At 69.9% G+C, this 45998-nt stretch carries 52 protein-coding genes; 30 read left to right on the top strand and 22 right to left on the bottom strand.

The annotated features are described in order from the left end of the window. The first annotated feature begins 2 nt into the window (after positions 1-2). The 13 genes from AC07ZS_RS21290 (at position 3) to AC07ZS_RS21230 (ending at position 11594) form a co-directional block, all read left to right on the top strand. Positions 3-1022: an ABC transporter substrate-binding protein gene (locus AC07ZS_RS21290; protein WP_494800526.1), complete on the top strand. Its 1020-nt coding sequence runs from the start codon at positions 3-5 to the stop codon at positions 1020-1022. A gap of 4 nt (positions 1023-1026) precedes the next feature. Continuing rightward, positions 1027-1869 (top strand): ABC transporter permease, encoded by an 843-nt coding sequence (locus AC07ZS_RS21285; RefSeq protein ID WP_494800525.1) that lies wholly within the window; start codon positions 1027-1029, stop codon positions 1867-1869. Continuing rightward, positions 1866-2690, top strand: coding sequence for an ABC transporter ATP-binding protein (locus AC07ZS_RS21280; RefSeq protein WP_494800524.1), 825 nt, complete (start codon positions 1866-1868; stop codon positions 2688-2690). The genes AC07ZS_RS21285 and AC07ZS_RS21280 overlap by 4 nt, the downstream gene beginning before the upstream one ends. Continuing rightward, a complete protein-coding gene (locus tag AC07ZS_RS21275; RefSeq protein ID WP_494800523.1) occupies positions 2687-2893 on the top strand; it encodes a DUF4089 domain-containing protein in 207 nt (68 codons plus the stop codon). The genes AC07ZS_RS21280 and AC07ZS_RS21275 overlap by 4 nt, the downstream gene beginning before the upstream one ends. A gap of 1 nt (position 2894) precedes the next feature. After that, positions 2895-4289, top strand: coding sequence for an AtzE family amidohydrolase (locus AC07ZS_RS21270; RefSeq protein ID WP_494800522.1), 1395 nt, complete (start codon positions 2895-2897; stop codon positions 4287-4289). Then, entirely contained in the window at positions 4289-4663 is a 375-nt protein-coding gene (gene hpxZ, locus AC07ZS_RS21265; protein WP_494800521.1) for an oxalurate catabolism protein HpxZ, read from the top strand. The genes AC07ZS_RS21270 and hpxZ overlap by 1 nt, the downstream gene beginning before the upstream one ends. 42 nt (positions 4664-4705) lie before the next feature. After that, the gene (locus AC07ZS_RS21260; protein WP_494800520.1) at positions 4706-5812 is read left to right on the top strand and encodes a BMP family ABC transporter substrate-binding protein; all 1107 of its coding nucleotides are present in this window, start codon (positions 4706-4708) and stop codon (positions 5810-5812) included. A 13-nt stretch (positions 5813-5825) separates the two neighbouring features. Then, a complete protein-coding gene (locus tag AC07ZS_RS21255) occupies positions 5826-6923 on the top strand; it encodes an ABC transporter permease (RefSeq protein WP_494800519.1) in 1098 nt (365 codons plus the stop codon). 61 nt (positions 6924-6984) lie between these two features. Further along, entirely contained in the window at positions 6985-7905 is a 921-nt protein-coding gene (locus tag AC07ZS_RS21250) for an ABC transporter permease (RefSeq protein ID WP_494800518.1), read from the top strand. Between the two features lie 8 nt (positions 7906-7913). Then, positions 7914-8603, top strand: a complete 690-nt coding sequence (gene biuH / locus AC07ZS_RS21245) for a biuret amidohydrolase (RefSeq protein ID WP_494800517.1) — start codon at positions 7914-7916, stop codon at positions 8601-8603. After that, complete coding sequence (locus tag AC07ZS_RS21240; RefSeq protein ID WP_494800516.1) at positions 8600-10168, top strand: ABC transporter ATP-binding protein; 1569 nt, start codon at positions 8600-8602, stop codon at positions 10166-10168. The genes biuH and AC07ZS_RS21240 overlap by 4 nt, the downstream gene beginning before the upstream one ends. A gap of 2 nt (positions 10169-10170) precedes the next feature. Continuing rightward, positions 10171-10839: a cysteine hydrolase family protein gene (locus AC07ZS_RS21235; protein ID WP_494800515.1), complete on the top strand. Its 669-nt coding sequence runs from the start codon at positions 10171-10173 to the stop codon at positions 10837-10839. A 26-nt stretch (positions 10840-10865) separates the two neighbouring features. Further along, complete coding sequence (locus AC07ZS_RS21230; protein WP_494800514.1) at positions 10866-11594, top strand: GntR family transcriptional regulator; 729 nt, start codon at positions 10866-10868, stop codon at positions 11592-11594. On the opposite strand, the gene AC07ZS_RS21225 is transcribed toward AC07ZS_RS21230, so the two are convergent. Next, entirely contained in the window at positions 11591-12394 is an 804-nt protein-coding gene (locus AC07ZS_RS21225) for a dioxygenase family protein (protein ID WP_494800513.1), read from the bottom strand. The two genes, AC07ZS_RS21230 and AC07ZS_RS21225, sit on opposite strands and share 4 nt — an antisense overlap. A gap of 98 nt (positions 12395-12492) precedes the next feature. On the opposite strand from AC07ZS_RS21225, the gene AC07ZS_RS21220 reads away from it, so the two are divergent. After that, positions 12493-13425 (top strand): LysR family transcriptional regulator, encoded by a 933-nt coding sequence (locus AC07ZS_RS21220; protein ID WP_494800512.1) that lies wholly within the window; start codon positions 12493-12495, stop codon positions 13423-13425. On the opposite strand, the gene AC07ZS_RS21215 is transcribed toward AC07ZS_RS21220, so the two are convergent. Then, the gene (locus tag AC07ZS_RS21215; RefSeq protein ID WP_494800511.1) at positions 13422-13895 is read right to left on the bottom strand and encodes a MarR family winged helix-turn-helix transcriptional regulator; all 474 of its coding nucleotides are present in this window, start codon (positions 13893-13895) and stop codon (positions 13422-13424) included. The two genes, AC07ZS_RS21220 and AC07ZS_RS21215, sit on opposite strands and share 4 nt — an antisense overlap. A gap of 108 nt (positions 13896-14003) precedes the next feature. On the opposite strand from AC07ZS_RS21215, the gene AC07ZS_RS21210 reads away from it, so the two are divergent. Next, entirely contained in the window at positions 14004-14984 is a 981-nt protein-coding gene (locus tag AC07ZS_RS21210) for a Bug family tripartite tricarboxylate transporter substrate binding protein (RefSeq protein WP_494800510.1), read from the top strand. Between the two features lie 7 nt (positions 14985-14991). Here the strand turns inward: AC07ZS_RS21210 and AC07ZS_RS21205 are convergent, their stop codons facing one another. From AC07ZS_RS21205 to AC07ZS_RS21165, 9 genes are all read right to left on the bottom strand, one after another. Next, positions 14992-15381 (bottom strand): YciI family protein, encoded by a 390-nt coding sequence (locus tag AC07ZS_RS21205; RefSeq protein WP_494800509.1) that lies wholly within the window; start codon positions 15379-15381, stop codon positions 14992-14994. Beyond that, a complete protein-coding gene (locus AC07ZS_RS21200; protein ID WP_494800508.1) occupies positions 15378-15767 on the bottom strand; it encodes a nuclear transport factor 2 family protein in 390 nt (129 codons plus the stop codon). The genes AC07ZS_RS21205 and AC07ZS_RS21200 overlap by 4 nt, the downstream gene beginning before the upstream one ends. An 8-nt stretch (positions 15768-15775) precedes the next feature. Beyond that, a complete protein-coding gene (locus AC07ZS_RS21195) occupies positions 15776-16255 on the bottom strand; it encodes a hypothetical protein (protein ID WP_494800507.1) in 480 nt (159 codons plus the stop codon). Then, positions 16248-17474 (bottom strand): flavin-containing monooxygenase, encoded by a 1227-nt coding sequence (locus AC07ZS_RS21190; protein WP_494800506.1) that lies wholly within the window; start codon positions 17472-17474, stop codon positions 16248-16250. Before AC07ZS_RS21190 ends, AC07ZS_RS21195 begins: the two co-directional genes overlap by 8 nt. A 64-nt stretch (positions 17475-17538) precedes the next feature. Continuing rightward, positions 17539-18831 (bottom strand): RNA polymerase sigma factor, encoded by a 1293-nt coding sequence (locus AC07ZS_RS21185; protein ID WP_494800505.1) that lies wholly within the window; start codon positions 18829-18831, stop codon positions 17539-17541. 9 nt (positions 18832-18840) lie between these two features. After that, positions 18841-19251 (bottom strand): VOC family protein, encoded by a 411-nt coding sequence (locus tag AC07ZS_RS21180; protein WP_494800504.1) that lies wholly within the window; start codon positions 19249-19251, stop codon positions 18841-18843. Between the two features lie 34 nt (positions 19252-19285). Then, positions 19286-19828 (bottom strand): SRPBCC family protein, encoded by a 543-nt coding sequence (locus AC07ZS_RS21175; protein ID WP_494800503.1) that lies wholly within the window; start codon positions 19826-19828, stop codon positions 19286-19288. 11 nt (positions 19829-19839) lie between these two features. Further along, on the bottom strand, positions 19840-20271 hold the full coding sequence (locus AC07ZS_RS21170; protein WP_494800502.1) for a YciI family protein: 432 nt from the start codon (positions 20269-20271) through the stop codon (positions 19840-19842). Positions 20272-20371: 100 nt separating this feature from the next. Beyond that, positions 20372-20737 carry a YciI family protein gene (locus tag AC07ZS_RS21165; protein WP_494800501.1) on the bottom strand — a complete coding sequence of 122 codons (366 nt, stop codon included), beginning with the start codon at positions 20735-20737 and terminating at the stop codon, positions 20372-20374. Between the two features lie 76 nt (positions 20738-20813). On the opposite strand from AC07ZS_RS21165, the gene AC07ZS_RS21160 reads away from it, so the two are divergent. Beyond that, positions 20814-21095, top strand: coding sequence for a cupin domain-containing protein (locus AC07ZS_RS21160; RefSeq protein WP_494800500.1), 282 nt, complete (start codon positions 20814-20816; stop codon positions 21093-21095). A 2-nt stretch (positions 21096-21097) separates the two neighbouring features. On the opposite strand, the gene AC07ZS_RS21155 is transcribed toward AC07ZS_RS21160, so the two are convergent. After that, positions 21098-22315 carry a tetratricopeptide repeat protein gene (locus AC07ZS_RS21155; RefSeq protein WP_494800499.1) on the bottom strand — a complete coding sequence of 406 codons (1218 nt, stop codon included), beginning with the start codon at positions 22313-22315 and terminating at the stop codon, positions 21098-21100. Positions 22316-22347: 32 nt separating this feature from the next. Continuing rightward, a complete protein-coding gene (locus AC07ZS_RS21150) occupies positions 22348-23241 on the bottom strand; it encodes an AraC family transcriptional regulator (RefSeq protein WP_494800498.1) in 894 nt (297 codons plus the stop codon). A gap of 94 nt (positions 23242-23335) precedes the next feature. On the opposite strand from AC07ZS_RS21150, the gene AC07ZS_RS21145 reads away from it, so the two are divergent. Genes AC07ZS_RS21145 through AC07ZS_RS21135 form a run of 3 tightly spaced genes read left to right on the top strand, consistent with a single transcriptional unit; the run spans position 23336 to position 26618 of the window. Further along, the gene (locus AC07ZS_RS21145; protein ID WP_494800497.1) at positions 23336-25120 is read left to right on the top strand and encodes a thiamine pyrophosphate-binding protein; all 1785 of its coding nucleotides are present in this window, start codon (positions 23336-23338) and stop codon (positions 25118-25120) included. 39 nt (positions 25121-25159) lie between these two features. Further along, a complete protein-coding gene (locus AC07ZS_RS21140) occupies positions 25160-26146 on the top strand; it encodes a Bug family tripartite tricarboxylate transporter substrate binding protein (protein ID WP_494800496.1) in 987 nt (328 codons plus the stop codon). Between the two features lie 49 nt (positions 26147-26195). After that, positions 26196-26618 (top strand): GlcG/HbpS family heme-binding protein, encoded by a 423-nt coding sequence (locus tag AC07ZS_RS21135; protein ID WP_494800495.1) that lies wholly within the window; start codon positions 26196-26198, stop codon positions 26616-26618. A 1-nt stretch (position 26619) separates the two neighbouring features. On the opposite strand, the gene AC07ZS_RS21130 is transcribed toward AC07ZS_RS21135, so the two are convergent. After that, entirely contained in the window at positions 26620-27513 is an 894-nt protein-coding gene (locus tag AC07ZS_RS21130) for a LysR family transcriptional regulator (RefSeq protein ID WP_494800494.1), read from the bottom strand. A 140-nt stretch (positions 27514-27653) separates the two neighbouring features. On the opposite strand from AC07ZS_RS21130, the gene AC07ZS_RS21125 reads away from it, so the two are divergent. The 7 genes from AC07ZS_RS21125 (at position 27654) to AC07ZS_RS21095 (ending at position 34935) form a co-directional block, all read left to right on the top strand. Beyond that, the gene (locus AC07ZS_RS21125; protein WP_494800493.1) at positions 27654-28628 is read left to right on the top strand and encodes a Bug family tripartite tricarboxylate transporter substrate binding protein; all 975 of its coding nucleotides are present in this window, start codon (positions 27654-27656) and stop codon (positions 28626-28628) included. 82 nt (positions 28629-28710) lie between these two features. Beyond that, on the top strand, positions 28711-29484 hold the full coding sequence (locus AC07ZS_RS21120) for an SDR family NAD(P)-dependent oxidoreductase (RefSeq protein WP_494800492.1): 774 nt from the start codon (positions 28711-28713) through the stop codon (positions 29482-29484). Positions 29485-29609: 125 nt separating this feature from the next. Further along, positions 29610-31274, top strand: coding sequence for a (2,3-dihydroxybenzoyl)adenylate synthase (locus AC07ZS_RS21115; protein ID WP_494800491.1), 1665 nt, complete (start codon positions 29610-29612; stop codon positions 31272-31274). Between the two features lie 22 nt (positions 31275-31296). Further along, positions 31297-32139, top strand: a complete 843-nt coding sequence (locus AC07ZS_RS21110; protein WP_494800490.1) for an amidohydrolase family protein — start codon at positions 31297-31299, stop codon at positions 32137-32139. Beyond that, positions 32136-33350 carry a 3-oxoadipyl-CoA thiolase gene (pcaF, locus tag AC07ZS_RS21105; protein WP_494800489.1) on the top strand — a complete coding sequence of 405 codons (1215 nt, stop codon included), beginning with the start codon at positions 32136-32138 and terminating at the stop codon, positions 33348-33350. The genes AC07ZS_RS21110 and pcaF overlap by 4 nt, the downstream gene beginning before the upstream one ends. Then, positions 33347-34153 carry a crotonase/enoyl-CoA hydratase family protein gene (locus AC07ZS_RS21100; RefSeq protein ID WP_494800488.1) on the top strand — a complete coding sequence of 269 codons (807 nt, stop codon included), beginning with the start codon at positions 33347-33349 and terminating at the stop codon, positions 34151-34153. The genes pcaF and AC07ZS_RS21100 overlap by 4 nt, the downstream gene beginning before the upstream one ends. Further along, positions 34150-34935 (top strand): enoyl-CoA hydratase-related protein, encoded by a 786-nt coding sequence (locus AC07ZS_RS21095; protein ID WP_494800487.1) that lies wholly within the window; start codon positions 34150-34152, stop codon positions 34933-34935. Before AC07ZS_RS21100 ends, AC07ZS_RS21095 begins: the two co-directional genes overlap by 4 nt. Positions 34936-34937: 2 nt before the next feature. Here the strand turns inward: AC07ZS_RS21095 and AC07ZS_RS21090 are convergent, their stop codons facing one another. The 7 genes from AC07ZS_RS21090 to AC07ZS_RS21060 are packed head-to-tail and all read right to left on the bottom strand — an operon-like array spanning position 34938 to position 41279. Further along, a complete protein-coding gene (locus tag AC07ZS_RS21090) occupies positions 34938-35390 on the bottom strand; it encodes a type II 3-dehydroquinate dehydratase (protein WP_494800486.1) in 453 nt (150 codons plus the stop codon). Between the two features lie 4 nt (positions 35391-35394). Beyond that, complete coding sequence (locus AC07ZS_RS21085; protein WP_494800485.1) at positions 35395-36354, bottom strand: Bug family tripartite tricarboxylate transporter substrate binding protein; 960 nt, start codon at positions 36352-36354, stop codon at positions 35395-35397. Between the two features lie 9 nt (positions 36355-36363). Further along, complete coding sequence (locus AC07ZS_RS21080) at positions 36364-37344, bottom strand: Bug family tripartite tricarboxylate transporter substrate binding protein (RefSeq protein ID WP_494800484.1); 981 nt, start codon at positions 37342-37344, stop codon at positions 36364-36366. Positions 37345-37380: 36 nt separating this feature from the next. Continuing rightward, positions 37381-37992: a glutathione S-transferase family protein gene (locus AC07ZS_RS21075; protein WP_494800483.1), complete on the bottom strand. Its 612-nt coding sequence runs from the start codon at positions 37990-37992 to the stop codon at positions 37381-37383. Beyond that, complete coding sequence (locus tag AC07ZS_RS21070; RefSeq protein WP_494800482.1) at positions 37989-38408, bottom strand: Zn-ribbon domain-containing OB-fold protein; 420 nt, start codon at positions 38406-38408, stop codon at positions 37989-37991. The genes AC07ZS_RS21075 and AC07ZS_RS21070 overlap by 4 nt, the downstream gene beginning before the upstream one ends. Then, on the bottom strand, positions 38405-39586 hold the full coding sequence (locus tag AC07ZS_RS21065) for a thiolase family protein (RefSeq protein ID WP_494800481.1): 1182 nt from the start codon (positions 39584-39586) through the stop codon (positions 38405-38407). Before AC07ZS_RS21065 ends, AC07ZS_RS21070 begins: the two co-directional genes overlap by 4 nt. Before the next feature lie 28 nt (positions 39587-39614). After that, positions 39615-41279 carry an AMP-binding protein gene (locus AC07ZS_RS21060; RefSeq protein ID WP_494800480.1) on the bottom strand — a complete coding sequence of 555 codons (1665 nt, stop codon included), beginning with the start codon at positions 41277-41279 and terminating at the stop codon, positions 39615-39617. A 76-nt stretch (positions 41280-41355) separates the two neighbouring features. Here AC07ZS_RS21060 and AC07ZS_RS21055 point away from each other — a divergent pair, with 76 nt between their 5' ends. Then, positions 41356-42105 carry a FadR/GntR family transcriptional regulator gene (locus tag AC07ZS_RS21055; protein ID WP_494800479.1) on the top strand — a complete coding sequence of 250 codons (750 nt, stop codon included), beginning with the start codon at positions 41356-41358 and terminating at the stop codon, positions 42103-42105. 6 nt (positions 42106-42111) lie between these two features. On the opposite strand, the gene AC07ZS_RS21050 is transcribed toward AC07ZS_RS21055, so the two are convergent. Then, complete coding sequence (locus tag AC07ZS_RS21050; RefSeq protein ID WP_494800478.1) at positions 42112-43038, bottom strand: LysR family transcriptional regulator; 927 nt, start codon at positions 43036-43038, stop codon at positions 42112-42114. Positions 43039-43158: 120 nt separating this feature from the next. Between AC07ZS_RS21050 and AC07ZS_RS21045 the strand changes: the two genes are divergently transcribed. Genes AC07ZS_RS21045 through AC07ZS_RS21035 form a run of 3 tightly spaced genes read left to right on the top strand, consistent with a single transcriptional unit; the run spans position 43159 to position 45997 of the window. Beyond that, entirely contained in the window at positions 43159-44130 is a 972-nt protein-coding gene (locus AC07ZS_RS21045; RefSeq protein ID WP_494800477.1) for a Bug family tripartite tricarboxylate transporter substrate binding protein, read from the top strand. A 5-nt stretch (positions 44131-44135) separates the two neighbouring features. After that, positions 44136-45176 (top strand): amidohydrolase family protein, encoded by a 1041-nt coding sequence (locus AC07ZS_RS21040; RefSeq protein WP_494800476.1) that lies wholly within the window; start codon positions 44136-44138, stop codon positions 45174-45176. Next, positions 45173-45997 carry a VOC family protein gene (locus AC07ZS_RS21035; protein WP_494800475.1) on the top strand — a complete coding sequence of 275 codons (825 nt, stop codon included), beginning with the start codon at positions 45173-45175 and terminating at the stop codon, positions 45995-45997. The genes AC07ZS_RS21040 and AC07ZS_RS21035 overlap by 4 nt, the downstream gene beginning before the upstream one ends. The last annotated feature ends 1 nt before the right edge of the window (position 45998 follow it).

Here is a 45998-nt window from a genome sequence, read left to right as displayed (position 1 = left end):
GCATGAAACACGCCCCCGCCGCCCCCACCTCTTCCGCTTCCGCGCGACGCCGCCAGGTCTTGCAGCTCGGCGTGGCCGGCGCGGCCATGGGTTTGCTGGGCGCGCCCGGCGTGCTGCGCGCGCAGACCGGGCCGAAGATTCGCATCGGCTACTGGCCGATCGCCGCCGGCCTGCCGTTCTACTCGGCCATCGAACTGGGCTACTTCAAGGAGGCGGGCCTGGACGTCGAGCCGCTCAAGTTCGCCGGCGCACAGCAGGTGATGGAGGCCGTGCTCTCAGGCCGCGCCGACGGCACCGCCAACGGCACCGGCTCGGCCAACATCGCCATTGGTGAGATCGCCCAGCCCGGCACCTTCAAGATCTTCTGCTCCAACCCGAGCAATGTGAAGCACGTGCTCGACGAAGTCATCGTGCCGGTGGCCAGCCCCGCCAAGGTGATGGCCGACCTCAAGGGCAAGCGCATCGCCTCGGGCCCGGGCATCCAGAACGTGACGCTGGCCAAGACCATCCTCGAGCGCGGCGGAGCCAGCGGGGCGACGGTCGTCGAACTGCCGATCGGCCAGCACGTGGCGGCCCTCGCGGCCGGCCAGGTGGACGGCGCCTACACGCTTGAACCCACGGGCACCATCGGCCGCATGAACGGCACCACCAAGGTGCTCGAAGCCGGCGTGATCGCGAAGTACGTGCTGGGCGACCCGATGGCGCCCTGGTTCGGCGGATCGGCCTCGCTCTCGTCGGACTTCATCAAGAAGAACCCCGACGCGGCGAAGAAATTCGTGGCGGCCTACGGCAAGGGGGTGGCCTACGTGCGCACCAAGGCCGCCGACGCGCGCCAGTACCTCAAGGGCTACACCGCCATCGAAGGTCCGCTCACTGGCGAGGTGCCGCTGGCCGCGTACACCATGTACAACGAGTTCACCCCGGCCGACGTGGCGCACTTCCAGAAGTTCTTCGACCTGTTCAGCGAGAAAGGCATCTTCGCCTCGCGCCTGATGGTCGACTCCATGCTCTACAAGGGCTGAGGCCATGAGCACCACCCCGCCCGTGGTCACCGAAGCGGCCACCCCACCCTGGAACCCGCCGGCGTCGGCCGGCGCACCCACGCCAACGAAGAAGACCGACTGGGGCAAGGCCCTGCCTTTCGTGGGCCCGGTGGTGCTGTTCATCATCTGGGACCTGGCCGTGCGACTGGGCTTCATCAAGCCCATCCTGCTGCCGCCGCCGGTGGACGCCCTGGGCGCGCTGCTGAGCGGCCTGGCCGGCGGTCCGCTCATGACCGACTTCGCCGTCACGGTCTGGCGCACGGTGCAGGCCTTCCTGATCGCGGCGGTGGTCGGCATGCCGCTGGGCGTGCTGCTCGGCAGCAACGAGAAGGCCTACCGCAGCGTGGAATTCCTGATCGATTTCTTCCGCTCCACGCCCTCGTCCGCGCTGATCCCGCTGTTCCTGATGATCTTCGGCGTCTCCGACATCAACAAGGTCGCGATCGCCGCGTTCGGCGCGTTGCTGATCGTGGTCTTCAACAGCGCCTACGGTGTGATCAACGCGCGCAAGCAGCGCGTGATGGCGGCCAAGGTGATGGGCGCGACGCGCTGGCAGGTGTTCAAGGACGTGCTGGTGTGGGAAAGCCTGCAACCCAGCTTCGTGGGCCTTCGCTCGGCGGTCTCGATGGCGCTGGTCATCGTGATCGTGGCCGAGATGTTCATCGGCGCCGACAGCGGCCTGGGCAACCGGATCATCAACTCGCAGCAAGTGATGAACGTGAAGGACATGTACGCGTCCATCCTGGCCGCTGGCGCGCTCGGCTACGCGCTGAACGTGCTGTTCCTTGTCATCGAAAGAAAGATCGTTCACTGGAGTGGAAGATGAACACAGTCGTCAACGCACCGGTGTACGACGCCGACGTGCCCGCCCCTGCCTTCCAGCCGGGGCCGGCCGGCACGCACATCACCATCCGCGGCCTGACCAAGTATTTTGCGGGCTGGCCGCTGTACGAGAACTTCGATCTCGACATCCCCAAGCACAAGATCGTCTCGGTGTTCGGCCCCAACGGCTGCGGCAAGAGCACGCTGATCAACATGATCGCGGGCCTGATCCCGATCGACAGCGGCGAGATCCTGTTCGACGGCAAGAGCCTGAAGGACACCAAGATCGGCTACGTGTTCCAGAACTACCGTGAGGCGATGTTCCCGTGGATGCGCACCATCGACAACATCGCCTACCCGCTCAAGCTGGAAGGCCGATCCAAGGCCGAGGTGGACCGCCGCATGGCCGAGCTGGTGGCCTCGTTCGACGTGAAGTTCGACCTCAACCGCTACCCCTACGAACTCTCGGGTGGCCAGCAGCAGACGGCGTCCATCATGCGGGCCCTGGCGCCCAACCCCGAGGTGCTGTTCCTGGACGAGCCCTTCTCGGCCCTGGACTTCGAGATGACGCTGTTCATCCGCGAAAAGCTGCAGGAGGTCTTCATGCAGACCGGCACCACCATGATGCTGGTTTCACACGACCTCGAGGAAGCGGTGTACCTGGCCGACCAAGTGCTGCTGCTGACCAAGCGGCCGACCAAGGTGGCCGAGATCCTGGCCTACGACGACCCGCGTCCGCGCACCACGGCGACCCTGTCCGAGGCCAGCTTCATTGCGGCCAAGAAGCGCAGCCTGGAGATCTTCCAGCGCGAGGTGCGGCGATGACCGAGGTGCAGACCCTGATCTACGTGCAGGCCGCTGCTGTGGCGCTGGAGCTGCATCTGGACACGGCCCAGGCCGCGCGCGTGGCGTCCCACATGCACCGCACCGCCGCCATGGCCGCATTGCTGGACGCCGTCCCATTGCACGACGAGGACGAGCTGGCCGAGATCTATTGCCCGGCACCGTTCCCCTCGGAGGCGCGCTGACATGGCCTTGCCCCCCACCCTCAGCCAGACCGCGCAGGCGGTGGCCGGCGGCCAGCGCAGCGCGACCGAGGTGCTGGACGCGTGCATCGCGCGCATCGAAGCCACCGAGGCGCGCGTGAACGCCTTCACCAGCACGCGCTTCGAGGACGCGCGCGCCCAGGCCGCGCGCATCGATGCCCGGCGCGCGCGCGGCGAGCCCCTGGGCCCGCTGGCCGGCGTGCCTTTCGCGGTGAAGAACCTGTTCGACATCGCGGGCGAAGTGACACTGGCCGGCTCCAAGGTCAACCGCGGCAACCCACCCGCCACCGCCGACGCGGTGCTCGTGCAGCGCCTGCAGGACAGCGGCGCGGTGCTGGTCGGCTCGCTCAACATGGACGAGTACGCCTACGGCTTCACCACCGAGAACAGCCACTACGGCCCCACGCACAACCCGCACCGGCCCGGCCACGTGGCCGGCGGATCGTCGGGCGGCTCGGGGGCGGCGGTGGCCGCCGGCCAGGTCCCGCTCACCCTGGGCTCGGACACCAACGGCTCGATCCGCGTGCCCTCGTCGTTCTGCGGTGTGTGGGGGTTGAAGCCCACCTTCGGCCGGCTCTCGCGCCGCGGCAGCTACCCCTTCGTCGCCAGCATCGACCACCTCGGCCCCTTCGCCGACGATCTGGACGGCCTGGCCCTGGCCTACGACGCCCTGCAAGGCCCCGACCCGCGGGACCCGGGCTGTTTCGCCACCTCGGTGCAGGCCGCCGCGCCCTCGCTCTCCCAGGGGGTGCAGGGCCTGCGGGTGGGCCTGCTCGGCGGCTACTTCGTGGACCACGCCAGCGCCCCGGCGCGCGAGGTGGTGGCGCGCGCCGCCGCCGCGCTCGGCGCCAGCGCCACGGTGGCCTGGCCCGACGCGGCCCAGGCCCGCGCGGCCGCTTTCATCGTCAGCGCCAGCGAAGGCGGCGCGCTGCACCTGCAGCGCCTGCGCCGCCAGGCGGCCGACTTCGAACCCCTCTCGGTGGACCGTTTCATCTCGGGCGCGCTGCAACCCGCCGCCTGGTACGTGCGCGCGCAGCGCTTTCGCCGGGTCTACCGCGACCGGGTCCATGCCCTGTTCCGCGATTGGGACGTGCTGATCGCGCCTGCCACGCCGGTGCCCGCGCCGGCCATCGGCACCGAGTGGATCGAGATCAACGGCCAGCGCTTTCCCTGCCGGCCTTCCATCGGCCTGCTCACGCAGCCCATCTCGTTCGCCGGCTGCCCGGTGGTGGCCGCGCCGATGTGGCCCGAAGGCACCGACGGCCTGCCGATCGGCGTGCAGCTCATCGCCGCGCCCTGGCGCGAGGACCTCGCGCTGCGCGCGGGCTGGGCGCTGGCGCAGGCCGGCGTGGCGCAACTCAAGGAAACCCGCCTGTGATGGACATCAACCTGCCCGACGTGCTGGCCGAGGTGACGGCCGCGTTCGAACGCTACGAGCTGGCGCTCGTCGGCAACGACGTGGCCGTGCTCGACGAGCTGTTCTGGAACAGCCCGCACACGCTGCGCTACGGCGCCACCGAAAACCTGTACGGCCATGGCGCCATCCGCGAGTTCCGCGCGAGCCGCCCGTCGAGTGGTCTGGCGCGCACGCTGGGCAAGACCGTGATCACCACCTACGGCCGCGACTTCGCGACCGCCAACACCGAGTTCCACCGCGCCGGCAGTGCCAAGGTCGGTCGCCAGAGCCAGACCTGGCTGCGCACACCCGAGGGCTGGCGCGTCGTCTCGGCCCACGTGAGCCTCATGAGCTGAACCCCGTCCCGTCCCCGTCCGTCCCCAACCAGGAGCGATCCCATGAACCACCCTGCCTTCACCCGCCGCGAAACGATCAAGACCCTGGCCGCGCTCGGCGCGGCTGCCGCCAGCCCGTGGGCCCTCGCGCAAAAGCCCATCACCGTGGGCGTGATCTATGTCGGCCCGCGCGACGACTATGGCTACAACCAGGCCCACGCCGAGGCCGCCGCGCAGCTCAAGAAGATGGCCGGCGTGAAGGTGGTGGAAGAAGAGAACGTGCCCGAAACCGCCGCCGTGCAGCGCAGCATGACCGGCATGATCGCGCAGGACGGCGCCTCCCTGGTGTTCCCCACCTCCTTCGGCTACTTCGACCCGCACATGCTCGCCGTGGCCGGCAAATTCCCCGATGCGCGCTTCGCCCATTGCGGCGGCATGTGGACCGAGGGCAAGCACCCGAAGAACACGGCCAGCTTCTTCGGCTACATCGACGAGTGCCAGTACCTCAACGGCGTGATCGCCGGGCACATGACCAAGAGCAACAAGATCGGCTTCATCGCCGCCAAGCCGATCCCGCAGGTGCTGCGCAACATCAACGCCTTCACCATGGGCGCGCGCTCGGTCAAGCCCGGCATCACCACGCAGGTGATCTTCACCGGCGACTGGTCCATGCCCGTGAAGGAGGCCGAGGCCACCAACAGCATGGCCGACCAGGGCGTGGACGTGTTCACCATGCACGTGGACGGCCCCAAAGTGATCGTGGAGACCGCCGCCAAGCGCGGCAAGATGGTCTGCGGCTACCACGCCAGCCAGGCCAAGCTCGCGCCCCAGGCCTACCTGACCGGCGCCGAATGGAACTGGCTCACCGCCTACACCGCCTTCCTGGAAGCGGCCCGCAGCGGCAAGCCGCACCCCAACTTCGTGCGCGGCGGCCTGAAGGAGGGCTTCGTCAAGCCCTCGGCCTACGGCCCGGCGGTGACCGATGCCGCGAAGAAACAGGCCGACGGCATCAAGGCGCAGATGATGGCCGGCAGCTTCGACATCTTCAAGGGACCGCTCAAGGACAACAAGGGCGCGACCGTGATCCCCGCCGGCAAGGTGTTCAAGCAGATCGACCTGGAGCTCGAGAAGATGAACTACCTGGTCGAAGGCGTCAACGGCAGCGTCTGACGCCTTCACGGCCATGCGCAACATCCTGCTGCCCGTCGGCGCCATCCTCGCCGCCCTGCTGCTGTTCGGGCTCTTCGTCTCGTTCGCGGGCGTGGACCCGGTGGAGGTGTGGGTGCTGCTGTTCAAGGGCGCGTTCGGCGACTGGTACTCGTGGCAGAACACGCTGCAGCGCGCCGCGCCGCTGATGCTCACCGCGCTGTGCGTGGCGATCCCCGCGCGCGCCGGCCTGGTGGTGATCGGCGGCGAGGGCGCGCTGGTCCTGGGCGGCCTGGCCAGCGCGGCGCTGGCCCACGCGGTGCCGCTGCCGGCCCACCTGGCCGGCACGGTGGCGGTGTGCCTCGCGGGCGCGCTGGCGGGGGCGCTGTGGATCGCACTGGCCGGCTGGCTGCGCCAGTTTCGCGGCATCAACGAAACCATCAGCAGCCTGCTGCTGGCCTATGTCGCCATCGGCCTGTTCAAGCACCTCGTGGAGGGACCGCTGCGCGACCCGGCCAGCCTGAACAAGCCCTCTACCCCCGCGCTGGACGAGGGCCTGTTGATCGGCGGCATCGCCGGCTCGGACGTGCACTGGGGCCTGGTGATCGGCATCGCGGTCGGCCTGCTGGCCGGCCTGTGGCTGCGCCTCACGCCCTCGGGCTTCTCGGTCCAGGTGGTGGGGGGCAACCCCCGCGCGGCGCAGTTGGTGGGCCTGCCCGCGACGCGCCTGATCATCGTGGCCTGTGCGCTCGGCGGCGCGGCCGCCGGCCTGGCCGGCGCGATCGAGGTGGCGGCCGTGCACACCAGCGCCAACGCCGCGTTGATCGCCGGCTACGGCTACGCGGGCATCCTGGTGTCGTTCATCGCGCGCCACCACCCGTTCGCGGTGGTGCCGGTGGCCATCGTGTTCGGGGGGTTCGGCGCGGCCGGCAGCCTGCTGCAACGCCGCCTGGGCCTGCCCGATGCCTCGGTGCTGCTGCTGCAGGGCATCGCCTTCGTGCTCATCCTGGCCAGCGAGGCCCTGCGCGACCTGGACTGGAAACGCGTCTTCGATCGCCTGGGCCAGTTCGGGCCGTCCGAGCCGGTGCCCATCGTGATGCCCTCGCCCGACACGGCCAAAGGAGAGCCGAGATGACCGCAGCGCCGGGCCGCCCCAAGCCAGGTCGCACCGCAGTGCGAAGCACGGAGGATTTCGAATGAGCGCCGACCAGTTCCTGATCTTCCTTGCCGGCATCGTCGGTGGTGCGCTGCGCGTGGGCGTGCCTTTCCTCTTCGTGAGCCTGGGCGAGTGCCTCACCGAAAAATCCGGCCGCATCAACCTCGGTCTCGAAGGCGTGCTGGTGCTCTCGGCCATGGTCGCCTTCGGCGCCTCCTACCTGAGCGGTTCGCCCTGGGTGGGCGTGCTCGCCGCCGCCGTGGCGGGCGCCTTGCTGGCCACGCTGCACGGCCTGTTGTGCTCGCTGCCGCGCGTGAACGACATCGCCACCGGCATCGCGCTCATGCTGCTGGGCATGGGCCTGGCGTTCTACCTCGGCAAGCCGCTGATCCAGCCGCAGGCCGCGCAGTTGCCCGCGATCCCGCTGGGCTTCTGGAGCGAGTCGCCGGCCGTGCGCTCGGCCTTGCAGATCAATGCCCTGCTGCCCATCGGCCTGGTGCTGGCGCTGGCCATGGGGTGGGCGTTCGCGCGCACCCGCGCCGGCCTGCTGGTGCGCATGGCGGGCGACTCGGCCAACGCCACGCGCGCGCTGGGGTACTCGGTCTCGGGCATCCGCATCGCCGCCACCGCGGCGGGCGGCCTGATCGCCGGCCTGGGTGGCGCCTCGCTCACGCTGTTCTACCCGGGCAGCTGGAACGAGGGCATCTCCAGCGGCCAGGGCCTGATCGCCGTGGCGCTGGTGATCTTCGCGCGCTGGAGCCCGCTGCGCTGCGTGGGTGCCGCGCTGCTGTTCGGCGGTGCGGGCGCCATCGGACCGGCGCTGCAGTCGATCGGCATCGGCTGGGGCTACCACCTCTTCAACATCGTGCCCTATGTGCTCACGCTGCTGATCCTCGTGCTCACCTGCCGGCCCGGCGTGATCGTGCCGGGCAGCCCGACCGAACTTTCGTCCAACAAGTGAGACCCGCCATGGAACGCTTCGTCGACGCCCACCCCTATGCCTGGCCGTACAACGGCGACCTGCGGCCGCAGAACACCGCGCTGATCGTGATCGACATGCAGATCGACTTCTGTGGCACCGGTGGCTACGTGGACAAGATGGGCTACGACATCTCGCTCACGCGCGCGCCCATCGAGCCGCTGAAAACGCTGATGGCCGGGATGCGGCAGGCGGGTTACCACCTGATCCACACCCGTGAGGGCCATCGGCCCGACCTGTCGGACCTGCCGGCCAACAAGCGCTGGCGCTCGCGCCAGATCGGCACCGACGGCGTGGGCATCGGCGACGACGGTCCGTGCGGCCGCGTCCTGGTGCGCGGCGAGCCGGGCTGGGAAATCATTCCCGAGCTCGCCCCGCTGCCGGGCGAGGCGGTGATCGACAAGCCCGGCAAGGGCTCGTTCTACGCCACCGACCTGGAGCTGCTGCTGCACACGCGCGGCATCCGGAACCTCATCCTCACCGGCATCACCACCGACGTGTGCGTGCACACCACCCTGCGCGACGCGAACGACCGCGGCTTCGAATGCCTGCTGCTGTCGGACTGCACCGCCGCCACCGACCGGGGCAACCACGAGGCTGCGCTGAAGATGATCACCATGCAGGGCGGCGTGTTCGGCGCGCACGCCACCTCCACGTCCCTCCTGGAGGCCATCGCATGACCGACACCACAGCCCCCATCGGCGGCCTGCCCCTGCCCACCGGCGCGCTCGCGCTGGACACCTACGAGATGGGCATGCAGTTCGGCGGCTTCAAGGCGCTGGACGGCGTGAGCATGAAGGTGGCGCCCGGCACGGTGCATGCCCTGCTCGGCGAGAACGGCGCGGGCAAGAGCACGCTGGTGAAATGCGTGGCGGGCTTCCAGCGGCCCACCGCCGGCAGCATCCTGATCGACGGGCGCGAGCAGGCCATTCCCAACCCGGTGGTGGCGCGCACCCTGGGCATCGGCATGGTCTACCAGCACTTCACCCTGGCGCCGGGCATGACGGTGGCCGAGAACCTGCTGCTCGCCGGCGGCAAGACACCGGCGTTCATCGACTGGAAGCGCCAGCGCGCCGAACTGGAGGCATTTCTGTCCTCCACCCCGTTCCAGCTCGACCTGGACGCGCGCCCGCAATCGCTGGCCGCCGGCGAGAAGCAGAAGCTGGAGCTGCTCAAGCAGCTCTACCTGAAGCCGCGCCTGCTGATCCTGGACGAACCGACCTCGGTGCTCACGCCGCAGGAGGCCGACGAGGTGCTGGGCCATGTGCGCCAGTTTGCGCGCAGCGGCCTGTGCACCGTGCTCATCATCACGCACAAGTTCCGCGAGGTGATGGCCTATGCCGACGACGTGACCGTGTTGCGCCGTGGCAAGGCGGTGCACCACTGCGCCGTCATGGACACCAGCCCGGCCCTGCTCGCCCAGGCCATGGTGGGCGAGTCCGGCGCCGCAGCCGAACGCCAGGCCACGCGCGCGGCCCTGCCCTCGGCCGTGCCGAACGCGCGCGCTTCGCTGGAAGTCCAGGGTTTGAAGGTAATGGGCGACCGGGGCACCCTGGCGGTGCAAGACCTGAGCCTGGCGGTGGCACCCGGCGAAATCCTCGGCATCGCGGGCGTCTCGGGCAACGGTCAGCGCGAGCTGGTGGAGGCGCTGGTGGGCCAGCGCCCGCGCGCGGCCGGCGCGGTGAGCGTGCAGGGCCAGGCCTACGCCGCACGGCGCGAGGAGAACCACCGGCTGAAGGTGCGAAGCCTGCCGGAAGAACCGTTGCGCAACGCCTGCGTGGGCGAGCTGTCGGTGGCCGAGAACATGGCGCTGCGCGACTTCGACCGTCCCCCCCTGTGCAGCGGCGGGCGCCTGCGCTTCGGCCATTGGCGCAGCCGCGCGCGCGAGTGGATCGCCGGCTACGGCATCAAGACGCAGGGTGAAGGCGCGCCGATCCGCAGCCTCTCGGGCGGCAATGTGCAACGCGCCGTGCTGGCGCGCGAACTCCACGGCGACATCCACGTGCTGATCGCGGCCAACCCGGTGTTCGGCCTGGACTTCGCGGCGGTGAAGGAAATCCACGGCCGCCTGCGCGGTGTGCGCGACCACGGCGGCGCGGTGCTGCTGATCAGCGAAGACCTGGACGAACTGCTGGAGCTGGCTGACCGCATCGTGGTCATGAGCGAAGGCCGCATCGTGTTCGAGACGCCCGCCGCCTCGGCCAACCGGCAGACCCTGGGTGCCCACATGGGCGGAGGACATTGACCATGCGGCAGATCGACGCCCAACCGTTCACCTACGAGTTCGATGTGGCGCGCACCGCCCTGGTCATCATCGACATGCAGCGCGACTTCATCGAGCCCGGCGGCTTCGGGGAAACGCTGGGCAACGACGTGGCGCTGCTCGCCGCCATCGTGCCGGCCTGCCAGGCGGTGCTGGGCGCCTGGCGCCGCGCGGGCGGCACGGTGGTGCACACCCGCGAGGCGCACGCGCCCGATCTGTCGGACTGCCCGCCCGCCAAGCGCCTGCGCGGCAACCCCAGCCTGCGCATCGGCGACGTGGGCCCCATGGGCCGCATCCTAGTGGCCGGCCAGCCCGGCAACCAGATCATTCCCGCGCTTTCGCCGGTGGCCGGCGAGAGCGTGATCGACAAACCGGGCAAGGGCGCGTTCTACGCCACGCCATTGCATGCGCAGCTGCGCCAGGCCGGCATCACGCACCTGATCTTCATGGGCGTGACCACCGAGGTCTGCGTGCAGACCAGCATGCGCGAGGCCAACGACCGCGGCTACGACTGCCTGCTGCTGGAAGATTGCACCGAGAGCTACTTCCCGCATTTCAAGGCCGCCGCCGTGGCGATGTTGCGCGCCCAGGGTGCCATCGTGGGCTGGACCGCCACCAGCCCGCAACTGATCGCGGCCTTGACAACCCCATGAGCCGGCAAGACTGCTAGAGTTTCCCCGTGCCTAACCCGTCCCACCGCAGATCCACCGCCGCGCCACTGGCGTCCGCCCACCGCTCGCGCGCCAGCGAGGTGTACGAACAACTCAAACGCGACATCGCCGACTTCCGCATGGTGCCTGGCGACCGCTTCAGCGAGCACGAACTGTGCAGCCGGCTGGAGGTCTCGCGCACGCCGGTGCGCCAGGCGCTGACCCGGCTGCAGCAGGAAGGCCTGGTGGAGGTGATGTTCCGCAGCGGCTGGCGCGTGTTGCCGTTCGACTTCGACAAGTTCGACCAGCTCTACGACCTGCGCATGGTGCTGGAAACCACGGCCGTGCAGCGCCTGTGCCTGCAGGAGGTGGAGACCTCCGGCCCCGCCCTGCAGGCGCTCAAGGACCGCTGGCTGGCGCCGGTGGCCGAGCGCAGCAGCGATCCGGTGCAGGTCGCCGAATGGGACGAGGATTTCCACGAGGCGCTGGTGCGCGCGGCGGGCAACCCCGAGATGGCGCGTGTGCACCACGACGTGACCGAGCGCATCCGCATCATCCGCCGGCTCGATTTCCTCAAGCAGGTGCGCATCGACGCCACCTACGACGAACACGCCAAGATCCTGCGCGCCATCCTGGCCCGCAAGGCCGACCGGGCCGACCTGCTCATGCGCTCGCACATCGAGACCAGCCGGGTCGAGGTGCGCAAGATCACGCTGCACCAGGTGTTCATGGCGCAGCAGGTGGCACCGCCGGGCTAGTTGCCCTGGGAGGGAGCGGCCACCGCGCCAAAGAGGAAGCTGTCCATGGACAGCACACCGTGAGTGATGCCGCCGTCGATCACCTCGGCGGCCACACCCTCGCCCGCCGCGCCCGCCGCCACCAGCAGGGGCTGGAAGTGCTCGGTGGTCGGGTGGGCGCGCTGCGCGTGCGGGGCGTCGTCCAGCGTGCGCCGCACGCGCTCGCTGTCGCCCTGGCGCACCGCCTCGCGCACCCAGGCCACGAACTCGGTGGCGTAGGCCGCCTCGTCGCCGTGCCCGCTGCGGAACTCGTAGAGGTTGTGGGTGAGGCTGCCCGAGCCGATCACCAGCACGCCCTCGTCGCGCAGCGGCGCGAGCGCCTGCCCGAAGGCCCAGGCACCGGCCGCGTCCAGCCCGTGCGGCAGCGACACCTGGAACACGGGCACGTCGGCGTGCGGGTAGAGGTAGAGCAGCGGCACCCAGGCACCGTGGTCCAGGCCGCGGTGCTCTTCACCCTGGGCGGTCCAGCCTGCGCGCTTCAACGCGTCCAGCGTGCGGCGGGCCAGCTCGGCGTGTCCGGTGGCCGGGTAGGTGATTTCGTAGAGCGGCTGCGGAAAACCGCCGAAGTCGTGGATGGTGGCCGGCTGCTCGCTCAGGCCCACGCGCGCGCCGCGCGTCATCCAGTGCGGCGAGACGATCAGCACCGCCTTGGGCGTGGGCAGCGCAGCGCCCAGCGCGTTCAGTTTCGGGCCGGCCAGGCCGGGCTCCAGCGCGAACGTGGGGGCGCCGTGAGAGACGAACAGGGTGGGCAGGCGGTTCATGGTGGCTCCTTCAAGACATCGATGGAAGGACTTTAAAAGTTCCACATCAAGAGATAAACATGCTTCAATGAGACAGACTGTTCCTATTTGAGAGACAAATGGACCGATTTGAAGCGATGAGGGTGTTTGCCGCGGTGGTCGATGCCGGCAGTTTTGTCGCGGCCTCGGACGCCCTGCCGATGTCCAAGGCGGCGGTGTCGCGGCACGTGGCGGAGCTGGAGTCGCACCTGGGTGTGCGCCTGCTCAACCGCACGACGCGGCGGCTCTCGCTCACGCCCGAGGGCGAGGTGTTCCATGCGCGCTGCAAGGAGGTGCTGGCCTCGGTGGACGAGGCCGAGGCCGAGATCACCTCGCGCAGCGGCGAGGCCACCGGGCTGCTGCGCATCAACGCGCCCTTCACCTTCGGCCTGCTGCACCTGGCACCGCTGTGGGTGGCGTTCATGGCCAGCCACCCCAAGCTCACGCTGGACGTGACCCTGTCGGACCGCGTGGTCGATCTGGTCGAGGAAGGCTTCGACATGGCGGTGCGCATCGCGCGCCTGCCCGACTCCAGCCTGGTGAGCCGCCAGATCGCGAGCACGCGCCTGGTGCTGTGCGCCTCACCCGGCTACCTGCGCCAGCACGGCACGCCCCGGCACCCGGCCGAACTCGCGCACCACCAGGTCGCCGCCTACAGCCTGTTCTCCCAGGGCGACCACTGGAGTTTCACCGGGCCGCAGGGGCCGGTCACGGTGAAGGTCTCGCCCCGGCTGCGGTGCAACAACGGCGACACCTGCCGCCTCGCGGCCTTGCGCCATCAGGGCATCGTGCTGCAACCCTCGTTCCTCGTGGGCCCGGACCTGCAGGCCGGCACCCTGGTGGAGCTGATGCCCGAGTTCCGCTCCATCGAGCTGGGTGTCTACGTGGTCTACCCCTCGCGCAAATTCGTCTCGCCCAAGGTGCGCCTGCTGATCGACTTTCTGGTCGATGCCTTCCGCATGCAGGCCTGGCCGACGCACAAGCCGACCAGAAAACGCCACAACGACCGTTAACGCCGCACCGCGCGCGAGCGCCGCTGCTTGGGCAGGTCCAGCGCCGCGAGGTTGGCCTTGGCACGCTCGGCCAGGCGGTCCATCAGCCCGTCGAGCTGCGCGACCTCCTCGGGCGCGAGCGCCAGCAGCAACTGGCGGTTGAGCTCCTCCACCACCGGCAGGAACTCCTCGTACAGCGCGCGCCCCTTCTCCGTCAACGACACCCTCGCCTGCCGGCGGTCGCTGGGGATCACCTCGCGCGCGATGAGTTTCAGATCGACCAGGGTGGTGACGATGCGCGAGGTGCGCGCGCGGTCCAGCTGCGCGAAGTCGGCGAGCTCCGACGACAGCACCGGGCCGTGCCGCGCCAGCACCACGATCAGGCGCCACTCGCGGCGCGAGACGCCGTAGCGCGCCTGGCACAGCCGCCCCACGGGCGCCACCGCGACCGCCTGCAGGCGGCTCAGGCGGTAGAGGAAAAGCTCACTCATCACACATCGACTCCACCAGTGAATACCCTGAGCATAGTTGTATTGGTCAACCAATCCGGGAGCGCATAGATTCGCGAAAAGCCCCCGAACACCTTCCAGGAGACACCCATGCCATCCCCCTTTTCCCCTGTGCGCGCCACGCTGTTCGCCCTCATGGCCGGCCTGGCCACGTCCCACGCCCTCGCCCAGGCCTGGCCGAACAAGCCGGTGACCCTGGTGGTGGGCACACCGGCCGGCGGCGCGGTGGACGTGTATGGCCGGGCGCTGGCCGACCAGCTGGCGAAACAGACCGGCGGCACCTTCGTGGTGGAGAACAAGGGCGGCGCCAACGGCAACCTCAGCGCCGAACAGGTGCGCAACGCCGCCGCCGATGGCCACACGCTGTGGATCAGCACCCAGGCCATGTTCACCATCAACCCCTCGGTGTACCCGGCGCTGCGCTGGAAGCAGGCGGACTTCAAGCCCATCGCCAAAGGCGTCGAGAACCCGCTGGTGCTGGTGACCCACCCCTCCGTGCCGGCGAAGACCCTGCCCGAGCTGGTGAAGTGGGTCGCGGCCAACCCGGGCAAGGTCACCTACGCCTCGTTCAGTCCCGGCACGCCGTCGCACTTCCTGGGTTTCCAGCTCAACGAACGCTTCAAGCTGGACATGGTGCACGTGCCCTACAAGGGCAGCGCACCGCAGATCACCGACCTGCTCGGCGGCCAGGTGCGGCTGGGTTTCGCGCAGCTGCAGGCCGCGCTGCCGCACGTGCAGAGCGGCAAGCTCCACGCCATCGCCGTCACCTCGCGCGAGCGCACCAAGTTCCTGCCCCAGGTGCCCAGCCTGGCCGAGCTGGGTTACCCGGACCTGGGTGCCACGGTGTGGTTCGGGCTCATGGCGCCTTCGGCCACGCCCAAGGCGGTGGTGGACCAGATCCAGGCCGCCACGGTGAAGGCCCAGGCCGACGCGGACTACAAGGCCAAGCTCGAAGCGCAAGGTTTTGACGTGCCGCAGGAAAACGGCGAGGCCTTCGCGGCCACCATCGCGAGCGAAACGGCGCGCTGGGCGCAGGTGGTCAAGGCCACCGGCTTCAAGGCCAACGACTAGGGGCGGTTCACCCTGACGGTGTCTCGCTCGTCAGCGCGAACGCACTGGCGCGCACCGGCTCGAACGGCCGGACCTCGTACTGCAGACCGCAGGCCAGGCAGGGGTTGTCGGCCGAGATGCGCGCGGCTTCTTGCAGACTGTTCGCGCGCACGAACCAGAAACCGCCCACAACTTCCTTGGCCTCGGCGAACGGCCCGTCGATGATGCGGTCGCGCGTGACCAGCCGGCCCTCGCGCGCCAGCCGCTGGCCCGCGCGCATCACGCCCTGGGCGACCATCTCGCCGTGCCACGCATAGAAACGGTCGATCGCCGTCTGGATCTCCTCGGGCGACTTGTCGGCGTCCCACTGGCCGCGCGAGATCACCAGGAACTCCCGGGGCTCCAGGTCCGAACTCATATCGCCACCCCGGCCGGCGGCTGCGGTGTGCGTTGCGCGGGGTCGTAGAAGAACTGTTCGGACGCGATGCGCTCGCCCTCCCAGCGCTGCCAGGCCAGCTCTTCCATCTCGGTGACCGACTCGTCCCGCCAGACGAAGCGGAACTGCCAGCGGATCACCACGTGGTCGCCGTTGACGAGCACCGGGCGCACACAGCGCGACTTCATGGACCGTGCGCGCGCCATCACCTGGCGCTCGCCGACCACCAGCTGGTCGCGGCCCATGCGCGGTGCCGACTGGTTCTCCTGCATCGTGGCGTTGGGCGTGTAGAAGTCTTCGATGGCCTGATCGTGGGCGTTCTGCTCCACCAGGGCGATGAAACGTTCGAGGGTCTCTGGGCTGGGCATGGGGGCTTTCAGGGGTGGGGGGCCTGCAGCATCAGCGAAGCAAAGCCCAGGTGGTGCATGGTCTCGCGCAGGATGAGCACGTAGGCCGCGAATTCGGCCCGCTGCGGCAGGCCCGAGGACGCCGCAGGGCGACCGAGCGAGACCGCCGCGAGCTGGTTGAACACATGCTCGACGTCGTCGATCAGCAGCAGCGCGCTGCCGGCCTCGCGCTCGTGCACCAGGCGGTGCAGCTCGCGCGCGGGGGCATCGGTCGTCACCAGCTGGGAGCCGCGCGGCAGCTGCCGCTGCAAGGGCATGACGGCGTTCTCCACGTGTTCGATCGCGGTCTCGATCTCCAGCGCCGTGGGTGGCGTGTGGCGGAACGGGCCGTTGCCCAGCGCGCTGGTGCCGATGTCCAGCATCCACTCGCGGGCACCGCCTTCGATGGGCTCGGTCTCGATCAGGGTCTCCTGCGCGCCGATCGTGATGCGGGTGCGCGCCTCAAGCATGCCGGCCTCCCGTCGCCTGCTGCTCGGAGATGCGCTCGGCCACCCGGGGTGCCTGCTGGGCGATGGTGCGCAGCAGGCCACCGGGCTGGCGCACGTCAAAGCCCACGAAGTGCAGGCCCTCGAGCGCGCCCTGCCCGCTCACCTGCGCCGGCATGCCGCAGGCATCGAGCGACAGGTCGGTGTAGGGAAAGAGCTCGGCCAGCGCGGCGCCGTAGCCGGTGGCGAGCAGCACGGTGTCGAACGGGTGCTCGTGCCCGTCGGTGAAGCGCACCCCGCCGGCCGTGAGGCGCTGGATGCCGGGGTAGACCTGAATGTCGCCGGTCTTGATGCGCCGCACGGTGCCGATGTCGATCATCGGCGTCTTGCCCTCTTCGCGCAGCTGGCGCAGGGGCGAGACGCTGGCGCTGGGCACGCCGTGGCGGCGCAGGTCGCCCACCGTGAGGTTGCGCAGCAGCGAGGCCAGCGCATCGCCCAGCACCGGGGGCAGCTTGGCGAGCGCGATGCTGGAGAGCTGCGTGGGCCGGCCCCACACGTCGCGCCGCACGATGTTGACCGGGGAGCGCACCGAGATCGCGGCGCGCACACCGTGCTCCACCAGGTCCAGCGCGATCTCGGCGCCGGTGTTGCCCATGCCGACCACCAGCACGCGCTGGCCCGCGAAGGGCGCGGCGTTGCGGTAGCTGCGGCTGTGCAGCAGGCGGCCCTGGAACACGTCCTCACCGGGCAGCTTCGGCGCGCGCGGCTGGCGGTTGGCGCCGGTGGCCACCACCACGTGGTTGGCCGAGATCCGGCGCCCGCCGGCCAGCACCACCTGCCAGGGCGCGCCCGGGTCCTGCCGGGGTTCGATGGCCGTCACGTTCTGCCCCAGCTCGGGTTCGATGCCGTGCTGCCGCGCGTAGGCCACCAGGTAGTCCACCACACCCTGGCGCGGCACGTAGCGCGGTGCATCGTCGGGGAAGGGCCTGCCGGGCAGCGCCGAATGGGTCTTGACGGTGTGCAGGTGCAGGCGCTCGTAGTGGTGGCGCCAGGACGAGGCAATGTCCCGTGCCCGGTCGAGCACCAGCGGGCTGTGGCCGCGCTGCACCAGGCAGGCGGCCGCCGCCAGGCCGGCCGGGCCGGCACCGATGACGACGATGTCGGCCTCCGACCCGGGGTCGAGGGGCGCATGGTTGGAACCGCGAAATGGCTCGGTGAAAAAATCGGGCGGGTCGTGGTCCATGGCGGCAGTGTGCGGCGTTGTGACCCAGTGTCAACCCCGGCCGGCCGCCGGCCTATGCGGACTTTCACTCGGCAGCGCCTTCGCCGTTTCGGGTAAGGCGCTGCGCGCGCTCCCTCAGGAAGTGTTTCTCGCGCTCGTTGCCCGCGAGATCGGCCGCGCGCTCGAACTCGGCACGCGCCTCGCCGTCGCGCCCCAGCTTGGCCAGCAGGTCGCCGCGCACACTGGGCAGCCAGTGGTACTGGCGCAGCGCCTTGTTCTTCAGCAGCGCATCCACCAGCACCAGGCCGGCGGCCGGGCCGGCGTGCATGGAGATGGCCACCGCGCGGTTGAGCTCGACCACCGGCGAAGGCGCCACGCGCGCGAGTTCGCCGTACAGGGCGGCGATGCGGGACCAGTCGGTGTCGGCCGCGCGCACCGCGCGCGCGTGGCAGGCCGCGATGGCGGCCTGCAGGTGGTACGGGCCGGCGTCGGTGGCAAGCAGGTCGGCGCGGTCGAGTGCGGCCAGCCCGCGGCGGATCAGCAGGTGGTCCCAGCGGCTGCGGTCCTGGTCGGCCAGCAGCACGGGGCGGCCTTGGGCATCGGTGCGCGCGGCGGTGCGCGAGGCCTGGATCTCCATCAGCGCGAGCAGGCCGTGCACCTCGGGCTGCTGGGGCGCGATACCGGCGAGCATGCGGCCCAGGCGCAGGGCCTCGTCGCACAGCAACGGGCGCATCCAGTCGCCGCCGCTGGTGGCGGTGTAGCCTTCGTTGAACACCAGGTACACCACCTCGAGCACCGAGGCCAGGCGCTCGCCCAGCGCCTCGCCGCGCGGCACCTCGAAGGGCACGCCGTTGTCGCTGATCGTTCGTTTGGCCCGCACGATGCGCTGCGCGATGGTGGCCTCGGGCACCAGGAAGGCGCGCGCGATCTCGTGGGTGGTGAGCCCACCCAGCAGCTTGAGCGTGAGGGCCACGCGCGCATCGGTCGAGAGCACCGGGTGGCAGGCGGTGAAGACCAGGCGCAGCAGGTCGTCGCCGATGTCGTCCTGCCGGGCCTCGTCGAGCGCGTCCACGAAATCGGGCACGTGCGTGGCGCCCAGCGCCTCCAGGTCGGCCGCGATGCCGTCGTGCTTCTCCTCGGCCATCTGCCGGTGCCGCAGGTGGTCGAGCGCACGGCGCTTGGCGGTGGTCATGAGCCAGGCGGCGGGGTTGTCTGGCACGCCGCCCCTGGGCCAGTGTTCCAGCGCGGCCACCAGCGCGTCCTGCGCGAGCTCTTCGGCCACGCCGATGTCGCGCACCACCCGCGCCACGCTGGCCGTGATGCGCGCGGACTCGAGGCGCCAGACGGTGGCGATGGCCTGGTGGACACTGGAATGCATGAGCCGAATTTACATCTGCGCGGGCGCGGCGCTCATGTCCATCCAGAACACCTCCCATTGGTGGCCGTCCAGGTCGGCAAAGCCGTGCTGGTACATGAAACCGTGGTCCATGGGGGCGTTCGGTGTGGTGGCACCGGCGGCGACCGCCTTGGCCACCACCTCGTCCACCTGGGCGCGCTGGTCGACCGAGAGTGCGATCAGCACCTCGGTGGCCTTCTTCGCGTCCGAGATCGGCAGCTTGGTGAAGCCCTGGAAGAAGGGCTCGACCAGCAGCATCGCGAAGATGTTCTCACCCACCTCCAGGCAGGCGCCCTGCTCGTTGGTGAACTGCGGGTTGAATTTCAGGCCTAGCGACTTGAAGAAGGCCTGCGAGCGGGCCATGTCCTTGACGGGCAGGTTGACGAAGATCTGGCGAAACATGGTGGCTCCTGGTTGAACGGGAAGAAACGGGCGCTCAGGACGCCGCCGCCGCGCGCTCGGCCTGCGACTTGAGCAGCGACAGGCCGGTCTCGAAGTCGTGGCCGATCATCTGGTCCATGTTCATGAAGACGCCGATGAGCCGCGCCACGAAGGGGCTGGGGCCGTCCATGGCCCAGGTCACGCGGGTGGCCTCGCCTTCGGGCACCAGACTGAAAGTGACGACATTGTGCCCCTCGAAGGGCTCGAACATGTCGAGCTGCATGGTCACGCTGGAGGGCGCGCTGGAGGCGGTGATGCCGATGCGGCCCTTGCCGACCTCCTTGTTGCCCTGGAACGCGTACACCGCGCCGGGGCCCGCGCTGGGCCCGCTGTATTGGCCCTGCATGCCCGGGTCCTTGCGGGCGTAAGGGTTCCAGGTGTTGAAGCGGTGCAGGTCGTTGATGAGCGGGTGCAGGCGCTCGGCCGGCGCCTGGATGGTGATCGAACGTTCGACGTGAAACCGGTCGGGCCGGCTCGCGGCGTACAGCAGCAGGGCGGCGATGGCCACGCCGATCAGCAGGGCAAGGATCTTGAGCATGGGGTGTCTCCTCAGCGCTTGGGGTTGTGCATGGCGTCGAGCTTCTTGAAGTCTTCCAGCGGCTCGCTGGGCGGGAAGTCTTCCATCTCGTAGAGCTGGCGCAGCTCGATCACGGCGTCCTTGCCGGCGCCCGCCGGGTTGGGAAAGCGGCGGCTCCACTCCATCGCCTCCTCGCGCGAACGCACCTGGATCAGGGTGTAGCCGGCGATGAGTTCCTTGGACTCGGCGAACGGGCCGTCGATGATGCGCTTGCCGCCGTCAGCGCTGTAGTGCACGCGCCAGCCCTTGCGGCTGGGTTGCAGGCCCGAGCCGTCGAGCAGCACGCCGGCCTGGGCCAGTTCCTCGTGGTAACGGACCATCTCCGCCATCAAGGCCTCATCGGGCGCGGGCGAGGTCTCGGCTTCAAATTCGTCGCAGGACTTGACGATGATCATGAATCGCATGGTGGTCTCCGGTTGAAGGTTGGGTGGTTTCAACAGGCACGACGAACCAGGCGCGCGGTTTTCGACAAGGCACCCCCAGGAAAAACCCTGAGGACGGGTTTCAGCCCCGGCTGTCGTCGTAACAGGGCCCCAGGGCGCGCACCTCGACGGTGGCCCACTCGGCGGCCGGGCATTCGTGGGCGATGGCCACGGCCTCGGCCATGCTGGCGCAGTTCAGCAGGAAAAAGCCACCCACCATTTCCTTGGCTTCGGCGAACGGGCCGTCCACCACCTGGGCCTTGCCGCCGCCGGTGTGCACCCGCACCCCCGTGGCCTGGGAGGCCAGCGATTCCGCCGCCAGCAGCTTGCCGCGCGAGCGCAGCGACTCGCCGAACTTCTGCATGCGGGCATACACCTCGCGGCCCTGGGCCTCGGTGCGGGTGCCGCGCTGGCCGGCCGGTTCAACGATCAAGAGCATGTGGGACATGGGGCGCCTTTCGCGGTGCGACAGCCCTCCATGCTAACGCTTGACCGCGCCCCCCGAGGGCCCACAATCCCATGCCATGAGCCCCGCCAAATTCGAGGCCTTTCGCCTTCAGGCTCTCATCGAAGGCTACGACGAAGTGATCGAGCGCGAATGGGCGCCCTTCACAGTGCTAGACATGCACACCCACCCCTTTGCCGCCCGGGCGGTGGTCACGCGCGGCGAGATGTGGTTGACGGTGGGCGACCTCACACGCCAGCTGCGCGCAGGCGACACCTTCCAGATCGAGCGCGAGGTGCCGCACGCCGAGCGCTACGGCGCCGAGGGCGCCACTTACTGGGTCGCGCGGCGCAAGGACTGAGCTCAGGCCTGCGTCGCGGGTTCCAGCAGGGCGTACAGACCCATCACGGGTTTCTGCTGGTCTTCGCGCAGCGGCGCCTGCCAGGTCTGGCGCACGCGAAAACCGTGGGCCCGGGCGAGCCGGTCGATGTAGGCCGGCGAATGGGCATAGCGCAGGCTGGGCCGCAACTGCAGGTCCTGGCCGTCGCCGGCGAGTTCGACCGAGAAGGCGAAGCAACCGGCCGGGGTCAGCCGCCGGCGCACGGCGGCAAAGACCTCGTCGAGCGCGCCCACATAGATGAACACGTCGGCCGCGATCACGAGGTCGGCCGCTGCGTCCTGCGAGCGCAGGAAGGCCAGCAGCTCGCCCTGCTCCACGCGGCGGTAGGCACCCCCAGCGCGCGCCTGATCGACCATGGCCTTGGCCAGGTCCACGCCGTCCACCGCGTCGGCGTGCGGGCGGATGAGCTGGCCGCACAGGCCGGTACCGCAGCCCAGGTCCAGCACCAGCGGGTAGCGCCGGCCGCCCACGCGCAGCGGGGCCAGCAAGGTCTCGTGCGCCTGGTACTTCAGCTGGTGGACCAGGTGGTGCTGGAAGTCGTCGGCATAGTCGTCGAACAGCGCCTCCACGTAGTCGCTGGGCGGTTGCGCGGGCGCGGCCTCACCGGCCCGCACCGACGCGAGGTAGAAGCGGTGCAGGGTTTCGTCGCCGCCGTGGGCCAGGGCCTGCTCGAAGCAGCGCGCGGCCTCGGCCAGCTGGCCGGCCTCGCGCATCAGGCTGCCGCGCTGGCTCCAGGCCTCGGCCAGCGTGGGATCGAGCGCGAGCGCCTGGTCCAGCGACCGGAGCGCTTCGCCCGGCCGCTCCAGCCGCAGCAGGCACATGGCCAGCGAGAGGTGGAGCTGCGGCGTGGAAGCCCCCAGCCGCACTCCCTGCTGCAGCGCGTCGGCGGCAGCGGCCCAGTTCGACAGCGCCTCGTGCGAGAGGCCGAGCGCGATCCAGGCGTCGCGGTGGGTGGGGTCGGCCTTCGTGGCTTGCGCGAGCGTGGCCACGGCCTCGGGCCAGCGACCCAGGCGGCACTGGGTCACCCCCAGGTTGGCCAGGATGGACGGCCGGCCCGGCACCAGGGCCAGCGCGGCCTGGTAGCGGCCCAGCGCCTCGTCCAGCCGGTCCGCCTCGAAGAGGGTGTTGCCCTCGAAGAAAAAGGCCTTGGCCTGTTCGGTGGGGTCGGTTGCGTTGCTCATGCGGCAACCTTACACCAGCGCACCGGCGCCGCTCAGCTCGCGCCGCGCACCCCGCTGGCCACCAGCGCCCGGTAGTCCGACGGCGTGTTGCCCACCGTGCGGCTGAAGAACTTGCTGAAGTAGGCCGCGTCGTCGTAGCCCAGCGACTCCGCCACCTGCGCCACCGGCAGCGACGAATACGCCAGCAGGCGGCGCGCCTCCAGCATCAGCCGCTCGTGCAGGATCTGCAGCGCCGACTGCCGCGCCACGTGGCGGCAGGTGCGGCTGAGGTGGTCGGGCGTCACGCCCAGGGCCTGCGCGTAGAAGCTCAGCGGCTCGTGCTCGCGGTAGTGCTGCTCCACCAGCGCGAGGTAGCGCTTGACCAGTGCATCGCGTTCGCCCTGGCCGCGTTCGCGCTTGAAGTGCTCGCCCCGGCGGCGCAAGGTCTGCACCGCCAGCAGCGTGGCGCTGGCCAGCAGCGCGTGCACACGGCCCGGGTGCTGGGCCCGGAACTCGCGCGCGATCTGCGCAAAGAGGTTCGCGCACTCGGTTTCGTCCTCCCCTTGCGAGCGGGGGAGCACGCACGAGGTGCCGAGTTCGTCGTCCACCAACGTCGAGCCCCCCAGCAACTGGCGCAGCGTGGTGGTGGGCAGCGTGACCTGGTGGCCCACCGCGTCGGGGGTGTAGGTGAAGCCATGCACCGAGCCCGGCGCCAGCAGCAGCATCACCGGCGCCTGGGCCTCGAAGTCCTGCCCGTCGATGGTGCCGCGCACGCTGCCGTGTGCGAGGAACTGGAACTGGTGCAAACCCTCATGCCGGTGCGCCGGAATCGTCCAGTCCATTTCAGCGCCGCGCACCGCCACCGATTCGTAGTGCAGGCAATCGTCGGGCTGGTCGTGGCGGACTTCCCTGAAGGGAACGAGAAGCAGAGGCGAAGACGTGCTCATGGGCGGGCAAAGTGAAGGCGATGCCGGAAAAGTACAGGAATCGGGCCGAAACGTCCATCGCTTCGGCCACGCCGCTCGCGCATCATCCGCCTCCATGACGCGCAACCCCCACCCCGATGCCCCGCTGCCCGTGGCACCCACGAGCACCGCCCCGCCCCTTCGCCTGACCGGTGCACAGGCGCTGGTGAACGTGCTGCTGGCCGAGGGCGTGGACACGGTGTTCGGCATCGTGGGCGGCAAGCTCTCGCCGCTGTTCCATGCGCTCAGCCGCGAGCCGCGCATCCGCTTCATCGGCGTGCGCCACGAAGCCGCCGGGCCGATGATGGCCGCCGCCGTGCACGCCGGCACCGGCAAGCTCGCGGTGGCCGTGGGCGAGCTGGGCCCGGGCGGCCTCAACCTCGCCGCCGGCCTGGGCGTGGCCTTCAACAACAACCTGCCGCTGCTGGCCATCACCAGCAACCAGCACCGCGCCTCGTCGTACCCGCACACCGGCGTCTTCATGGACCTGGACACGGTCGCCGTGACCCGCCCCCTGACCAAATGGAACGCGGTCGTGAACGACGCGCGCCGCATGCCCGAGCTCGCGCGGCGCGCCTTCCGCGAAGCCCTGGGCGGGCGGCCCGGACCGGTGCACCTGGACATTCCGCAGGACGTGCTGGGCGAGGTGCAGGCCTTCGCGGCCGACGAGTTCGACGTGGCCCCGCAGCGCTACCGCGCCACGCTCGGGCCGCGCCCGGCGCAGGCGGCGGTGGAGGCGGCGGTGCAGCTGCTGCGCGGCGCGCGGCGCCCGCTCATCGTGGGCGGCGGCGGCGTGGTGGCCGCCGGTGCCGCCACCGCCCTGCGCGCGCTGGCCCAGCGCCTGAACGCGCCGGTGGTGCCCACGCAGATGGCGCTGGGCGTGGTGCCTTCGGACAGCCCGCACTTCATCGGCCATGGCGGCATCATCGCGGGCGAGTCCGTGAAGCACGCCTTCGAGCACGCGGACGTGATCCTCAGCGTGGGCTGCCGCTGGTCGTCGTGGATGTGGGACGCGCGCGGCGCGCTTGCCCGCCGCCACCACCGCCTCATCAACATCAACATCGACCCGTCCTCGCTCGGCCAGGCCGCGATGCACGAGGTGGCCATGCAGGCCGACGCGGGCGAGGCCCTGCGCGACCTGCTCGCGGCCCTGGGCGACCCCGCCGCGCCGGCCGACGGCGCCTGGCTCGCCGAACTGCGCGCGGTGCGCGCGGGGCACGAAGGCAAGCTCGCGCAGATGGTCGCCGACCCCGACCCCGTGATGCACCCCGCCGCCCTGGCCAAGGCCCTGGGCGATGCCCTGCCGGCCGACGCGCTCGCGGTCTACGACGGCGGCCACACCACCTTCTGGAGCAACGACCTCACGCCGGTGCACGAGGTGCGCACGCGCTTTCACGAGCCCGGCATGTCCCACCTGGGCTACGGGCTGCCTGCCGCCATCGCGCTGCAGACGCAGTTCCCCGGGCGAGCGGTGCTCAACATCACCGGCGACGGCGCCTTCGGCTTCACGCTCAACGAACTCGACACCGCGCGCCGCTACCGCCTGCCGGTGATCACCGTGGTGCACAACAACGCCGCGTGGGGCGTGATCCGCATGGGCCAGAAAGCCGGGCTCGATTTCGAGATGGCCACCGAGCTGGAAGACACCGACTACGCCGCCATCGCGCGCGGCTTCGGCTGCCACGGCGAGGTGGTCACGTGCGCGGCCGACGTGGCCCCCGCCCTGCAACGCGCGATCGCCTCCGGCCTGCCCGCCGTGCTCGACTGCCGCACCCGCTTCGTGCCGCACCCGGCGGTGAGCCAGTTCGTGAGCATGAACAAGTACGGCTTCGCCTCGCTCACCCGCCTCGATCCGACCTGACACCGCCCGTTTTCTTTGACAACAACCAGGAGACAAGACATGCAACGCAGAACCCTGCTGCGCGCCGGCGCCGCCTTCGGCGGCCTGGCCACCACCGGCCTGCCCCTCTTCGCGCAAGGCCCGGCCGCCAACGCCACGCTCTGGTCCGGCTTCCCGGTCGGCGGCGGCCTGGGCGACCAGGTCGCGCGCCCGCTGATCGACCAGTTGCGCGGCAAGTACCCGCAGCCCATCATCTACGACAGCAAGCCCGGCGCGGGCGGCCGCATCGCGGCCGAGTTCGTCAAGCGATCGGCCCCCGACGGCAACACACTGTTCGGCTGCCCGAGCTCGCTGATGACGCTGCACCCGCACGTGTTCAAGAAGCTGCCCTACGACACGCTGACCGACTTCACCCCCATCGCCGGGCTGTGCACCTACACCGCCGTGTTCACCGCCGGCCCGGGCCTGCCGGCCGAGATCCGCACCGTGGCCGACTACCTGAAATGGGCCAAGGCCAACCCCAGCCAGGCCAACTACGGCGTGCCGGCCACCGGCTCTTCGCTGCACCTGGCCGGCGCGATGCTGGGCAAGCAGTCCGGCGTGGACATGCAGGCCGTGCCCTACAAGGGCGGCGCGCCGCTGCTCACCGACCTGCGCGGCGGCCAGATCCCGGTCAGCTTCAACGTGGTCAGCGAGGTGCTGCCGCACATCCGAGCGGGCAGCCTGCGCGCGCTCGCGGTCTCGGCGCCCACACGCTGGAAGGCCCTGCCCGACACGCCCACACTGACCGAGCTTGGCTACAAGGACGTGGCCTTCGTCGACTGGCTCGGCTGGTACGGCCCGGCCGGCATGGACAAGGCCAAGGTGGCCGCGCTCAACACCGCCGTGAACGACGCGCTGGCCTCGGCCGCGATGAAGGACGTGATCGACAAGAACGGCCTGGAGGTCATGCGGGTGTCGCCCGAAGGCCTGGCCAAGGCCATCCGCGAGAACCACGCCTTCTGGGCCAACGTGGTCAAGGTCACCGGCTTCAAGCCCGAAGACTGAGCATGGCAAGATCGCCCGCCCCTTTCCTTTTCCGAACTTCCACCCGACCATGAGCCTCACCCTCGTTCAAGCCCGGCAGATCCTCGACGCCGCCCTCGCCACCTCCAGGGAGAAGGGCTACCAGCCCATGGGCATTGCCGTGCTCGACGCCTCGGGCAACCTCAAGGCCTTCGTCAGCGAAGACGGTGCCAGCATGTTCCGCTTCGACATCGCCCGGGCCAAGGCCTGGGGCGCCGTGGGCATGGGCGTGTCCAGCCGCACGCTGAGCGAGCGCGCCAAGGGCAACCCGAACTTCTTCGTCTCGCTCGCGGCCACGGCCGAAGGCAAGTTCCTGCCGCAGACCGGCGCGGTGGTGATCAAGGACGCACAGGGCCATCTGCTCGGCGCGGTGGGCGCCAGCGGCGGCACCGGCGATGAAGACGAGCTGATCTGCCTGGCCGGCGTGGCCGCCGCCGGGCTGCAAGCCGGCTGATTCAGGTTCTCGGCAGACCCCGCAGCAGCACATCGCAGAAGAACTCGGCCGGCGGCGACAGCGGAAGGTCGGGCCTTCGCACCAGCACGATCGCGGGTGCCGGCAGCCGCTCGCGCACCGGGATGACATCGAGCAGGTCGCGCGTCATCGCGAAGTCCATCCACTGCCGGGGCAGCATGGCGAGCAGGTCGGTCTGCACCAGCGCCACCTGCACCGACAGCGCCGAATGCGCGCTCAGCATCACGCGGGGCGCAGGCTGGCCGTGGGTGGCGAACAGCCGCGCCAAGTCTTCCTCGGCGTTGTAGTCGATGGTCGTGCTGGCCCAGTCGGCGCCGGCCAGAGATTTCAGACTGCGCACGCGCGCCAGCGGATGGCCTTTGCGGCAGACCACCACGCGCGTGTTGTCGCACAGGTGCTGCACGGCCAGGCCCGGCGCGGTTTTCTGTGAAGGCGCCGCGCCCAGATAGAAGTCCAGGCTGCCGTCGCGCAGCGCCCCTTCCACGCCCGGCATCAGGCTTTCGGTGAGGTTGAGCTTGACCTTCGGGTAGGTCTTTCGGAACACCGACAGGGCGTCGGGCAGCATGCCCAGGTGCGGCATGATGGACAGCGCCACCGACACCGTGCCTTCGTAGCCAGGGCCGGGGTGCTGCACCTCCTCGCGCGCTCGGCGCGCCTCGCTGGAGATCACGCAGGCCCTTCGGTGGAAGCGCACGCCTTCGGCGGTCAGCACCATGCCCGTGGTCTGCCGCGCGAACAGGCTCACCCCCAGCTCCCTCTCCAGCGCCCGCACGCTGCGCGTCAGCGCGGGCTGCGGCATGTCCAGCCGCCGCGCGGCCGAACGCAGGCTGCCGTGTTCGACGATGGCCATCAGGTGCTGCAGCTGTTCGAGTTTCATGCGTCGACGTGTCTCCGGGGGGATGCGAATTCTGAATCGCTTTTTCGATCACGCCATCTTATTGGAATCCTCATGTTTGCCTAGAGTGCGCCTCACCCCCATTGCACGGGGCGACCAGACCAACAACTCGGAGACAAGACATGACCCTCATTCCGAAACGCCATCTCCTTCCGGCGGCCTGCCTGCTGCTGGCGCTGTGCGGCAGCTCGGCCATGGCCCAGACCTGGCCCAGCAAACCGGTGCGCATGATCGTGCCCGTGGGCGCCGGCTCCGCGCCCGATGTGATCGCCCGCATCGTGGGCGAAAAACTCGCCGCCGTCTGGGGCCAGGGTGTGGTGGTGGACAACCGGCCCGGCGCGGGCGGCATTCCCGGCATGTCGGCGCTGGCCCGCTCGGCACCCGACGGTTACGCCATCGGCTTCGTGCCGGCGGCCATGGGCACCATCACGCCACTGGTGTTCAAGAACCCGCAGTTCAACCCCGACACCGACCTCACCCCCGCCGCCACCGTGGGCATCAGCCCGCTGATGCTGGTGGTGCCAGCCGCCAGCGGCGTGCAGTCGATGGCCGATCTGGCGAAGCAGGCCAAGGCCCAGCCCGGCAAGGTGAACTTCGCCGCGCCGCAGCTCAACTCGCTGCCGCACCTGGCGGGCGAGATGGTCAGCAAGGCCGGCGGCATGGGCACCTTCACCGTGCCCTACCGCACGCCACCGGAGGCCGTGGCCGCCGTGCTCGCGGGCGATGCCAGTTTCACGGTGGACGGCGTGCCGAGCCTGTTGCCGCATGTGAAGTCGGGCCGTCTGCGCGCCATCGGGGTGACCTCCGCCAAGCGCCTGCCCGGCATCGACGTGCCCGCCGTGGCGGAAACCTATGCCGGCTACGAAGCCATCGGCTGGTTCCAGGTCATCGTGCCCGCCGGCACGCCGGCCGCGATCGTCGAGCGCATCAACGCCGACGTGAACCGCATCACCGCCTCGCCCGAGATCGTCGCCCGCCTGGGCGAGCTGGGCGTGTACCCGCGCCAGGACAGCGTGGCCGGCGCGCGCGAGTTCTTCGTGCAGCAGCAGGGCGCGATGAAGCACCTGGTGAACGAACTCGGCGTGCAGCCGCAGTAAGCCGCCCCAACCCCACCGCCCGAGGGCACCGGTCGCGCCGGTGCCCAGGACGAATTCACCCATTCCACAGGAGAACATCACCATGACCCAACGCAAGAAAGCCCTCGTGACCGGCGGCGGCACCGGCATCGGCCGCAGCGCCGTGCTGGCCCTGGCCAAGGCCGGCTACGACGTGGCCATCAACTACGCCTCCAGCGCCCAGGCCGCCCAGGCCGTGGCCGCCGAAGCCCAGGCCCTGGGCGCGAAGACCCTGCTGCTGCAGTGCGACGTGAGCGACGACACCGCCGTGCGCCAGATGCTGGCCCAGGTGGGCGAGGCTTTCGGCCACCTGGACACGCTGGTCAACAACGCCGGCACCACCGCGACCTGGAAGGTGAAAGACCTGGAAAGCCTGGACATGGACGCATGGGACCGCACCTTCGCGGTCAATGTGCGCGGCAACTTCCAGGTGAGCCGAGCGGCCGTGCCCCTGCTTCGCAAGAGCAAGGAACAGGGCGGTGAACCCTGCATCGTCAACACCGCGAGCATCGTGGGCCTGCGCCCGGGCCCGCAACCGCCCCCGTACGCCGCCAGCAAGGCCGCCGTGGTGAGCCTGACCAAGATGCTGGCCTGGAACCTGGGCCCGGACATCCGCGTGAACGCGGTGGCGCCGGGCTGGATGGAAGGCGACTGGATGGAGCGCATGCTGGGCGACAAGTACGACGCGCTCATGGGCGCGCGCGCCAAGGCCACGCCGCTCAAGCGCTGCGTGACCGCCGACGACGTGGCCGAGGTGATGCTCAACCTGATCCAGGGCATGCGCTTCGTCACCGGCGAGGTCGTCGTCATCGACGGCGGCTTCACGAGCTCGACATGACCCACCCCTGCCGCGCTGCGCGCGACCCCCTCAAGGGGGCGGCACTGGCGGCCCGGCAAAGCCGGTTCCGCGGTGCCCTTGGACCCGTCGCCGGCATTGCTTCCTCGTATTTTTAGGAGACTTCCATGCTTGAAGGATTCGTTCCCTTCCCTGCCGAGTACGCCGCGCGCTACCGCGCCAAGGGCTACTGGCGCGACCAGTCGCTGGCGCAGGAGTTCGACGCCGTTTTCCGCCGCTACGCGGACCGCGTGGCGCTGATCGATGGCGATGTGACGTTCACCTACGCCGAACTCGACCGCGTCACCACCAACCTGGCGCTGAACCTGCTCGAACTCGGTCTGAAACCGCTGGACCGCGTGGTGCCCACGCTGCCCAACGTGCACGAGTTCGTGCTGCTGTACTTCGCGCTGCAGAAGATCGGCTGCATCCCGATCGCAGCGCTGGTCACGCACCGCTACGCCGAGATCAGCCAGTTCGTGCAGCTCTCGGGCGCGACCACCTGCGTCTACCCCGACACGTCGGGCGATTTCGCCTTCGCACCGGTGATCACCCGGGTGCAGGCCGAGAACCCGTCGCTGAAGTTCCGCCTGGTGCTCGGCGAGGCCGGCCCGGGTGAGGTCTCGCTGCGCGAACTGATCCACAAGCCCGCCACGCTGCCGGCCTCGCGCCTGGCCGAGATCCGAATCGACCCGACCGACCCCTGCATCTTCCAGCTCTCGGGCGGCACCACCGGCATCCCCAAACTGATCCCGCGCACCAACAACGACTACGCCTACAACTCCAAGGTGGCCGCCGACGTGACCGAGATCAGCGAGGACTCGGTGCTGCTGCTGGTGCTGCCCATCGCGCACAACCTGCCGCTGGCTTGCCCGGGCATCCAGGGTTTCATGTTCAAGGGCGCCAAGGTGGTGCTGCACGCCAACACCCGGCCCGGCGAGATGTTCGCGCTGATCCAGAAGCACCGGGTGACGCACCTGAAGGTGGTGCCCGCGCTGCTGATCCGCCTGATCAACGACGACGCGGCCGAGGCCTTCGACCTCTCCAGCCTGAAACTGATCCAGAGCGGCGGGCAGCGCATGCAGCCCGAGGTGCGCGCGAAGACGCGCGCGCTGATCCCGGGCGTGTTCGTGCAGGAGAACTTCGGCATGTCCGAAGGCACACTGATGTTCGTGCGCGCCGGCGACCCGGAAGAGGTCAAGCTCGAGACCTGCGGCCGCCCGGTGTGCGACGACGACGAGGTGCTGCTGCTCGACGAAGAAGGCCGTGTGGTGCCCGATGGCGAGGTGGGCGAATTCACCGTGCGCGGCCCGTACACGCTGCGCGGTTACTTCGGCGTGCCCGAGTACAACGCGCGCCAGTTCACGCCCGACGGCTTCTACCGCTCCGGCGACCTGATGCGCAAGCACCCCTCGGGCAACTACATCGTCGAAGGGCGCAAGAAGGACCTCATCAACCGGGGCGGCGAAAAAATCAGCGCCGAGGAGGTGGAGAACCTGATCCTGATGCACCCCGCGGTGCAGAACGTGGCCTGCGTGCCCATGCCCGACGCGGCCCTGGGCGAAAAGATGTGCGCCTTCGTGATCCTCAAACAGGGTCAGTCGCTGCACCTGAAGGAGCTCGTCGGTTTCCTGCTCACCAAGGAAATCGCCAAGTTCAAGCTGCCCGAGCGCCTGGAGGTGCTGCCGGACTTCCCGGTCTCCACCTTCGGCAAGGTGTCCAAGAAGGCCCTTGGCGAACAGATCGCCCGCAAGCACGCGGAAGAAGAGGCGGCCCGCCGCATCCCCCACTGAACAACGAAAGAAGAGAACCGACATGCGCATCATCGACCTGCACTGCTACCCCGGCACGCCGACCTGGATCGAGTCCCAGGGGCCCTACCCGGCCGAGCTGGCCCGCTACTGGAAACGGGACTGGGTGGGCAAGACCGAAGACGACGTGATCGCCGAGTTCACCGGCGCCGGCGTCGAGGCCTGCCTGGTCGCCCTGGACCTGGAGACCACCGTCGCCGCCCCGCCCTGCACCAACGAGTACGTGCACGGCATGTGGAAGCGCCACCCGAAGCGGGTCATCCAGTGCTGGGGCGCGGTGGAACCCGCCAAGGGCGAGATCGCGATGATCCAGGCCCGCAAGGCGATCCGCGAGCTGGGCTTCATCGGCTTTCACTTCCATCCCATCATGCAGCACTTCGCCGTGAGCGACCGGCGCTACTACCCGCTGTTCGAGGAGATCAACGCCATGGGCGCGGCGGTGATGATCGATGTGGGCACCACCGGCATGGGCGCCGGCATGCCGGGCGGCAACGGCGCGCTGGTGCGCCACGCCCACCCCAAGCACATCGACCAGCTGGCGGCCGACTTCCCGAACCTGAAGATCATCATGGCCCACCCCGGCTGGCCCTGGGTCGACGAGACCACCGCCGTGGCGCTGCACAAGGGCAACGTGTACTGGGAGATGTCGGGCTGGGCGCCCAAGCACTTCCCGGGCAACCTGAAGGTGGACATCCGTGGCCGGCTGCAGGACAAGATCATGTTCGGCAGCGACTACCCCAGCCTGCCCTACGAGCGCATCCTGCGCGAGTGGGACGAGCTGGGCTACAAGCCCGAGGTGATGGAAAAGATCATGCACGGCAATGCCGAAAGGGTGCTGGGCCTGTGAACGCATATCTCTGTGACGGCGTGCGAACGCCGATCGGCCGCTACGGCGGCGCGCTCTCGGCCATCCGCACCGACGACCTCGGCGCCCTGCCCCTGCAGGCCCTGATGGCGCGCCACCCGGGCCTGGACTGGGACCAGCTCGACGAGGTGGTCTATGGCTGCGTCAACCAGGCCGGCGAGGACAACCGCAACGTGGCGCGCATGAGCGCGCTGCTCGCGGGCTTGCCGCTCACCGCGGCGGCGGTCACGGTCAACCGCCTGTGCGGATCGGGCCTGGAGGCCGTGGCGGGTGCCGCGCGCGGCCTCGCCTCGGGCCAGATGCAGCTGGCCATCGCCGGCGGCGTGGAAAGCATGAGCCGCGCGCCGCTGGTGATGCCCAAGCCCACGGCCGCGTTCTCGCGCCATGCCGAGGTGCACGACTCCACCATCGGCTGGCGCTTCGTGAACCCGCGCATGGAAACGCTGTACGGCGTGGACAGCATGGGCGACACGGCCGAAAACGTGGCCGAGGAGCACGGCATCTCGCGCGCCGACCAGGACGCCTTCGCGCTGCGCAGCCAGCAGCGCGCGGCGGCGGCCCAGCAATCGGGTGTGCTCACGCAGGAAATCGTGCCGGTGTCGGTGCCCGGCCGAAAGGGCGCGGCCACGGTGGTGAGCGTGGACGAGCACCCGCGCGCCGACACCACGGCCGAGAGCCTGGCCGCGCTCAAGCCCGCCTTCCGCAAGGGCGGCACCGTCACCGCCGGCAATGCGTCGGGTGTGAACGACGGCGCGGCCGCGCTGCTGATGGCCAGCGAAGCGGCGGCGCAGCGCCACGGCCTGCGGCCCATCGCACGCATCGTGGGTGCGGCGAGCGCCGGCATCGCGCCGCGCGTGATGGGCTTCGGCCCAGTGCCCGCGGTGCACAAACTGCTGGCGCAGACCGGCCTGCGCATGCGCGACTTCGACGTGATCGAACTCAACGAGGCCTTCGCGGCCCAGGGCCTGGCGGTCACGCGAGCGCTCGGCCTGCCCGACGACGCCCCGCACGTGAACCCGAACGGCGGCGCCATCGCCTTCGGCCACCCGCTGGGCATGAGCGGCGCGCGCCTGGTGCTCACGGCCGCGCGGCAGCTGCAGCGCACCGGCGGGCGCTACGGCCTGGTCACGATGTGCGTGGGCGTGGGCCAGGGCGTGGCCCTGGCGATCGAACGCGGGGGAGACACCGCATGAACGAGCCCATCCTCATCGAGCGGCGCGGCCCCATCGCCCTGCTCACCCTCAACCGGCCAGACACCCGCAACGCGCTGAGCGGCGAAGCCATGTTCGCGGCGTTCGAGCAGGCGTTTGCGGCACTGAACGCCGACCTGACGGTGCGCGTGGCCATCCTCACCGGCGCGGGCAGCGCCTTCTGCTCGGGCGGCAACGTGGCCGAGATGCGCGACCGCACCGGCATGTTCGCCGGCTCACCCGAGCAGATCGCCCAGGGCTACCGCGACGGCATCCAGCGCATCCCGCGCGCCTTCGAGGCGCTGCAGGTGCCCATCATCGCGGCGGTCAACGGCCCGGCCATCGGCGCCGGCAACGACCTGGCCTGCATGTGCGACCTGCGCATCGCGTCCAGCGCCGCGCGCTTCGCCGAGAGCTTCGTGAAGGTGGGCATCGTGCCCGGCGACGGCGGCTGCTGGCTGCTGCCGCGCGTGATCGGCCACGCGCGCGCGGCCGAGATGGCGCTCACGGGCGACGCCATCGAAGCCGAAGAGGCCTTGCGCTTCGGCCTGGTCTCGCGCGTGGTCGCGCCCGAGGCCCTGCTCGACGAGGCGATGCGCCTGGCCGGGCGCATCGCGACCAACCCGCCGCAGGTGCTGCGCTGGACGCGCCAGCTGCTGCAGCAGGCGCGCACCGGCACGCTGGACGAAGCGCTCGTGGCCGCCGGCCGCCTGCAAGGCCTGGCCCACCACACCGCCGACCACGCCGAAGCCGTGGCCGCCTTCTTCGAGAAGCGGGCGCCGAGGTTCACGGGGGACGCGGCATGAGCGATCCCATCCTGCTCGAAGAGCGGCCGTTCGAGGGCGTGGCCCTGCTGCGCCTGAACCGGCCCGAGGTGTTCAACGCGCTGAACCTGGCCCTGCGCCGCGCGCTGGCCGAGGCCTTTCGCCGGCTGGACGCCGACCCGTCGGCGCGCGTGCTGGTGCTGGCCGGCGGCCCGCGCGCCTTCTGCGCGGGGGCCGACCTGAACGAGTACGTGGACGCCACGCCCATGGACCTGCTGGCGCGCCGGCACGACCTGCTCTGGGGCCCCATCGCCGCCTGCCGAAAACCGGTGATCGCGGCGGTGCGCGGCCACGCCCTGGGCGGCGGTTGCGAGCTGGCCCTGCACGCCGATCTGATCCTGGCCGGGCGCAGCGCGCGCTTCGGTCAGCCCGAGGTGAAGGTGGGCATCATGCCCGGCGGCGGCGCCACGCAGCGCCTGACGCGGGCGCTGGGCAAGTTCGGTGCGATGAAGCTGCTGCTGCTCGGCGAACCGATCGACGCGGAGACCGCCTCGCGGTGCGGCCTGGTGGCCGAGGTGCTGGACGACGATGCGGTGGAGACCACCGCCCTGGCGCTGGCGCAGAAGCTGGGCGAGCTGCCCGCCGTGGCGCTGCGCCTGATCAAGGAGTCGGTGCTGATGGCGATGGAGACGCCGCTGTCGGCCGGGCTGGAGTACGAACGCAACGCCTTCCAGACCGCTTTCGCCAGCCCCGACAAGCACGAGGGCATGCGCGCCCGGCTGGACAAGCGGCCCGCGCAGTTTTCGCGGGCCGGGCCGGCGTGACATCAGGCCGGCGCCCAGTCCCGCTGGCCTGTGAGCAGCCGGTGCATCTGTTCCAGCGCCATGCGGTACGAATCGAGCCCGAAGCCGGCGACGCTGCCCAACGCCGTCGGCGCCAGGATGGACTCGAACCCGCGGGCGTGCAGGTTGGTCATGTGGACCTCGATGTAGGGAATGGGGATCGCCCGCATGCAGCCATTGAGGCCGTGGCCACTGCGGACAAACGACGCAGGGTTCATCACCAGCCCGTCAAGCCCCTCGTCCAGGGCCGCGTAGATCCTGTCGATGGCCACACCCTCGTGGTTGGTGTAGAGGATCTCCAGGCGGTAGCCGTGCCGCCTGGCATGGTCCATGCACATCGCGTCGAGCTCCCGCGCCGTGGTGGTCCCGTACAGCTCAGGCTGGCGCTGGCCCAGGTACTGCATGTTGGGCCCCTGAATGAGCAGGATGCTTTTCATCGGCTCAGTTCTCCTGGATGTTGGCGCGCTGGACGATGGGCTTCCACCGGCGGATCTCTTCCACCACGATGGCGCTCATCTCCTGCGGCGAGCTGGGTGCGGGCGTGGTGAGAAAGCCCGCGAAGCGCTGCTTCACATCCGGCAGTTCCAGCGCCTTGCGGACCTCGGCGTTCAGGCGCTGCACGACGGCGTCGGGGGTTTTTGCCGGAGCGAAGAGGCCGTACCAGAGCTCGGCCGCATAGCCCGGCACATGGCGCGCGATCGGCGCAACGCCGGGCACCAGAGGCGAAGGTTCTGCGGTGGTCACGCCGAGCATCACCGCGCGCCCCTCCCTGACCAGCGCGTCCAGCGCCCCCGAAGTGCCACCGAAGGCCAGATCGACTTCACCCGAGAGCACCGCCGCAACGGCTGGGGCCTGGCCCTTGTAGGCCACCCCCGTCATCGACACGCCCGCCGCCTGCGAGAGCAGTTCGGCCGACAGGTGCCCCAGGGTGCCGTTGCCGGCGTGGCCGTAGTTGAGCCCTTTCGGGTTCTTGCGCGCCTCGGCCAGCGCGCCGGCAAGGTCGGTGGCCAGCCCCTTGCGGCCGACCACGACGATGGGCGATGTGCCCAGCCGCGCGATGGCCGAGAAGTCGCGCACCGGGTCGTAGCGCGCGCTCTTCTGCAGCAACGGCAGCACGGCGTTGGTGCCCGTCTGGCCGACCAGCAGGGTGTAGCCGTCGGGCGCCGCGGCCGCGACCTCGGCCGTGCCGATCGCACCGCCCGAGCCCGCGCGGTTGTCGACGATGACCGGCACACCAAGCGCCCTGGACAGGGGTTCCTGGATCGCGCGGGCGATCAGGTCGGATCCGCCACCAGCGGCATTGGGGACGACGATGCGGATGGTGCGCGAGGGCCAGGTCTGTGCGCTCGCGCCCAGGGCCAGCAGCCCGGCGACGAACACGGCGATGCGGGAGAGTTTCATGGTGCTTCCTTATTCAGGCAACACGCCCATGCGCTTGATCAGCGCCTGCCACCGAGCGCCGTCGCGCGCGATCAGCTCGCGGAACGCTTGGGGCGTGCTGTCGGCGGGCTCGGCACCGGCCTTTTGCAAGCGCTCCCGCACACCGGGGTCCTTCATGGTGGTGTGTACGGCGCTCGCCAGGCGGGCGATCACCGGTGCCGGCGTTCCGGCCGGGGCCAGCAGGCCCGAGAAGAACTCCAGCTTCATGCTCGGCACGCCGGCCTCCGCCAGTGTCGGCACCTCCGGCAACTGCCGGTCGCGCTTGGGCCCTGTGACGGCCAGTGCCTTGAGGCGACCGGCCTGGATGAAAGGCAGGCTGGTCGAAAGGGCGGCAAAGGCAAAGTCGACCTGTCCGCTGACCACCGCCTGCGCCACGTCGCTGTCCCCCTTGTAGGGCACGTGCAAGGCGTCGATACCCTGCGCGCCTTTGAACTCTTCCATCAGCAGGTGCAACGCGCTGTGGATGCCCGACGAGCCGAAGTTCAACTGGCCGGGCTGTGCCTTGGCCAGCGCCGTGAGCTCGGCCACCGAGTTCGCCGGCAGCGCGCTCTTGGCCAGCAGCACCCACGGCGACACGGCGAGCACGCCGATCGGCTCGAACGAGGTGATGGGGTCGTAGCCCGGCTTCTTGTAGAGGTGGGGGGAGGTGGTGAGCGGGCTGTTGCCGCCCCAGAGCAGCGTGTAGCCGTCGGCGGCAGCCCGTGCCACGAAGGCCGCACCCAGGGTGGCGCCGGCACCGGGCTTGTTGTCCACGATGACCGGCTGGCCGAGCACGCGCGACAGTTGTTGGCCGACGATGCGCGCCGCGATGTCGGTGGAGCCGCCCGCGGTGAACGGCACGACGATGGTGACCGGTCGGCTGGGATAGGTGTCCTGGGCAAGCACCGGGGTGCCGAGGGTCGCGCAGAGCGCGGTGGCCATGGCGCTGAGGATGAGGGGTCGTCTTTGCATGTCTGTCTCCTTGTATTGATGGGAAATGCCTGCGTTTCAGGCGGTGCTCTTCAAGGCCATTCCCTGCGCCACGGCCGCACGCGCGGCCATCCGGTCGGCCCAGGCCGCCAACTGCGTAAAGCCGGCGGCGTCGAGCGCCGCGCGCCGCGGTGCGACCACGGGGTACAGCGCGATGTCGGCGATGGAGAACTCGCCGGCCAGCCAGTCGCCTTCTTTCAGCTCGGCATCCGGGTGGCTCAGGAAGTTGCTCATGCGCTCATCGAACAGGGCGACCGTCTCGGGGTGCGGCGCGGCGACTTTCAGGCGCGAGAAGAACAGCGCGCTGCCAGTGGCCTGCACATCGGCCAGCGTGTGCATCAGCGACTCGAAGACACGCAGCCGGGCACGGCCCGACGCGGGCAGCAGGCGGCCGGTTTTCTCGGCCAGGTACAGCAGGATGGCACCGGATTGCGCGACACGCACCTCGCCGTCCACCAGAGCGGGGGCCATGGCGTGGGGATTGACGGCGAGGAACTCGGGCTGCTTCTGCTCGCCCAGCGCGCGGTCCAGCAGGCGCAGGTCGAAAGACAGCCCCAGCTCGTTCAATGCGATCGCGACGCGCTGGGAATTGGACGTGGGCACGGCGTAGAGCGTGGTGGTGTGGGTCATGCGGCCTCCGGCACGAAGTGGTAGATGGCAAAGTCGTCGCTGCGGCGCTCCCAGGCCATGCGCACGCGCAGGCCCTCCCTGGCTTGAGGGTCGCTCGCGTCTTTCAGCGGTGCCAGCACGCGCGGACCTTCGTCCAGCTCGACCAGCACCATGGTGTAGGGCACGTCGTGCTCGAAGCCAGGTCCGTGCGCGAAGTGCCTGGAGACCGCCGTGACGCGGCCCAGCCCGCTCGCTCGGCGCCATTCGACCGACGCCTTGGAGAACAGGCTCACCGGGCGGGGATAGAACTGGTAGCGCTTCGCCTCGGGGTCGTACTGCAGCACCAGTTCGCCGCGCAGGCCGGCGTCCCAGAAAGGCGCGGTCAGGGGCGTGCGATGGGGGAGGCTTTTGGGCGATGGGGGGGACGTTGCGGTCATTGCGCGCGCTCCATGATCATGACGTTGCTGGCGGCCCAGGTGCGTGCGTAGGGAATGATGCCGATGCCGGTGACCATCGCGTTGTGCGCATCGGCCACCTGGCGCTCGCCGCCACGCCCCAGCAACTGGGTCAGGGTTTCGAAGAGATTCACACTGCCGCCGGCCAGGCCCGGCTGCCCGCACGAAATCTGGCCGCCACCGGTGTTGATGGGCAGCGTTCCGGCGCGGCTGATGTCGGTGTCGAGCACGAAGTCACCGCCCTGGCCCGTGGCGCAGAAGCCGATCTGTTCCAGCTGCAGCAGGATGGCGATCAGGAAGTCGTCGTAGGGCTGGAACAGGCGGACCTGCGCCGGCGCCATGCCGGCGTCGCGCAGCGCCTGCGGACCGGCCAGGGAAAAGCCGGACAACAGCATGTCGCCGCTTTTTTCCGTGGGATCGAAGTTGTTGCTCTCGCGGTAGGCGATCGGATGCACCACGTTGTCAATGCCGAGCTCGCGGGCGATCGAGGTCTTGGTGACCAGCACGGCGGTGGCGCCGTCGACGCGCATCACGCAGTCGAGCAGGCGCAGCGGGTCGGCCACCACGCGCGAGTCCAGGTAGTCGCGCTCGGTCAGCGGCTGGCTGAACACGCTGCTGGCGTTGGGGTTGAGCAAGGCATTGTCGCGCTGCGTCACGGCCAGGCGCGCGAGGGCATGGTCGGGGTAGCCGTGGCGCTGGCGGTACAGGTCGCTGAGCAGGCCGAAGCCCGTCAGCGGACCGGCCCAACCCACCGGGTCGCAGAACTCGGTGCGGTGCCCCACCTGGTGGGAGCGGTCGTTGCTGGACACGCCGTCGGCGCTGATGCACAGCACCATCTCGCACACGCCGGCCTGGATGGCCATGGCGGCGCGTGCGATGTTGCCGATGTTGGACGCGCCGCCGATGTCGGTCGCCTGACACCACTTGACATCCAGCCCCAGCCCTTCGATCAGCAGGTGAGACCACAGCGGGTTGCCCGCTTCCGACATGGCCAGCGTGCAGGCGAAGCCGTCGATGCGTTCGCGGTCCACCGGCACCTCGCGCATCAGCTGCTCGAAGGCCTGGCCGGCCAGCTCCTGGGCGCTGAAGCCGCTGCGGCGCACCAGCTTCGTCTGCGCACAGCCGATGACGGCGATGCCCCGTTCCTTGAGAAATTCCATCTTGCTTTGTCTTTCCTGGTTGCGGTTGTCAGCGGGTCACGACCACGCCGGCCTTCTCGCGGTCCCAGACCGCGGGCAGGTTCTTTTCCATGTCGGCCCGCAGCAGGTGCTTCTGCACCTTCTCGCCCACCGAGCGCGGCAGCGTGTCGCGGAACTCGACGAAGCGCGGCACCATGTAATAGGCCATGTTGCTGCGGCAGAACTCCACCAGCTCGCGCGCGCCGAGCGCTTCGCCGTCGCGCACGATCACCGACACGGCGATCTCGTCCTCGCTGGTGTCGGCGCGCACCGGAAACACGGCGGCGTCGGCCACCTTCGGGTGCGTGCAGATGATTTGCTGGACCTCGAACGCCGAGACGTTCTCGCCGCGTCGGCGGATGGCGTCCTTCTTGCGATCGACGAAGAACAGGTAGCCGTCCTCGTCCATGTAGGCCAGGTCGCCGGTGTGGAACCAGCCGTTGCGCCAGGCGCCGAGCGTGGCCTCGGGCATGTTGTAGTAACCGGTGGACGCGAGCCAGGGCACCTCCACGCGCAACAGGATCTCGCCGGGCACGCCGCGCGGCACTTCGACGTCGTGGTCGTCGGCGATGCGGATCGTGTAGTGGCGCCGGGCGCGGCCGGCCGAACCCAGTTTGTCGGCCCGGTCGGCCACCGTGTAGGCAGCCACCATGCCGTGGTCCGACAGGCCATACGCGCTGGTGATGCGAAGACCGAAGCGCTCTTCAAAGGCGCGGGCGAACCGGGGCACCGGCACGGCGCTCACGATGCGCAGCGACGAGGTGTCGTCGGCCGTCGCCGGCTGGCTCCACAGGAAGTTGCACAGCGCTCCCAGGAGGTTGGTCACCGTGGCGCCGCACTTTCGCACGTCGTCCAGGAAGCGCGAGGCCGAGAAGCGGGTGGTCATGGCCAGCGACGCACCGGTCAGCAGCACCGCGTGCGTGGCGGTCTGCAGCGCATTGACGTGAAACAGCGGCAGACAGACGTACATCACATCGTCGGGCCGGTAGCCGTGGTGCTCGGCGTTGCTGAGGCCGAACGCCAGGTTGGCGGCCTGCGAGAGCATGTTGCCCTTGGAGGGACCGGTCGTGCCGGAGGTGTAGGCCAGGCAGGCCAGATCCCAGGGGGCGACATCGGCCTCGAACGGCGTGTCGGCCGGCGCCGCGTTGTAGAGGGTGCTGTACGACAGCTCGCCCGGCACCTCATCCACCGCGGCGGTGCCGGGCACCGGCGCGGCGTCCAGCACGACGACCTGCGCCAGCCGCCCGGCCGACGGCAGGGGCGCGATGCGTTCACGCAGCGCGGCGTCGACGATGACGGCCGTGCTGTCCGACTGCGCCAGGTAGTACTCGAGCAACTGGCCCTTGCTCGCGGTGTTGATCGGCACCGACACCGCCCCCATGCGGCCCAACGCGAAGGCGCAAAACAGGTGCTCGGGGCTGTTGTCCAGCATCAGCGCGACGTGCGTGCCCTTCTTCCACCCCAGCGCCGTGAAGGCGTGCGCCAGCCGGCGCGTGACGCGCTCCAGCTCGGCGAAGGTCCAGGTGCGGCCGTCGGGCAGCCAGGTGAGAAACACCTTGTCGGGCTGCGCGCGCGCCTGGCGCCGCAGCACGGCATCGATGGTCAGGTCGTCCAGGCAATAGCCCAGCTCGGTCAGCAAGCGCTGGTTGGAGGGTGGCGTCGAAATAGGGTTCATTGGGTGATTATATGCATTGGTGGGACCAATGATTTATTTCATTCTAGTCCCTGTCTGCCTGGCCTAAACTCAGGGAATGCCCGAATTCCGATCCGTCAAAACCCGCCGCGTCAGTGATGAAGTCGGCGAGGAAATCCGCCGCCTGCTGTCCAGCGGCCAGCTCAAGACCGGCGACAAGCTGCCGCCCGAGCGCGAGCTGGCCCTGCAACTCGGCGTGGGCCGCAACGCCCTGCGCGAGGCCTTGCGCAGCCTGGAGAAGAGCGGTGTCATCACGCTGCAGCGCGGCGCCAAGGGCGGCGCCTTCATCAGCCAGGGCGACACGGCCGCGCTCAGCCGCGGGCTGTCGGACCTGCTGCAGCTGCGCGCCATCTCCATGGAGCACCTCACGCAAGCGCGCGTGGCCATCGCCGACGGGGTGACACGCGCGGCGGCCGTGGCGGCCACCGACGAGGACTTCGCGCGGCTGGACGCCCGGCTGGATTCAGCCCAGGCGGCGCTGGACGCGGGCGATATGGACCAGAAGCTGTTCCACATCATCGAGTTCCACAACGACCTCGCGCAGGCCACGCAGAACCCGGTGCTGGTGCTGGTGATGCGGTCCATCATGGACCTGATGTACGGCTACTCGAAGGAGGTCGGCGGCGAGCCGAACGACGCCTCCATCGCGGGCCTGCGGCGCTTCATGGGGCACTTGAAGAAGCGGCACCCGAAGGCGGCCAGCATCGAGATGACCGATCACCTGGACCGCGCTCAGGCGCGCTACATGCGCACGCTGCGGACCCATCCGCCGATCGTGCCGACGGCACAGGACCGACCGTCGGCCTGAGCCGGCCTACAGCGGCATGCCGGCGTTCGCCTCACGCCGGTTCACCTCGTAGAACACACCACGCAGCCAGCGGTTGGCCGGGTCGTGCTGCATGCGGCGGTGCCAGAACTGCTGCACGTCGATCACCGGCACCGCGAAGGGCAAGGCGATGCGGCGGATCGCGATGTGGCGCTCCATCACGGTCGCGATGTCTTCCGGCACCGTGGCCACGAGGTCGGTGCCCGGCAGCAGCGAGAGCAGGCTCATGAAGTGCGAGAGCTCCAGCGTCACGTGGCGCTGCCAGCCTTTCTCGTCGAGGTAGCGGTCCAGCAGGTGCTCGCGCCCGTCGGGCCGCACCACCACGTGCCGCGCCGCCAGGTACTGGCGCTGCGTCATGCGCTCCACCGCCGGCCCGGCGTGCGCGCAGGTCACGCAGGCGTAGGAGGTCTTGAACAGCGCCTGCTGGAAGAAACCGGCCTTGTGCAGGTCGGGGAAAAAACCCACGGCCAGATCGCCCTCGCCCGATTCCAGCGCCTCGGCGGCGGCGAAGCGCGTGCGCGCCGTGGCCCGCAGGCGCACCTGCGGCGCCTCCTGCCGCAGCCGCCGCAGCACGCCGGGCAGGAAGGCCACCTCGCCGATGTCGGGCGTGAGGATGGTGAAGGTGCGCTCGGCCCGCGCGGGGTCGAAGCTGGCCTTCTGCAGGATCTCGGCGTTGATCGCCTCCACCACCCGGTGCACCGCCGGCGCCAGCTCCATCGCGCGCGGCGTGGGCTTCATCTGCGCGCCGGCGCGCACGAACAGCGCGTCGTCGAACACGGTGCGCAGCCGCGCCAGCGCCGCGCTGGTGGCCGGCTGGCTCAGGCCCAAGGCCTCGCCCGCGCGGCCCACGCTGCAGTGGCGGGCCATGGCGTCGAACACCACGAGCAGGTTCAGGTCCACGTTTCGAATATCCATGGCATGGATTCTATGAATCCACGGAGGCGTCTGGTCATCCATGGCGTTGATCCCTAGCATGCGCAGCGGACTCTTCCTACAACCACCGGCGCCGCCCGCACGGCGCCCAGGAGACAAGACATGAAACGCAGAGACTTCGCGGGAGCCGCGCTCCTCCTGCCGCTGGCCGGCGCCTTGCACGCGCAGACCCCGGCCTGGCCGCAGCGCCCGGTGAGATTCATCCTGTCGCAGCCGGCCGGCGCCGGCCCCGACATCCTGGCGCGCTACGTCGGCGAGCAGCTCGCCCGCCTGTGGAGCCAGGGCGTGGTGGTGGAGAACCGCCCGGGCGGCCAGAACGTGATCGGTGCGCAGGCCGCCGCGCGCTCGGCCGCCGACGGCTACACCTTCTACTACGCCACCACCGCCGCGATGGTGACCAACGCCTTCACCTTCAAGGCCCTGCCCTACGACCCGGTGAAGGATTTCGCGCCGGTGCGCCTGGTGGGCCGCAGCCCCTTCGTGATCGCCACCAGCAGCGCCGCACCCTTCAAGGACCTGGCCCAGGCCCTGGCCGCGGCCAAGGCGCAGCCGGGCGCCGTCACCATCGGCACCGAAGGGCCCAAGACCTTCTCGGGCATGCTGGCCGACAGCGTGGCCGTCAAGGGCGGTGTGAAGCTCAACCACGTGTCGTACACCAAGGGCCCGGAAGCGATCCAGGACCTGATCGGCGGCCGCATCCAGCTGGTGTGCCTGCCCGACGCCGCGCTCACCGCCTTCATCAAGAGCGGCCAGCTGCGCGCGCTCGCCATCAGCACGGCGCAGCGCCAGCCCGACATGCCCAACGTGCCGGCCCTGGCAGAGACCTTCCCCGGCTTCGAGTACACCGGTTGGAACGGCCTCTTCGCGCCCGCCGGCACGCCGGCCGACGTGGTGGCCCGCGTGAACCGCGACCTGGAGACCGTGCTGCGCCAGCCCGAGGTGGCGCAGCGCCTGCAGGCCCTGGGCTCGCTGGCCGAGCCGAAGATGTCGGTGCCCGAGTTCGAGGCCTTCATGCGCGGCGAGCACGAGCGCTGGCGCGAGGTCATCAAGTCCCTCGGCATCACCGCGGAGTGAACGGCGTGGCGGCACTGGCTCCCTGCACCTGCGGCGGCATCGACGTGCATGCGCACGTCGTGCCCGAGAACTTCCCGGCCTACATCGGCCGCAGCATGCCGGCCGACTGGCCGTCGATGGCGCCGGCGCAGCCCTGCCACCGCCACGTGATGATCGCGGGCAAGAACTACCGCACCGTCTCCGACAAGTGCTGGGACGTGCCCAAGCGCCTGCAGGACCTGCCCGGGATGGGCCTGGCGCTGCAGGTGATGTCGCCCATGCCCGAGCTGCTGTCGTACTGGATGCCCGCGGCCGATGCGCAGCAGTTGCTGCGCTTCCTCAACGACCAGATCGCCGCCATGGTGGACGCCGGCGAAGGGCAGCTGGCGGGTCTGGGCGCCGTGCCGCTGCAGGACGTGGACCTCGCCATCCGCGAGCTGGAGTACGCGGTGAAGACGCTGGGTTTCGCGGGCGTGGAGGTGGGCAGCAACATCAACGGCGTGCCGATCGGTGCGCCGGTGTTCGACCCCTTCTTCGAGGCCTGCGAGGCGCTGGGCGCGGCGGTGTTCGTGCACGCCATCCGGCCCGCCGGCATGGAGCGGCTGGTGGGCCCTGCGCCCCTGCAGCAGGTGATCGCCTACCCCGGCGACGTGGGCCTGGCCGCCGCCTCGGTGATCACCGGCAACCTGCTGGTGCGCCGGCCGAAGCTGCGCATCGCCTTCAGCCACGGCGGCGGCACGCTGGCCTCGCTGCTGCCGCGCCTGCAGCAGGGCTGGGGCGTGTTCCCGGCGCTGCGCGACAGCGTGCTCGAAGCCCCGGCCGAGCAGGCGCGCCGCCTGTTCTACGACACCCTGGTGTTCGACACGCCCACCCTGCGCCACCTGGTGGCCAGCTTCGGCGACACGCAGCTGATGGTGGGCACCGACTACCCCTTCAACTTCCACGACCACACACCGGTGCAGCGCATCGAGGCCGCCGGCTTCGACGCCGACGCCACCGCGCGCCTGGTGCACCAGAACGCCGAGCGTTTCCTCGGCCTGCAGAACAAGAAAGTGACCGCCCCATGAGTTCCCCCTGGATCGAGGCCGTGCGCAGCGTGGCCCTGAACGTGCCCGACCTCGAAAAGGCCGAGGCTTTCTACACCGAGGTCTGGCGCCTGAGCGTGGCGCACCGCAGCGAGCAGGCCATCTACCTGCGCGGCACCGGCAGCGACCACCACCTGCTGGCGCTGCACGCGGGCGGCCCGGTGCCGCAGATCCGCCAGGTCACGCTGCGCGCGCGCAGCCTCGACGCGCTGCGCGCGGTGGCCGAGGCCGTGCCGCGCGCGGGCGGCACCCTGCTCTCCCCCGTCGGCCCTCTCACAAACGACCCGGCCGGCGGCACCGGCCTCACGCTGCGCGACCCGCACGGCCGCGTGCTCCAGGTGGTGCACGGCGATGCGCGCGGCGAAGACATTGGCCCGCAGCGCGACCAGCCCGCGCGGCTCACGCACGTGGTGCTCAACAGCCACGCGGTGGACGAGACGCAGCGCTTCTTCACCGACGCGCTGGGCTTCACGCTGGCCGACCGCACCGTCGCCATCGCCTTCATGAACTGCAACAGCGACCACCACACGCTCGCGGTGGGCGTGGCCGACAACGACGCGCTCAACCACATCGCCTTCCTGATGCCCGACGCCGATTCGGTGATGCGCGGGGGCGGCCGCATGAAGGACGCCGGCCACCCCATCGAGTGGGGACCCGGCCGCCACGGCCCGGGCAACAACCTCTTCAACTACTTCATCGACCCCTTCGGCATCGTCATCGAGTACACGGCCGAGGTCGAGCAGGTGGACGAAAGCTACGTGCCGCGCGGCCCGGCGGACTGGAAGTGGCCGCCCGGCACGTAGC

It is taken from the genome of Hydrogenophaga sp. GW456-12-10-14-TSB4 (genome assembly GCF_059424305.1).
Note: the sequence above shows the minus strand (reverse complement) of the source record. Positions and strands in the feature narration are given on the sequence as shown.

What these genes read in the sequence shown, in the direction of transcription:
- AC07ZS_RS21290 (WP_494800526.1), top strand. Translation starts at nt 3, where the DNA reads ATGAAACACGCCCCCGCCGCCCCCACCTCTTCCGCTTCCGCGCGACGC.
- AC07ZS_RS21285 (WP_494800525.1), top strand. Translation starts at nt 1,027, where the DNA reads ATGAGCACCACCCCGCCCGTGGTCACCGAAGCGGCCACCCCACCCTGG.
- AC07ZS_RS21280 (WP_494800524.1), top strand. Translation starts at nt 1,866, where the DNA reads ATGAACACAGTCGTCAACGCACCGGTGTACGACGCCGACGTGCCCGCC.
- AC07ZS_RS21275 (WP_494800523.1), top strand. Translation starts at nt 2,687, where the DNA reads ATGACCGAGGTGCAGACCCTGATCTACGTGCAGGCCGCTGCTGTGGCG.
- AC07ZS_RS21270 (WP_494800522.1), top strand. Translation starts at nt 2,895, where the DNA reads ATGGCCTTGCCCCCCACCCTCAGCCAGACCGCGCAGGCGGTGGCCGGC.
- hpxZ (WP_494800521.1), top strand. Translation starts at nt 4,289, where the DNA reads ATGGACATCAACCTGCCCGACGTGCTGGCCGAGGTGACGGCCGCGTTC.
- AC07ZS_RS21260 (WP_494800520.1), top strand. Translation starts at nt 4,706, where the DNA reads ATGAACCACCCTGCCTTCACCCGCCGCGAAACGATCAAGACCCTGGCC.
- AC07ZS_RS21255 (WP_494800519.1), top strand. Translation starts at nt 5,826, where the DNA reads ATGCGCAACATCCTGCTGCCCGTCGGCGCCATCCTCGCCGCCCTGCTG.
- AC07ZS_RS21250 (WP_494800518.1), top strand. Translation starts at nt 6,985, where the DNA reads ATGAGCGCCGACCAGTTCCTGATCTTCCTTGCCGGCATCGTCGGTGGT.
- biuH (WP_494800517.1), top strand. Translation starts at nt 7,914, where the DNA reads ATGGAACGCTTCGTCGACGCCCACCCCTATGCCTGGCCGTACAACGGC.
- AC07ZS_RS21240 (WP_494800516.1), top strand. Translation starts at nt 8,600, where the DNA reads ATGACCGACACCACAGCCCCCATCGGCGGCCTGCCCCTGCCCACCGGC.
- AC07ZS_RS21235 (WP_494800515.1), top strand. Translation starts at nt 10,171, where the DNA reads ATGCGGCAGATCGACGCCCAACCGTTCACCTACGAGTTCGATGTGGCG.
- AC07ZS_RS21225 (WP_494800513.1), bottom strand. Translation starts at nt 12,394, where the DNA reads ATGAACCGCCTGCCCACCCTGTTCGTCTCTCACGGCGCCCCCACGTTC.
- AC07ZS_RS21220 (WP_494800512.1), top strand. Translation starts at nt 12,493, where the DNA reads ATGGACCGATTTGAAGCGATGAGGGTGTTTGCCGCGGTGGTCGATGCC.
- AC07ZS_RS21215 (WP_494800511.1), bottom strand. Translation starts at nt 13,895, where the DNA reads ATGAGTGAGCTTTTCCTCTACCGCCTGAGCCGCCTGCAGGCGGTCGCG.
- AC07ZS_RS21210 (WP_494800510.1), top strand. Translation starts at nt 14,004, where the DNA reads ATGCCATCCCCCTTTTCCCCTGTGCGCGCCACGCTGTTCGCCCTCATG.
- AC07ZS_RS21205 (WP_494800509.1), bottom strand. Translation starts at nt 15,381, where the DNA reads ATGAGTTCGGACCTGGAGCCCCGGGAGTTCCTGGTGATCTCGCGCGGC.
- AC07ZS_RS21200 (WP_494800508.1), bottom strand. Translation starts at nt 15,767, where the DNA reads ATGCCCAGCCCAGAGACCCTCGAACGTTTCATCGCCCTGGTGGAGCAG.
- AC07ZS_RS21195 (WP_494800507.1), bottom strand. Translation starts at nt 16,255, where the DNA reads ATGCTTGAGGCGCGCACCCGCATCACGATCGGCGCGCAGGAGACCCTG.
- AC07ZS_RS21190 (WP_494800506.1), bottom strand. Translation starts at nt 17,474, where the DNA reads ATGGACCACGACCCGCCCGATTTTTTCACCGAGCCATTTCGCGGTTCC.
- AC07ZS_RS21185 (WP_494800505.1), bottom strand. Translation starts at nt 18,831, where the DNA reads ATGCATTCCAGTGTCCACCAGGCCATCGCCACCGTCTGGCGCCTCGAG.
- AC07ZS_RS21180 (WP_494800504.1), bottom strand. Translation starts at nt 19,251, where the DNA reads ATGTTTCGCCAGATCTTCGTCAACCTGCCCGTCAAGGACATGGCCCGC.
- AC07ZS_RS21175 (WP_494800503.1), bottom strand. Translation starts at nt 19,828, where the DNA reads ATGCTCAAGATCCTTGCCCTGCTGATCGGCGTGGCCATCGCCGCCCTG.
- AC07ZS_RS21170 (WP_494800502.1), bottom strand. Translation starts at nt 20,271, where the DNA reads ATGCGATTCATGATCATCGTCAAGTCCTGCGACGAATTTGAAGCCGAG.
- AC07ZS_RS21165 (WP_494800501.1), bottom strand. Translation starts at nt 20,737, where the DNA reads ATGTCCCACATGCTCTTGATCGTTGAACCGGCCGGCCAGCGCGGCACC.
- AC07ZS_RS21160 (WP_494800500.1), top strand. Translation starts at nt 20,814, where the DNA reads ATGAGCCCCGCCAAATTCGAGGCCTTTCGCCTTCAGGCTCTCATCGAA.
- AC07ZS_RS21155 (WP_494800499.1), bottom strand. Translation starts at nt 22,315, where the DNA reads ATGAGCAACGCAACCGACCCCACCGAACAGGCCAAGGCCTTTTTCTTC.
- AC07ZS_RS21150 (WP_494800498.1), bottom strand. Translation starts at nt 23,241, where the DNA reads ATGAGCACGTCTTCGCCTCTGCTTCTCGTTCCCTTCAGGGAAGTCCGC.
- AC07ZS_RS21145 (WP_494800497.1), top strand. Translation starts at nt 23,336, where the DNA reads ATGACGCGCAACCCCCACCCCGATGCCCCGCTGCCCGTGGCACCCACG.
- AC07ZS_RS21140 (WP_494800496.1), top strand. Translation starts at nt 25,160, where the DNA reads ATGCAACGCAGAACCCTGCTGCGCGCCGGCGCCGCCTTCGGCGGCCTG.
- AC07ZS_RS21135 (WP_494800495.1), top strand. Translation starts at nt 26,196, where the DNA reads ATGAGCCTCACCCTCGTTCAAGCCCGGCAGATCCTCGACGCCGCCCTC.
- AC07ZS_RS21130 (WP_494800494.1), bottom strand. Translation starts at nt 27,513, where the DNA reads ATGAAACTCGAACAGCTGCAGCACCTGATGGCCATCGTCGAACACGGC.
- AC07ZS_RS21125 (WP_494800493.1), top strand. Translation starts at nt 27,654, where the DNA reads ATGACCCTCATTCCGAAACGCCATCTCCTTCCGGCGGCCTGCCTGCTG.
- AC07ZS_RS21120 (WP_494800492.1), top strand. Translation starts at nt 28,711, where the DNA reads ATGACCCAACGCAAGAAAGCCCTCGTGACCGGCGGCGGCACCGGCATC.
- AC07ZS_RS21115 (WP_494800491.1), top strand. Translation starts at nt 29,610, where the DNA reads ATGCTTGAAGGATTCGTTCCCTTCCCTGCCGAGTACGCCGCGCGCTAC.
- AC07ZS_RS21110 (WP_494800490.1), top strand. Translation starts at nt 31,297, where the DNA reads ATGCGCATCATCGACCTGCACTGCTACCCCGGCACGCCGACCTGGATC.
- AC07ZS_RS21100 (WP_494800488.1), top strand. Translation starts at nt 33,347, where the DNA reads ATGAACGAGCCCATCCTCATCGAGCGGCGCGGCCCCATCGCCCTGCTC.
- AC07ZS_RS21095 (WP_494800487.1), top strand. Translation starts at nt 34,150, where the DNA reads ATGAGCGATCCCATCCTGCTCGAAGAGCGGCCGTTCGAGGGCGTGGCC.
- AC07ZS_RS21090 (WP_494800486.1), bottom strand. Translation starts at nt 35,390, where the DNA reads ATGAAAAGCATCCTGCTCATTCAGGGGCCCAACATGCAGTACCTGGGC.
- AC07ZS_RS21085 (WP_494800485.1), bottom strand. Translation starts at nt 36,354, where the DNA reads ATGAAACTCTCCCGCATCGCCGTGTTCGTCGCCGGGCTGCTGGCCCTG.
- AC07ZS_RS21080 (WP_494800484.1), bottom strand. Translation starts at nt 37,344, where the DNA reads ATGCAAAGACGACCCCTCATCCTCAGCGCCATGGCCACCGCGCTCTGC.
- AC07ZS_RS21075 (WP_494800483.1), bottom strand. Translation starts at nt 37,992, where the DNA reads ATGACCCACACCACCACGCTCTACGCCGTGCCCACGTCCAATTCCCAG.
- AC07ZS_RS21070 (WP_494800482.1), bottom strand. Translation starts at nt 38,408, where the DNA reads ATGACCGCAACGTCCCCCCCATCGCCCAAAAGCCTCCCCCATCGCACG.
- AC07ZS_RS21065 (WP_494800481.1), bottom strand. Translation starts at nt 39,586, where the DNA reads ATGGAATTTCTCAAGGAACGGGGCATCGCCGTCATCGGCTGTGCGCAG.
- AC07ZS_RS21060 (WP_494800480.1), bottom strand. Translation starts at nt 41,279, where the DNA reads ATGAACCCTATTTCGACGCCACCCTCCAACCAGCGCTTGCTGACCGAG.
- AC07ZS_RS21055 (WP_494800479.1), top strand. Translation starts at nt 41,356, where the DNA reads ATGCCCGAATTCCGATCCGTCAAAACCCGCCGCGTCAGTGATGAAGTC.
- AC07ZS_RS21050 (WP_494800478.1), bottom strand. Translation starts at nt 43,038, where the DNA reads ATGGATATTCGAAACGTGGACCTGAACCTGCTCGTGGTGTTCGACGCC.
- AC07ZS_RS21045 (WP_494800477.1), top strand. Translation starts at nt 43,159, where the DNA reads ATGAAACGCAGAGACTTCGCGGGAGCCGCGCTCCTCCTGCCGCTGGCC.
- AC07ZS_RS21035 (WP_494800475.1), top strand. Translation starts at nt 45,173, where the DNA reads ATGAGTTCCCCCTGGATCGAGGCCGTGCGCAGCGTGGCCCTGAACGTG.